This window comes from Methylotenera sp., assembly GCF_036401095.1.
Lineage (GTDB): Bacteria > Pseudomonadota > Gammaproteobacteria > Burkholderiales > Methylophilaceae > Methylotenera.
The window spans coordinates 1-57,483 of sequence record NZ_DASWWA010000017.1; the positions used below are offsets into that span (position 1 = coordinate 1).

Here is a 57,483-nt window from a genome sequence, read left to right on the forward strand (position 1 = left end):
GTAAGCTTTTGCTTCGCCGCCGTATTTCTTTGTCAATACAGTGGTGATCGCTGCTGTCAATGTTGTCTTACCATGGTCAACGTGGCCAATCGTACCTACGTTAACGTGCGGCTTGGTCCGCTCAAATTTACCTTTTGCCATTGCTTCAGTCCTTTACAATATTTTATTAACCATAAGTTTTATTAGAATTAATAAAACTTGTTCAAATCAGAACATTTAATCTTTCGCTAAACAGCTACTCGTTATCAAACATTCACTATCTAACAACCTCTAAGCCGCCACAGCAATTTGCCATCAACTTTGCACTCAAGCCTTATGGTGCCCATGGCGGGAATCGGACCCGCGACCTCTCCCTTACCAAGGGAGTGCTCTACCACTGAGCCACATGGGCGCTTAATCCGCAACACTCAACTGGTGGAGCGGGCGACGAGGTTCGAACTCGCGACATCTTGCTTGGAAGGCAAGTGCTCTACCAACTGAGCTACACCCGCGTACATGCTACCAACGCCAACAAGCTCAAATTACTGCAACTTACTATACTTTTTACAACTTTATATTTTACAAACTGGTGGAGGGGGAAGGATTCGAACCTTCGTACTCTGAGAGAACGGATTTACAGTCCGTCGCCTTTAACCACTCGGCCACCCCTCCTCACCGATCCCGCGATCATGCTGGATATTTAACTTGCTGTTAAATGCACAACAGGGAATTTGCTAAGAAACTGGTGCCGGGTATCGGAATCGAACTGATGACCTTCGCATTACAAGTGCGCTGCTCTACCAACTGAGCTAACCCGGCGTTTTCGTGAGATGCGTATTATACGCATCTTTTAATAAAAGTAAATTATTTTACGATTTTTAATACAGGTTTTTTACTTTTTATTAATTCTTCTTTATTTTCAACAGGTTCCGCATTTTCTTTCGCATCATCCGCTAAAAATGGCACTTCTTCTTGCTCTGGATCGGCCTCAAAAAACATTCCTTGACCATTTTCACGTGCAAAAATACCCCTTACTGCACTCATGGGCACATATATATTTTGTGACACACCACCGAAGCGCGCAGAGAATACCACAGAATCATTATCTATGTGCAAATCTTTTGTTGCACTGTAATTAATATTTAAAACAATTTCACCATCTTTAACATACGCCATCGGCACTCGGGTCTGCGCGTTGACCTCAACAATCAAATGCGGAGTTAAATTATTGCCCACACACCACTCATGCAGTGCACGCAACATATAAGGTTTGGTTGGGATCAATTCAGACATATTTAACGAACCTACTTAAGGATAGCTTCAGTTACAGATTGGGCGAATAGAGGCGTTTAATTAAAGAGCTTTAATCAAACGCCATCTAAACGATTTTGACAACTAATTACTTATACTACTTATTACTTGCGCATTGCTTTTTCTGAAGGAGTCATTGCATCTGCATACAATGGTCTTGAGAATAAACGCTCTGCGTATTTCAAAATAGGTGCAGCTTGGTTCGGCAACTCAATACCGTAGTGACCCAAGCGCCAAAGCAACGGAGTTACCGCAACATCCAACATTGAGTAATCATCACCTAATAAATAATTCTGCTTAGCAAAAATAGGCACTAGTTGCGTTAAGTTATCACGTATCGTAGCACGTGCTTTATCTGCTTTTTCTTGATCACCAGACTCAATATCAACAATATGACTGAACAAGTCTTTTTCAAAGCTATATAAAAACAGTCTTGCACGCGCACGCATTACTGGATCTGGCGGCATCAACTGTGGGTGCGGAAAGCGCTCATCAATGTACTCATTGATAATATTAGCTTCTGACAACACCAAATCACGCTCCACTAATACTGGCACATGATTGTATGGATTAATGACCGCTAGATCTTCTGGCTTATTTGCCAGATCAACATCAATCACCTGAAAGTCCATGCCTTTTTCAAACAAGACAATACGACAGCGGTGGCTATAGGGATCTGTAGTCCCCGAATATAAAGTCATCATAATTTAGTGTATTTCCTTCCAGTAAGCTTTTTTAAGTTTGTATGTTAGAACTAACAACACACCTAAAAACAGCAAGACGAACCAACCAAGTTGGTTTCTTTGATGCTTTGCCGGCTCAGCCATATAGGCCATAAAGTTTGTTAAATCACCTACCAAAGCATCATATTCCTCAACAGATAGCTTGCCAGGTTTTACCAGTTTCAATGCATGTGTTTCATGATTCAACTCTTGCTCACCTTGCAACTCGTAAAGCACATGCGGCATACCCACCTTATCAAACACCGTGTTGTTCCAACCCGTTGTTCTGGTACTGTCGCGGTAGAAACTACGCATATAGGTGTAAACCCAATCCGCACCACGTGCACGCACCTCTACAGACAAATCAGGTGGCGCAACGCCAAACCATTTTGCTGCATCTTTTTTATTGATGGCAACTTTCATCGGATCGCCAATTTTCTCACCAGCCAACAGGAGGTTGTCTTTGATCTGCTTTTCGGTCAGACCAATTTCTAGCAATCTGTTATAGCGCATGTAATTAGCGCTATGGCAATTTAGGCAGTAATTAACGAAAGTACGCGCACCACGCTGCAAAGACTCATGGTCAGCAGCATCAATCGGCGCTTTATCTAAACTCACACTTTCATTTGCATTAGCCAACATTGGCGCAGCAAGGAAAGGCATCAACAACATCGCTAACAATAATTTTTTCATGGTTATTATCCTGTTACCCTTTCTGGCACTGGTTTAGTTTTATCTTTTTTCGTATACCAAGGCATTAACGCAAAGAACAAGAAGTAAACCACTGTAAAGATACGTGCAACTACAGTAGCGCGATCAGCACCACCCATCCATGCACCGAACTGCCCCCAAACATTAGATGGCACAGTACCAAGATAACCAAGCACCAAGAAACTGATGACAAAAGCAACCAACCATTGTTTATATAGTGTGCCACGATAGCGAATAGACTTCACTGGGCTCTTATCTAACCAAGGCAATAAAGCAAAAGCTACTACCGATAAGCCCATTGCCGCAACACCAGGGAACTGAGAGTTCAAGATAGGCGGAACTGCACGCAAGATTGAGTAATAAGGCGTGAAGTACCAAACTGGCGCAATGTGTGCTGGCGTTTTAAGCGGATCAGCAGGCACAAAGTTATTTGCCTCCAAGAAGTAACCGCCCATCTCAGGCGCAAAGAAAATAATGGCTGAGAACACGATCAGGAACATAGACACGCCAACCAAATCCTTCACTGTATAGTAAGGATGGAATGGAATCCCATCTAAAGGAAAACCTGTTTTCTTATCTTTCAGCTTTTTAATTTCAACGCCATCTGGGTTGTTTGAGCCGACTTCATGCAAAGCAATCAAGTGAGCAACAACTAAACCAACCAATACAAATGGCAAGGCAATTACGTGGAACGCAAAGAAGCGATTCAAGGTTGCATCAGATACCAAGTAGTCGCCACGCAACCACTCTGAAACGTCTGGACCGATAAATGGAATAGCTGAGAACAAGTTAACAATCACTTGCGCACCCCAGTAAGACATTTGACCCCAAGGCAATAGGTATCCAAAGAATGCTTCACCCATCAACACCAAGAAGATTGCCACACCGAATAACCAGATTAACTCACGTGGATTTCTGTATGAGCCGTAAATGATGCCGCGGAACATATGCAGATAAACCACAACAAAGAACATAGACGCGCCAGTTGAGTGCATATAGCGAATCAACCAACCCCATGGCACATCACGCATGATGTATTCAACAGAGCCGAATGCTAAGTCAGCATCTGGTTTGTAATGCATTGTTAGGAAAATACCGGTCAAAATTTGCAGCACCAACACCAACAATGCCAATGACCCAAAGAAGTACCAAAAGTTAAAGTTTTTTGGTGCGTAATATTCGGTTAAATGCGCTTTAACGTTACTCGTTAATGGAAAACGTGCGTCAACCCAATTTAAACCGTCATTTAAAGCGCTAGATAGCGCTGATTTATTTTTATCAGTCATGATTATGCTTTCTCTTCAGTATCAACGCCAATCAGAAGTAGATTTTCACTCAAATATTTATGCGGTGGCACCACTAAGTTGATAGGGGCTGGAGAACCCTTAAACACACGGCCAGCCAAATCAAATTTAGAGCCATGACATGGACAGAAGAAACCGCCAGTCCAACCATCACCCATATCGCCACCTTTTTGCAATTTGCCGCTAGGTGAACAACCCAAATGCGTACAGATACCAACAATCACAGCAAGATTAGGCTTAATTGAACGCCCTTCGTTCTTACAGTAAGCTGGTTGTTGTGAAGTTACATCTGATGCAGGATCTGATAATTGACCATCGTGCTGAGCCAATTCCGCTGTCATCTCTTCAGTGCGATTGATAATCCATACTGGCTTACCACGCCACTCAGCCGTCATCATAGTGCCCGGCTCAATTTTGCTGATATCAACTTCTACAGGTGCGCCTGCTGCTTTAGCACGCTCACTTGGCGTCATGCTTTTTACAAAGGGTACTGCAACGGCAGCACAACCCAATGCACCCACTGCAGAAGTGGCGATTAAAAAGTTACGTTTTTCTTGGTCTACTTGAGAACACCCGCACGATTGCGAGTCAGCCTGCTGATTGTCATTTTGGTTGTCTGACATGTTTTCCTCTTGCTCGAAAGGATTGACTGGATTAGACGCCACGCCTTAGCTAGGCATGCAGCGTCACCTTTTACTAAAAATCTAAACACACATTACTGGGTAACTGACTATCTTCAATTAAGATGTAACCTGCACTACTTAATAACAGCAAAAGCAATTTAAAGTATAGACAAGGCTTGATGTTTAGGCGCCAGATTATACAATTTTTTACCCCCCAATTAAAGCTTTATTTATTAAGTTACTGAAATAAAACGATTAAACCGGATTGTGTATATCAACAAACACATGCTCCAAATCAAATTTTTCCGCCAAATGCCTACCTAGCGCCTGCACCCCATAACGCTCTGTCGCATGATGACCTGCCGATATATAGGCCACACCAGACTCAAGTGACTGATGCACTGTTTGCTCGGAGATTTCACCGCTAATAAATAAATCTGCACCCAGCGCAATTGCCTGATCTATATAACCTTGCGCCGCACCCGTACACCAAGCAACCTTTTTAATCGCTTGCGTGGCTTTACCAATTGTAAGCACCGGACGGCCCAAACGCTGTTCGACTAAGTCAGCAATTGACGACAGCGGCACACCCTCCGCTAGCTCCGCGCAGGCGATTAACTCTTCAGTGCCGACGTAGCTCTGCGCCTCAAACCCCAGCAGCCTGCCAAGCTGTACGTTATTACCAAACTCACCATGAGCATCCAGCGGCAAATGGTAGGCCATCAGATTGATATCATGTTGTAGCAAGAACTTAATGCGCTTACGCTTAATACCAACTAGCCCTGGCGCCTCATTGCGCCAGAAATAGCCATGATGCACCAAGATTAAATCAGCATCTGCCTGATGCGCAGCTTCCAGCAACGCCATACTTGCCGTAACCCCAGTCACAATCTTGTTGATTTCGGCACGACCCTCTACTTGCAAACCATTTGGGCAGTAATCTTTGAAACGCGCTACTTGCATCAGTTGTTGGGTATAATGATTTAACTCATTGATTTTTACCATAAGCTTCAAACCTTTAAAATGTTAGGCTATTGATTTTTCGATTGCAGACCTTATATCAAAATGTGACATATGGGTGAATACTCAAACACTGATGCAACCTTAGATTAAATTTGATTAATTACCATACTTAAGAAGTAAATAAAGATGAATAACTCTCTACACAAAAGATTATGGCTAATTTTTGCGCAAGCAGCCACCATCTGCATGGCATTAATATTTGCCTTACGCATTTTCTACCCAAATTTTTTCAATTTCAGAGAACAGGCCTTAGTGGTCAAACAGGCCGAACCAAGCAGCGCCACCAGCACAGTCTATTCATATAGCAATGCCGTAAAAAAGGCGATGCCGGCGGTTGTTAATATATTCACCAGCAAAAAGCCACGTAGCAGTCCACATCAGGATTTTTTAGAGGACCCTGCGTTTCGCCATTTCTTTGGCGACCAACTGGACGAACCAGAACCTCAAGCGCAGCCAGAAAATAGCTTAGGCTCAGGCGTTATCGTCAGCAGTCAGGGTTTGATTTTAACTAACAACCACGTAATTGCTACCGCCGACTCTATTGAAGTCGCTTTATCTGACGGCAGAAAAATGACAGCAACAGTGGTCGGCACCGACCCCGACACCGACTTGGCACTCATTAAAGTGGATGCCAATGATTTACCGGCAATCACCTTCGCCAGTTCAGACGCGCTTAACGTGGGTGACGTAGTATTGGCCATCGGCAACCCATTTGGCGTTGGACAAACGGTGACACAAGGCATCGTCAGCGCACTTGGCCGCAGCCATTTGGGGATTAATATTTATGAAAACTTCATACAAACCGACGCCTCAATCAACCCAGGCAACTCTGGTGGTGCTTTAATTAACACGGAGGGCAACCTTGTGGGCATTAACAGCGCCATATACTCACGTAGCGGTGGCTCTATGGGCATTGGCTTTGCAATCCCGACTACGCTAGCACGACAAGTCATGGAGCAAATTGCGGCGCAAGGCAACGTTACACGTGGTTGGATAGGAATTGAGGCTCAGGACATTACACCAGAGCTAGCAGAGTCATTTAGATTAAACAAAGCACAAGGCGCTTTAATTGCTGGGGTACTAAAACACAGCCCGGCAGACAGGGCCGGTTTACGTTCTGGCGATATATTGGTTGCGATTGAAGGCAAGCCAGTGACAGACAGCGGTAGCATGCTCAACCTGATTGCAGCATTACAACCTAATCAAAAAGCAACGCTGCAAATTGTACGTGATGGCGCTATCGCCAACATTGCAATTATTATAGGCAAGCGCCCCAAACCAGTAGCGGCACCAGAGTAAGCCTAGGCTGGCGGCAAAATGGTAGGTTCACTTTCTTTTTCTTTAGTAGTGAACCTTGCCACCACAATGCCTAATTCATACAGCAGCCACATAGGCATTGCCAGCATAAATTGTGAAATTACGTCTGGCGGTGTTACTACTGCAGCAATCACAAACGCACCAACCACGACGTAACCTCTAGCTTCTTTTAACGCATGTATTGACACCCAGCCAAAACGCGCCGCCATGACCACCGCAATCGGCACTTCAAATGCCAGGCCAAACGCAAAAAACAATGTAATGATGAAGTCCAAGTAATTACCTATATCCGTCATCACGGCAACGCCTACAGGCGCAGTACCGACAATAAAACCAAAGATTACCGGAAACACTAAAAAATACGCAAAAGCCATGCCTGACAGAAACAAAAAGCTGCTGGCTAGTATGATAGGAATCATGAACTTCTTCTCGTGCGCGTATAGACCCGGCGCGACAAATGACCAAATCTGATACAAGGTATGTGGCAATGAGAGCAAAAATGCTGTCATCATTGCGACCTTCATCGGTACAAAGAACGGCGTAGTCACCGCAGTGGCGATCATCTGCCCACCTGCTGGCAGCTTGCTTAGCAAAGGCGCTGCTAGCAAGGCATATATTTCATTTGCAAATGGAAACAGTGCAATAAAAACAACAATAAAACCGACCACGATGCGTAGTAAGCGGTTTCTTAACTCAATTAAGTGTGTGATGAAATTTTCTGTAGGAGTCACAGCGTTCGCTAATCTTTTACTGAAGTAGGGGAAGGTTGGTGCGTTTTAGTAGCAATATCTGCCGTATCATCGCCTTGCTGCTGTGGGTTTTGGTTTAGCGGGTCGACCGCTTCTGCCAAATAGTCCACTCCACTCTTGATGCCAGCCTGCGCGCTTTCTGTCGTCTGCTGGATTTCTTGCTGCAGCTTCTGCAATTCGGCAAATCGTGACTCACGATTCACCTCCTCTTTTATTTGCGCCATATAGCGCTGCATACGTCCAACCATAGTACCAATAGTGCGTGCAACTTTAGGCAGCTTTTCAGGGCCGATTACGATCAGCGCAACAATCGCGATTACAACCAATTCAGAGAATGCAATATCAAACATGCTGACTAGACCTTATCACCAAAGATGCGATGCGCTTCAACATTGAAACTGCTATTTGGCAGCAGTCGTTGATTTAGCTTTTGCTGGCGCTTTTTTTGCCGTTGTGGATTTAACTTTGGTCGCGGTAGTTTTACTAGCAGTAGCTGTTTTTGCCGGCGCTCTTTTTTTAGCCGCTGGTTTTGCTGGTGTCACAGCAACCGCCTCCCCCTCAATCAACACTGAGTTATTAGCAATCTGCTCTTGCTGAGGCGTGTCAGCAGCAGCGCTCTTTCCTTCATTCACGGCTTCTTTAAAGTTTTTTACTGCACCGCCTACATCGCCACCGATATTACGAAGTTTCTTTGTGCCAAATACGAGCACTACAATGAGTAAAACTACCAACCAATGCCACCAAGCTCCGATTCCCATTGCTACTCTCCTAATTAAATATGTTTAAACTATGTTTTAGGTAGGGTGTTACCACCACCAAATACATGCATGTGCATATGAAACACTTCCTGCCCGCCTTCACGTCCAGTATTAATCATGGTGCGGAAGCCAGCCAAACCTTGCTCTTTAGCCAACTCAGGCGCAAGCAACAACATCTTACCCAATAATGCCTGATGTTGCGAGTCACAACTCGCCAAACTATCAAGGTGCTGCTTAGGCACTAATAAAAAGTGTACTTTAGTTATAGGGTGTATGTCATGAAAAGCGATGACATCTTCATCCTCATAGATTTTCTTTGAAGGAATATCACCTTTAGCAATCTTACAAAAAATACAATCAGCACTCATTTTTTCAACTTTCTATTTACTGCACACATCGAGCCAAATAAAACGACTCTTGAGCCAAACGAAATTAATAGTCCTAGTATTATTTGTCGCGGCTAGCTTTCTCAACAATACCTGACAAGCCTTCACGTCTTGCAAGTTCAACAAGCACATCCTGTGGCTTCAAATCGGCTTTAGCTAACATAATCATGGTATGGAACCACAAGTCAGCCGTCTCGTAGATGATTTCATCTTTATTGCCGCCTTTGGCCGCAATCACCGTTTCCGTTGCCTCTTCGCCTATCTTTTTCAAGATACTGTCCATGCCTTTAGCATACAGCTTTGCTACATAGGATGAGGCTGGGTCTGCAGTCTTGCGCTGCTCCAGCAGTTCTGAAAGTCGGGTTAGCACATCATTCATATCATTACTCATGCTTATAAATCTCATCAGGATTCTTGATTACCGGCTGGTCTATCACCCAACTATCATCTTTCAAGGTCTTAAAGAAACAATTATGCCTGCCGGTATGACAAGCAATACCACCCACCTGTTCGACTTTAAGCAAAATCACATCCTCATCGCAGTCCAGACGAATCTCATGTATCTTTTGTACATGACCAGACTCCTCGCCTTTACGCCACAGTTTATTGCGCGACCTAGACCAATAAACAGCCTGATTGGTTTCGCTACTCAACTGCAAGGCTTCGCGATTCATCCAGGCAAACATCAACACACGCCCGGTGTCATACTCCTGAGCGATGACGGGAACAAGACCATTGGCATCCCAAGTGACTTCATCTAACCAATTCATCTAACAACCTATCTATTGAAATATCTGTTGAATCAAGCATTACGCAGCTGTAGCACCAATAGCGAGTGCCAATCAACTTTAATGATGGCTAGAGGAGTGGCTAGCGCCTAACCTCAATACCATATTGCGCCATGTAGTCTTTAGCCTGCTTAACTGTATATTCACCATAGTGAAAAATACTCGCGGCCAGTACGGCATCAGCACCACCCTCTTTAACACCATCGACCAAATGCTGCAAATTACCTACGCCACCTGAGGCGATAATCGGCACTTCTACTGCATTGCTAATGGCTTTATTCAGTGGATTATTAAAACCAATTTTAGTGCCGTCTCTGTCCATGCTGGTGACTAACAATTCGCCAGCACCAAGACTCACCATATATTCTGCCCACTTCACGGCATCCAGACCGGTTGCCTTACGGCCGCCATGTGTAAACACTTCCCACTCAAATGGCTGGTTATCTACTTTTTTAGCATCAATCGCAACCACAATACATTGCGAGCCAAACTTAGCAGCTGCATCTTGCACCACTTTAGGATTAAGCACCGCTGTAGTATTGATGCTAACTTTATCCGCACCTGCATTTAACAGGCGACGCACATCTTCAACCTCGCGCACTCCGCCACCGACAGTCAGCGGGATAAATACCTGACTAGCCACTTCTTCAATAATATGCAGAATAAGGCCACGGTTATCTGAGCTTGCGGTGATATCTAAAAAAGTAAGCTCATCCGCCCCTTGGTCATCATAGCGCTTGGCAATTTCTACCGGGTCACCAGCATCTCTGAGCTCAAGAAAGTTAACGCCCTTTACCACACGGCCATTTGTGACATCCAAGCAAGGAATAATACGTTTGGCTAATCCCATCAACTAAACCTTATGCACTTAACTCATCGGCAAGCTGCTGAGCTGCCGCAAAGTCTAAGGTGCCTTCATAAATTGCACGTCCAGTAATCGTACCAATAATGCCTTCATTGGCTACCGCGCATAATTTTCTAACATCATCTAAATTTGTAACGCCACCAGAAGCAATCACAGGTATTGTTAACGCCTGCGCCAAGGCAACCGTGGCTTCGATATTGACACCAGTCAACATGCCATCACGACCGATATCGGTATAAACAATAGACTCTACGCCGTAGTCTTCAAATTTCTTTGCCAAATCAATTACATCATGACCTGTCAGCTTAGACCAGCCATCAATCGCAACTTTGCCATCTTTAGCGTCTAGGCCAACCATAATCTGGCCAGGGAACGCATAACATGCCTCATGCAGGAAACCTGGAGTTTTTACCGCCGCAGTGCCGATAATGACATAATCAATACCGCTATCTAAGTAGCGCTCAATCGTGTCTAAATCACGGATACCGCCACCTAATTGAATCGGGATATCACCGCCAACAGCACTCACGATAGACTTAATCGCCCCTTCATTGACAGGCTTGCCAGCAAAGGCGCCATTCAAATCCACCAGATGCAGGCGTTTACCGCCACGATCAACCCAATGCCTAGCCATCGCGCCTGGGTCTTCTGAGAACACTGTCGACTCTTCCATCAAACCTTGCTTTAGTCTGACGCAGTGTCCATCTTTTAAATCAATTGCTGGGATAATTAACATAATGAGAATTAATTTTATATACGAAAAAGTTAAAAAGAGAATAGCTGGTTATATATTAAGGCCAACTTAAATAGGTGACCAATTGACAAAATTGCTCAACAACTGCAGGCCGGCATTTGCACTTTTTTCTGGGTGAAACTGTACTGCGAATAAATTATCTTTAGCAATTGCGCAAGTAAAACGCTTAGGATAGTCACTATAGCCCTCGACGATTACATCGTCCGCAGGCTGTACATAATAACTATGTACATAATAAAACCTAGCACCGTCTTCTATACCCTGCCAAAGCGCATGCGCTTTAGCGTCTGCATGATGACGCTGGTAAACCTGATTCCACCCCATGTGTGGGACTTTAAGCTTTTCGCCTTGGCTATCTACCATGTCAGCATGTGCAAATCGCTTCACACTACCCTTAAACAAACCTAGACCCGCTGCATCGCCTTCTTCTGAACGCTCGAATAGCATCTGCAAACCAATACAGATACCCAAGAACGGTTTATTTTTTGCAGCATCAAGTACAGCACTACGTAAACCGCGTGCATCCAACTCACGGATACAATCTGGCATTGCACCTTGCCCAGGAAAGACAACGTGTGATGCTTTTGCAACATCGTCGGGGTTACTCGTCACGACTACATTTTTTGTAGGTGCAACATGCTCCAAGGCCTTTGACACCGAGCGTAAGTTACCCATGCCATAATCAATTACTGCAATATCAATTGTGCTCATATTTTAAATGTTGCCGAATGTCACTATTCAAGGTTAGGTCTGGGCAGACTTATAGACTACCTTTTGTCGACGGCATAATTCCTGCCATACGCGCATCCAGCTCTACCGCCATGCGCAACGCACGTCCAAATGCTTTGAATATTGTTTCAGCCTGATGGTGTGCATTATGGCCTTTTAAATTATCAATATGCAAAGTGACATTAGCATGGTTAACAAAGCCTTGGAAAAACTCATGCACTAAGTCGACATCAAAATTGCCGATTGCAGCACGCGTGAAAGTACAGCCGAACTCCAAGCCCGGGCGTCCAGAAATATCCAGCACCACCCTTGATAACGCCTCATCCAACGGCACATAGGCGTGACCGTAACGGCGAATACCCTTTTTGTCCCCCACAGCCTGAGCAAAGGCTTGGCCCAAGGTGATGCCAATATCTTCAACCGTGTGATGCGCATCAATATGCAAATCACCCTTAGCATTCACCTCGATATCCATCATGCCATGACGCGCAATCTGGTCTAGCATGTGATCCAAGAAGCCTAGGCCCGTGTTAAATTGAGAAATACCAGTGCCATCTAAGTTGATGCTCACAGTAATTTGGGTTTCTAGCGTGTTTCTAGTAATTTTGGCGTTACGCATAAGTCTAATATTTTATGTTATCAGCATGCATTTTAACCCATTACAAGGTTGTAACACATAGCTACATGATGAATTTAAAGTCTAAAATAAAAAAACCCCAGTTTTAAGGCTGGGGTTTTTTACTAAACTACTTAGTGATTAGCTAAATAATTTTTTGATCCAGCCGAACAAACCACCAGTTGAACCGCCATGAGCGATTGCAGTGATTTCTGCAGCAGCAGCAGCTGGGTCAGCAGCGCCGTAGATTGCAGCACCAGCAACAATGATAGTTGCGCCAGCGTCACGTACTTGTGCAGTTGTAGCAGCTTTAACGCCACCAGCAACAGAAATTTCAAGACCTAAGTTCAAGCCAGCAACTAAAGCCAAGTCACCAAATGGTGTTTGACCTGCAGCTTGTTGATCTAAACCAGTGTGCACGCCAATGATGTGCGCGCCTAATTTAGCAACTTCTTGTGTACGTGCTTTTTTGTCAGCAACATTAATCAAGTCGACCTGTGCTTTTTTACCGTATTTGTTAGCAACGTCGATTACACCTTTGATTGTACCGATGTCTGAAGTACCCAATACTGTACAAATGTCAGCACCTGCTTTGTAGAATGGCTCAGCTTCGTAGAAACCAGCATCCATTGTTTTCAAGTCAACTAAGATTTTGTTGTTTGGGAACTTAGCACGTAATGTTTGTAGTAATTTGATACCGTTATGCTTAATGCATGGTGTACCAATTTCTAAAATATCCACGTGTGGAGCAACCTTAGTTGCTAAAGCAACTGTTGCGTCGAAATCTAATGAGTCTAATGCCATTTGGGTTTGTGCCACGATACATCCTCCAACTAATAATAAATCAAAATAATGACTTACCTAGGTTAAAAATACAGATTGAAAATAATTATTATATTGTGCACAAAACGCACATTTCGCTATCATAACCGCACTTCGTGTGAAAATTCAAACTTTTCATGCTTAATTTGCATGTTTTATCTATATAAAAAGTTTGAACACAGCAAATAGTTCAATAAATGTCCGCAATAACACTGGTTTTTAGTAATACTCTTGGCATTTTCGCCTAAACTGCAGCAAAAGGCTTTATTCGCTCAACACAGCCTTTAATGCCTTAAGTAGCAGTACAGATTGCTCATCGGTACCAATCGTAATGCGCAGATAAGGCGCAATGCGGTTAGGCGACTTAAAGTGGCGCACGATAATGCCGTGCTCACGCAACTTTGCACTTAGCTCAGCACCATCACGCAGTTTATGTTTGGTAAAAATGAAATTAGCACCGGACGGCAGTACTTCAAAATCCAGCTCCTGCATGTTAGCCACCAAAGCATCGCGTGTTGCAATCACTTTTTGACAGGTCTCTTCAAAATAATCTACATCTTGCATTGCAGCTACTGCACCAGCAGAAGCAAAGCGGTCAATCGGATAAGAGTTGAAGCTATCTTTAACTCTTATCAGCGCCTCAATTAATGTTGCTGAGCCCAATGCATAACCGACGCGCAGACCCGCCAATGAGCGTGCTTTAGATAAGGTATGCGTCACTAACAGGTTAGGATATTGATCAATCAGGCTTACTGCTGATTCTGTACCAAAATCTACGTAGGCCTCATCAATCACCACCACGGACTCAGTATTGTTTTGCAGTATCCATTCAATCTTTTCCAAGGCAAGCGGCATACCGGTTGGCGCATTAGGATTAGGGAAAATAATACCGCCGTTAGGCTTTATATAATCTTCCGCACGGATGCTAAAATCTTCTGCTAGTGGAATCGTTTCATAATCGATGCCATATAGCCCACAATACACAGGGTAAAAGCTATAGGTAATATCTGGAAACAACAACGGCTGCGCATGCTTCAACAGCGCCTGGAACACATGTGCCAACACCTCATCAGAACCGTTACCTACAAATACTTGGCTGCTATCTAAATGATGCACTTTAGCGATTGCAGCTTTCAAGCCATCAGAATTAGGGTCTGGATATAAACGCAAGGTTTCTGCAGCTTCCAATTTCAAAGCTTCAATCACCTTAGGGCTTGGGCCATAAGGGTTTTCATTGGTATTGAGTTTTACCAAACTATTAATTTTAGGTTGCTCGCCCGGCACATAAGGGGTGAGCTTATGAACAACATCACTCCAATATTTACTCATACTAAACCCTCAGACATATGCGCTGTCATTACATGACCTAGCGCAAAATTAATAAAAGGCGCCATCCGTAACGGATATGCGCCTCATTGAGCACACTAGGTATCAGTTGATACCCAGCGCACCACCATTTTTTACAGAATTACTTAAGTCGGTACTCAGCAGAACGAGCGTGCGCCTGCAGGCCTTCGCCATAGGCTAAGGTTGCTGCAATTTTACCTAATACTTGCGCGCCTTCAGAAGACACCATGATTAAGCTTGAACGCTTTTGGAAGTCATAAACACCTAGCGGCGATGAGAACCTTGCTGTGCGCGAAGTAGGTAGCACATGATTAGGCCCTGCACAGTAATCACCCAGAGCCTCACAGGTATCACGCCCCATAAAAATAGCGCCAGCATGTTTGATTTTTTTGCTAAATCCCAACGGCTCTTCTACAGACAACTCCAAATGCTCAGGAGCGATATAATTGCTAATCTCAGCTGCTTCATCCAGATCACGCACATGAATTAATGCACCACGGTCGGTCAACGAAGTGTTGATAATATCCTTACGTGGCATCTCCTCTACCAGCCTTTGCATGCTAGCAGCGACTTGATCCAAAAATGCAGCATCTGGGCTCAACAATATAGATTGAGCTAGTTCATCATGCTCAGCTTGTGAGAATAAATCCATAGCGATCCAGTCTGGGTCAGTTTTGCCGTCACAAATCACCAGGATTTCAGAAGGGCCTGCCACCATATCAATACCAACCACACCAAACACACGGCGCTTGGCAGCAGCAACATAGGCATTACCAGGACCTACAATTTTATCTACTTGCGGCACAGTTTCTGTACCATACGCCAATGCACCTACTGCTTGTGCGCCACCGATACAGAACACACGATCCACGCCGCAAACCGCGGCAGCTGCTAGCACCAGCTGATTTTTCTCGCCATTAGGTGTAGGCACCACCATAATCAACTCTTGCACACCGGCCACTTTAGCTGGAATCGCATTCATCAACACTGAAGAAGGGTAAGCCGCTTTGCCGCCCGGCACATACAAACCGACACGGTCAAGTGACGTGACTTGCTGACCAAGTAAGGTGCCATCAGCCTCGGTATAGCTCCATGAGCTCATCAACTGTTTTTCATGATAACTTTTTACACGGTCTGCGGCGGCTTGCAATGCAGCGCGCTGCTCAGCTGGCAGCCCCTCTAAGGCTGCAAGTAGCTCAGACTGACTGATTTCCAGCTCGCTCAGTTGGCTCGCATCAGTTTTATCAAAACGATTGGTGTATTCAAGCACTGCAGCATCACCACGACGCTTCACATCTTTTAAAATGTTGGCAACCACCACATCGATGTTGTCGTCTTGCGCAGTTTCAAATGCAAGTAACTGCTTTAAGTTCGCCTGAAAATCGCCATCTAAAGTAGAAAAACGTCTAATTTTCATATCATTAGCCTATGTGCCTAAATTATTTATTTTTTGCAATTGCTGTTTGGAATGCATCCATAATCGGCTGCAACTTGTCGCGATTAAGTTTTAGTGAAGCCTGATTAACCACTAGCCTAGAGCTAATATCACCCACTTCCTCTACCGCTTTAAGCTTGTTAGCACGCAAGGTGCCACCGGTGCTGACCAAATCCACAATCACATCCGCCAAGCCTACTAATGGGCCCAATTCCATAGAACCATACAGCTTGATTAAGTCCACATGCATGCCTTTTGCCGCAAAATGCTCACGTGCTGTTTTTACATATTTGGTCACAACCTTAAGGCGGGCACCACTGCGAATCGATCCAAAATAATCAAAGTCATCACGCACAGCCACCATCATTTTGCATTTTGCAATTTGCAGGTCTATCGGCTGATACAAACCATCGCCACCATGCTCATCCAACACATCCTTACCTGCGATGCCCAAATCAGCAGCGCCATACTGTACATAGGTAGGCACATCGGTTGCACGCACGATAATCAAACGCACATCAGGGCGATTGGTTTCTATAATCAGCTTACGGGATGATTCAGGATCCTCAGCCGCATGTATGCCTGCTGCTGCCAACAATGGTGCTGTTTCTTCAAAAATTCGGCCTTTTGAAAGTGCTATCGTAATCATTTTCAGTATTCTCTATGCTATTCGCTTTACGTTGGCACCTAAGGCATTCAACTTAGCTTCCAAGTTTTCATAACCACGATCTAAATGGTAGATGCGTTCAATCACCGTATCGCCACGTGCCACCAAGCCAGCAAGCACTAGGCTCGCTGAAGCACGTAAATCAGTTGCCATCACGGTAGCGCCATCCAGATACTCAACGCCTTGAACCAGTGCAGTATTGCCATCAATGCCAATATCAGCCCCTAAACGCTGCATTTCCTGCACGTGCATGAAACGATTTTCGAAGATAGTCTCTGTGACTTTAGATACGCCAGTTGCAATGGTATTCAGCGCCATAAATTGCGCCTGCATATCGGTTGGAAATGCTGGATGCGGTGCGGTGCGGATATTTACCGCTTTTAATTTGCCATTCGCTTTGACTGTAATCGCATCAGTCTCTACGGTTACCGTGGCTCCGGCCTCGCGCAATTTCTCAATGACGGCATCCAGCAAATGTGCCTGAACATTACGCAACTTAACTTCGCCACCAGTCATCGCAGCGGCCACCATATAGGTACCTGCTTCAATACGATCACACACGATATTATGATCAGCACCAGTCAGGCGCTCTACACCTTCAATAGTGATCACATCGGTACCGGCACCGCTGATTTTTGCGCCCATTTTAATCAGGCACTCTGCCAGATCTACTACTTCGGGTTCTTTTGCAGCATTCTCTAGAACTGTAGTACCTTGCGCTAAACTAGCTGCCATCATCAGGTTTTCAGTGCCAGTCACAGTGACTAAATCCATGTAGTAACGCGCACCTTGCAAACGACGGTTAGGTAAATGCAAGGTACTGGCTTGAATGTAGCCATGCGTGATATGAATAGCGGCACCCATCGCCTGCAAGCCTTTAATGTGCAAATCTACAGGCCTAGACCCAATCGCACAGCCACCCGGCAAGGACACACGTGCTGTACCAAAGCGAGCTAACAATGGCCCCAACACCAAAATTGAAGCGCGCATGGTTTTCACCATTTCATAAGTTGCCTCAAACGAAGCAACATCGCTGGCATCCAAGCTCACTTTATCAGCCTCGCGCCTTACTTTAACACCCATGGTATCGAGCAGTTTGATTGTAGTGTCGATATCTTTCAGCGCAGCCACACTACTCAAGTTGAGCGGTGTTTCAGCCAGCAAAGACGCACACAAGATTGGCAGGGCCGCATTCTTAGCTCCAGAAACGACAACCTCACCATGAAGGCGATTACCGCCTGTAATCAGCAGTTTGTCCAATTATTTAGTCGCATTCAGTAATGTTTGCAACTCACCACTTTCGTACATGGCACGCATAATGTCTGAACCGCCAATAAACTCACCGTTGACATACAACTGTGGAATGGTTGGCCAATTTGCATAAGTCTTAATACCCTCGCGGATATTTTGATCTGCCAACACATCAATTGCCACGTACTCTACGTTACAGGCATTGAGGATTTGCGTTGCTAAGTTTGAAAAACCACATTGTGGAAACTTTGGGCTACCTTTCATATACAGCACTACTGGGTTACCTGTTACCTGACTTCTAATTAATTCCTGCGTATCCATTATTTATCCTAATTACAAAACTTTATTACAAAATTTTTCACTGACGTCTGTTTAGACACTCTTTAAGCTTAGTTGTTAGCTTGCAACTTCAACCACGCCTCTGGGGTTAAAGTCTGCATTGATAAGGCATGAATTTCAGCTCTCATCCTGTCGCCAAGCGCTGCGTAAACCAATTGATGCTGCTTAACCATGGTCTTACCAACAAATTCAGGACTGACAATCACCGCCTCAAAATGCGTACCGTCATCACCTAATACTTTTATATAATCACACGCTAAATTTTGCGTGATGTATGTTTCTAACTGCTGCGCACTTAACACGTGTCACTCACCTTTAATAATTCAACTAGCTAAATTGCTTAACTCAGCATTATGACCTAAGTTTATAGCCTGATTTTAACATTTTTAATGTGATCAGTGCTAACACTAGGAAGGACGCCGCCACTATGAGTAAACTGAGTGCTGGAGATACGTCACCCTTACCAAAGAAGCCATACCTAAACCCGTCTATCATGTAGAAAAATGGATTTAAATGAGAAACTTTTTGCCAAAATGGAGGCAATGAATGAATCGAGTAAAACACGCCTGATAAGAACGACAATGGCATGATAATAAAATTTTGAAACGCGGCCATCTGGTCAAATCTATCTGCCCATATACCTGCGATAATGCCAAAAGTGCCGAGCAGCGCACTGCCAAGCAAACCAAAGGCAATAATCATCCATGGATTAGCCACCGTTAAATCTACAAACCACATGGCCACGAGATAGATACACAAGCCCACCACCAAGCCACGAATAATCGCAGCAATCAGGAACGCCATAAAAAACTGCAAATGCGTGAGTGGTGTTAACAAAACAAATACAATATTACCCATCACCTTCGACTGAATCAGGCTAGATGAACTGTTAGCAAATGCATTTTGCAGCACAGACATCATAATCAAACCCGGTATTAAAAACTCAGCGTAGGCAACCCCATCATAAACCTGCACATGCTTATCTAGCACATGCGAAAAAATCAGCAAATACAGCAAAGCAGTAATCACTGGTGCAGCCACAGTTTGGAACGACACACGCCAAAAGCGCAGCAGCTCTTTTTTGAGTAAGGTCCACGGCCCTCTCCAACTTGAGACCTGATTACCAGTTGTAGATTGTTTTACATCATTCATCATAATTGATCCGCCAATTTATGCTCAGCGGCAGCATTACCCACCAATGACAAAAATACGTCCTCTAAATCAGCTTCGCTTAATTGCATGTCTATCACCTTAATGCCGCCAGCGCGCAAAGACGACAGCACATATTCAATCTGTATCATATCGGTTAAAGCAAAGGTATAAACCCCACGCTCCACATGGCGCACCATGCTTTGCACCTCTTGTGGCAAATGCACATCGCCTAGCGTCAATCGCAGATGCTTGCCTGCAAACTTGTTGAGCAAGTTAGCCGTGCTATCAAGCGCAACAATTTCACCTTGCTTCATCATTCCTACCCGGCTACACAGTGTTTCAGCTTCTTCTAAATAATGCGTGGTCAAAATGATAGTGTGACCGTCGCGGTTTAGTTTTTTAATAAACTCCCAAAGCATTTGGCGCAACTCGACATCCACCCCTGCAGTAGGCTCATCCAGCACGATGACTGGCGGCTTATGCGCTAGAGCTTGCGCAATCAGCGCGCGACGCTTCATCCCACCCGACAACTTGCGCATATTGGTATGAGCCTTATCCGCCAAGCCTAAGCCTTCTAACACTTCATCCACCCAAGGGTCATTTTCACGGCCCAGTCCAAAATAACCAGCCTGAAAGCGCAACATTTCTCGCACATTAAAAAATGGATCAAACACCAACTCTTGAGGCACAACTCCTAACAACTGACGCGCCTGCTGATACTGCTGCTGGACATCAAAGCCCATGACAGCAATATTGCCAGCACCAGGAGCGATAAGACCCGCCAAGATATTAATTAATGTAGATTTTCCGGCACCATTCGGTCCAAGCAAAGCGAAAAATTCACCCTGCTCGATAGTGAGATCAACCCCTCTTAAAGCATGCAGCGCACCAAAGTGCTTATGCACATCACGAATTTGAATTGCAGGATGGTTCAAAAGAGACTTTCGATTAACAGTTTAAACATTAGGCATGCAGCAGCAGAAAAACTCAACGCATTCAAGCGATGCTAAATATACGCCAGCACACAAAGAAATTTACAGCTTTTAAATACATTAAATCAAAGCGTCAAAACCCTTTCGAATACCGAAAGGGTTTTGAGTGGGAACCAAATTGCTACTTAAGCACTGAGCGGAATAAAATCAGACACACCATAAAGTGTAGCCAAACTTTCTAGCCCCTCCGGTAAATTTACAAAGCTGATTTTATGCTTGGCAGCGATGGCTCGACGCTGCCATTCCATCATCAAGCTAATTGCAGAGGTATCAGTATTAGTAACCGCAGAAAAATCTATCTGTAATGCTTCACTTATCTCCAAGCCAGCGCTCTCAACAAGTACCGCATTGGCATTATCAACCAGTATTTCACCAGAGAGCAGCCACGTATTTCCTTGCAATACTATATTACTCATACGCCAGATGCTTTATTCTTATCCGCGAGTTTTTTATTCAAGCTATCAAGACCATTCTCACGAATTTCACTGCTGAACTGGCTACGGTAATTAGTCACCAAGCTTACACTTTCAATCACAATATCGTAAACTTTCCAGCCGTTATCAAGTTTTACTAGGCTGTAATCCACTGAAATAGGTTGACCGCCTGGCTGTAATATCTGAGTTTTTACGCTCACATTTTTTGCCGCTGCATCAGCACGCAAAGGCTTGTACTCAATCACTTGGTTTTTATATTTACCTAGTGCTGTAGCATAGGTACGCAACAATAAAGTACGGAACTCTTTTTGGAAAGCAGCTTGCTGCTCTGGTGTAGCAGAGCGCCAATTCTTACCTAGCACCATGCGACAAACGCGCTCAAAATCGAAGTTAGGCAAGATTTTCTCTTCAGCCAGTGCATAAATCTTTTGCTGATTACCCGCTTGAATGTCCTTATCATTCTTTAGCGTGTTAAGCACATCTTCAGCAGTACGCTTAACTAACTCATCCGCAGTAAGCTCTGCCTGAGCCAAGCTTGCATTAACAAACATTGCGGTTACAAAAGTGACATTCATCACCAACTTCAAAAACATTTTCATTTGAGACCTTTTATATTTTCGCCAAAATGACAAATTAACATCAAAAAACAATTACTAACCGTGACTAGAACGGCGCATCACCCAATTCGGTTGACTTTTCTTTTGCAGGCTCACTAGTTGCAGGCGCTGCTGATTTATCTTTATCCGTTTCAGAAGCTTTGTTATACAAAAATTGACTAATCATTTTTTCTAACACAATGGCATCTTGGGTCTGGCTAATTTTATCACCAGTTTTTAGTACATCATCTTCACCACCAGCTTCCAAACCGATATATTGCTCACCCAACAAACCTGCCGTATAAATATTGGCAAATGTATCCTTTGGAAACTGATAACGCTTATCTATTTTAATCGTCACGACTGCCTCGTAAGTTTTGGCATCGAAGCTAATGTCAGCAACGCGACCAACCACCACACCAGCACTTTTAACAGGTGCATTTGGCTTTAAACCACCAATATTCTCAAATGAAGCGCTGACAGAGTAAGTCTCGCCAATTTTACTCGAGGTTAAATTACCAACCTTCATAGCAAGGCCCAGCAATGCGGCTGCGCCTAAGGCTACAAAAACACCTACCCATAAATCTATTTTTGTTCTATCCACTTCACTACCCTCTCAACTTTGTTTTTATGGGCTAAACAACCAGCATAAAAGACGTTAATACAAAATCCAAACCTAATACAGTGAGCGATGAAATCACCACAGTTCTAGTAGTAGCATGACTGACACCCTCTGCCGTAGGTGGTGCATCAAAACCCTCGAACAGCGCAATCATCGTACAGGCAACACCAAACACTACACTTTTAATCACGCCATTAATAATATCTGCACGCACATCCACATTAGCCTGCATTTGCGACCAGAATGCACCGTCATCTACACCAATCAGTGGCACTGCCACCAAGTATCCGCCTAGCACACCGACCATAGAAAACAGTGCCGCAAGAATAGGCATGGAAATTACACCGGCCCAGAATCTTGGCGCAACCACGCGTGCGATTGGATTAACAGCCATCATTTCCATAGCTGACAACTGCTCGGTTGTTTTCATTAGGCCAATTTCAGCTGTAATTGCAGTACCAGCACGTCCGGCAAATAATAAAGCCGTCACTACCGGCCCCAACTCACGCACCAGAGCCAAGGCGACCAACACCCCTATCGCCTCTGATGAGCCATATTTTTGCAGTGTGTTATAGCCCTGCAATGCCAGCACCATGCCAACAAAAAATGCGGACACGATAATAATCAGTAAAGACATGACGCCCGTAAAGTAGACCTCACGCAACGTTAAGTGAAAACGCCTGAAACTTTCGCCTGAGTAAACAATGGCAAGCATAAAAAGCCTGGTTCCTGCACCTAAACGCCAAACACGCGCAATCATACGACTGCCGATACCGCGCAAAAGCCGAGAAACCATATTAATTATTATATTAATCATTAAACTAAATCCATTAAACTGCCAATTTGCAACTGAACACTCAACAGCTACATCTTCAACCCAATAGCTGAGCCCGGTAATCGGGCGCCGCATAATGGAAAGGCACTGGGCCATCTTTTTCCCCATGCACAAACTGATGAACAAATGGAAGGGTAGATTGTATTAAATCTGCCGGAGTACCTTCTGCTGCCACTTCGCCATTTGCGACAAAGTACACATAGTCAGCAATCAAAAAGGTTTCTTTAACATCGTGTGAAACAATAATAGAAGTCGCGCCCAGCGCATCATTCAGGCTACGAATCAAGCCGCATATCACACCCATAGAGATTGGATCCAAGCCGGCAAATGGCTCATCATACATAATAATACTTGGATCTAAAGCAACAGCCCTTGCCAGCGCAACACGGCGCGCCATACCGCCAGATAGCTCTGTAGGCATAAATTTATATGCTCCACGCAAACCCACCGCATTCAACTTAAGTAGGACCAAATCACGAATCATAGACTCGGGCAAATCTGTTAGCTCGCGCATTGGGAACGCAACATTATCAAACACGCTTAAATCGGTAAATAAAGCACCGTGCTGAAACAGCATACCCATACTGCGACGCAATTGATATATGCCATCACGGCTTTGCTCATGCACTACTTGCCCATTAACGCGCACTTCGCCTTTTGTTGGTTTAACTTGCCCACCAATCAGGCGTAGCAATGTAGTTTTACCGCTACCGCTACCACCCATAATGGCGACAACTTTCCCCTTAGGGAAAGCCATGTTAATACCCTTGTGCAATACGCGACCATTGTACCCAAAGGAAAGGTTATCGATTTCTACAATATTTGATGTCATTTAAAGCACAATTTTCAGTTAGGTTTCTTGCTTTTATCCAAGGTGCCATTTTAGAACAATTAAGATTCTACGCAAGCTTAAATGTCACATATACAAATTCAAGTACTCGCACCAATAAAAAAGCCCGCCATAAAGCGGGCTTTTAAAGCTAACTTAAAATTAGAAGGACATGCACACAGTATATGGATCAGCATCCACTATTGTTGCTGTTGTTATGGCATTTGTGTTTGCACCAGCGGTACCTGCGCCTAACGCCCTTAATGACCCAGTCGAAGTGTCTCCGTCATCCATATTAATATCAATCTGCTTAACTAATTGCCCTCTAATATTTTCAGAGCAAACAACATACAAACCCGTCATTCCAGTAATAGTATTGAATCCAGTCATACTTTGCACACCAATTCGACCATTATCGGCATTTCTAGGATAGTAATTTGGATCATTCACCAAAGTAGGCCCCGTAGCAAAACCAGCCAATCGCACATGCTGCCAAAATAATGCTGACTCAGAAGTACCATCCTCCACATTCCATGCACCACCTATACGCGCATTCCCTACTGGTCCATTGGTTGTTGCCAAAGTTGAACCAGTAATATGTGTTACCACATTCGCATCATCACCAGGCAAGGCCCTAAATTTATCTTGGTAGCCATAAATAAATATCTGCGCATTTTTGAGATCACTCGCAATGCTTTTTGCTTTTGCACTATTAATCAGCTCTTGCCCTTTAAGTACGCCTCCAAGCAATAGGCCAATAATTACTAGCACAATTGCCAACTCAATCAGCGTAAAGCCTGCCTGTGTTCTTTTCATTTAATTCCCCGAACTGTGCGCAATTAGCGCGCCAATTTAAACATGTAAGTTAAAACACCCTGTGAGTGTCAATTTTTAACTAGCAAATAACATACCAGCTACAATTGACTACATCTACAACAATTTTGCTTGTATTCTACAAGATATAACAGAGATTACGCACGAATTATTGTCAAGTATTGGACACTTATGTTCAAATTCGGACAGTACGTTAACTTTATCAACTTGTGAACCAGCTAAAATATGCGCACGCTCTATCAGTTTTACCAGTTAGCACTCAACAACCATGATCGATTGATGGCACTCATGATGCTGTCATTGCATGCGCTACTAATTTGGGGTGAAAATGGCCACTTGCACACAGCATTGCTGCTGTGCCATTACGGCTTCTTCTTACTATGGCAGCCAGTCATGCGCCAAAGTGACAAGCTATCGTGGAAAATGGTTGGGATTGTGCTTACAGGCGCCTACCTTACCACATTCCTTACCAACTGGTGGGTCACTGCATTTTGGATTGCAGGGCTATTCTCGTTGATTGGCGGGCGCGTACTCTCCAGCGAAGCATCGCACTCAAAAGTTCCGAACATTCTTGCTGCTTCATACTTGCTTGCAATTCTACTGCTTTGGGTTGTGCCCAAACTACTTGATGCTAACAATGATTTATTAGCCGCGGAACTACTACTTATTTATGTATTACCTATACTCCCGCTGACCATCTTATTTTTGTCCGCAAAAAATAATACTCTTGCTGGTACGCCCAATATTGACTTCTTTTACACTTTACTTATCTTTTTACTGACAATAATTGTCATATTAAGTAGCTTTGCGATTGGCGTAATCTGGCAAATCCATTATGTAAAACTGCTGATATTCACTGTTTTTGGCCTAGCAACCACATTGATTGCGATTAGCTGGTTATGGAACCCTAGTGCAACTTTTTCAGGCTTAGAGCTTTTGATGTCACGCTACTTATTAAGTATCGGACTGCCGTTTGAACAGTGGATCAGGAAAATTGCAGCATTTGCAGAACATGAAACTTCTGCTGAGGGTTTTTTACAGGCATCAATGCGCGAATTGGCCGCATTGAACTGGGTAAGCGGGGTGTCGTGGCACTCTGACAGCACGCAGCAGAAAATTGGTGAATCCACTCACTACATCTCTACCTTCAGCTTTCACCAGCTGCATTTAACACTTTATTCACGCTGGCAATTTACCCCTGCCATGTATCTGCACGTACAGCTGCTGACGCAAATTCTAGGTGAGTTTTATGAGGCAAAGCGCCGCGAGGAAACGATTAGCCAAAACGCTTACATGCAAAGCTTGTACGAAACAGGATCTAGACTAACGCATGATATTAAGAACATTTTACAATCCCTAGGCACGCTGTCCGCTGCAGCAGAGCAGAGCAACCATGCAGAAGACGACGCCAGACTGGTTGACCTTATTAAGAAGCAACTTCCAAGATTAAGCCAGCGCCTTGCGAGCACCCTAAACAAACTCGAAGAGCCAGGCGTAGAGAAAAAGAATCAGGCCAAGGTCAGCTCTTGGTGGAAAAATTTCAAAGAACTTAACTCGCATCAGCAAGTGCAATTTGAGGCACCAGTAAATTTACCTAAAACCGATATTGACCCCGATGTTTTAGATAGCGTTGTAGATAACCTGATACAAAACGCGCTAGAGAAAGCGAGACTGGAAACCGGCATCGGCATCAATGTGGCCATCATGCCTTCTAATCACTTTTGTATTGAAGTCACAGACACTGGCTCTGCGCTACCTAGTGACGTAGCAGAAAAACTGTTTAAATCTCATGTCAATTCAAAAAGCGGCTTAGGGGTTGGTTTATACCATGCAGCACAACAAGCTGAGCACGCAGGCTACCAGTTAAGCCTGACCGACAATGTTGATGGGGAAGTTAGGTTTAGGCTGGAAAAAGTGCATTGATGCGATTAAAACATCTGCAGCAGTAATAAATAAGGCCTTGCGACTATCATCACAAGGCCTTATTTGCATCCTACCAACGGATGGTATTACTTCAGCGGACTTATTCCTTAGTTATAACGTTCCATATGAATGCAAGCCGCTTAAGAACATATTCACACCCAAGAAGGCAAAGGTTGTAATAATCAAGCCAATGAGTGCCCACCAGGCCAACAATGGTCCGCGTAAGCCTTTTACCATACGCAAATGTAGCCATGCTGCATAGTTGAGCCAAACAATCAGCGCCCAGGTTTCTTTCGGGTCCCAGCTCCAATAACCGCCCCAAGCCTCAGCTGCCCACATTGCACCTAAAATGGTTGCAATAGTGAAGAAAGCAAAGCCTACTGCAATGGCTTTATACATTAAGTCATCCAGCACATCTAAGCTAGGCAAACGTGAAGTAAGCACGCCTTTGCTAGCCAGCAGGTAGGATAAAGCCACCATTGCCGCTAAAGAGAATGAGCCATAACCAACAAAGTTAGCTGGCACGTGTATTTTCATCCAGTAGCTTTGTAGCGCAGGCACTAGCGGCTGAATGTTATGTGCGGCACGATCAAAGGTATACCATAAGATAAAACCAACCGCGGCATTAATGACCAGCAGCACAAAACCACCCAATTGCTTGGTGTTCAATTTTTGCTCATAGTGCAAATATAGCAAAGCGGTGATTAAGCAAAACAATACAAAAACTTCATATAAATTGCTCACGGGAATATGACCAACATCCGTTGCAATTAAGTAAGACTCATACCAGCGAACCATCAGGCCCACGAAACCAAACAGCACCGCAGCCCATGTTAGCGCTGAAGCCACTTTGCCGGTAAACGCACTACGTCTATATAACGCAAACCAATAGGTTACCATGGCCAGTACAAATAAAACATTCATCCACATAATGGCTGACTGACTGGCAATTAGAAACTTCAAGAAAAACACTTGAGTGGCGCGCGCTTGATCCCCCTGATACATAGCGATTGCGACCAGACTAAGCACACCAACACCCAACACCAATCGTCCAAGCGCCTTCCACTGCCAGCCCAGATAGCTGATTAAAGCGGCTGCACCGAATAAAAAGGTCACCTCATAGGCATCCATAAAGTGCGCATATTTAATAAAAGCGAATACCGAACCCGCAACGATAACTAAGGCATATAGCCAATCTTGCCAATTCAGCCTTTGCAGCAACGTTTGTTGTTGATAACCTATTGTGTCATTCATTTTCAATTCCTTAGCTAGTAATGCCAGCAAGTTGTTCGCGATATAAATTAAACTCTTGTTCAAAATCTAAATTTTTACGATTAGAAGCCATCGCAAAATGCACCTCTTTCGCACTTGGTTTTAGATACAACCAAATTCTTCTTTCGCGGATATACATCATGGCAAAAATGCCCAATACCAAAATCACCGAGCCTAAATACACCCATTTCTGCCCAGGTGACTTAGTCAATTGTAGACCACTTGCCTCTTTATGCTCAAACTGATTAAGCTGCAGATAATAAGGCGTGCCGTAAAAGAACATATCACTGAAAGCATTTAAACTATCGCGTAGCAAGCGCTCGGTCTCCGGGCTGTTTTTCAACAGCGGTTTTTTGTTGAGCTCTAAGCCCATGTTGTAAGCCTCATATGCTGCTACATTCACCATTTTGATATAGGTCGTTGCTGAAGCCTCACGTTCTTTCTCTGGCACATTCTTCTCAATTACTTTGGCCACTTCACTATACCCGCCCTTTGCAAATACAGTGAGCAAACGTACCAAACTAAGTTCAAACTGCTTCTTCATCTGCGGGTCGCCACGCACGCCCAAAGACTTTTCAGCAATGCGCTTCGCGATTTCCGGATATTTGGAAGCATCTAACATCATGGCTCTAAAGCCCATAAAACCATCAATACTCAAATTATCATCCGCTGGGATGCGCAAATAACGGAAGTCCTCTTGCACCGTTTCACGCATGCCGGATAAGAAGTAAAACTGACCGTCTATTTGCAAAGGCTGCATATAGGTCACGTATTCGGTAGCTTGGCCACGGTTATCACGTAGCTTATAGGTCACATTCGGCCCAACGTTATGCGGTTTACCTTTGCCATCTGGTGACATATTAATAATATTAAATTTACGGAAATCGTTATACTCAACACGCAACTGGGCATCACCCTCGCCTAATGCGCCTTCACCAAAGATGTTGCCAGATAATGCTTGCGGTTGATTATTAGATGCAAAAAGATTCCACACATTAAACTTCAAGCCAGTGCCGCCATCTTGGAAGTCTGATTGATAAATCGCGATGCCTTTATAAGTTAAAGGATGATTCACGCTAATAGTTTTGGTAATCGGCTCTTTTAATGCTGGGTCAAAAATCACCAAATCACTCTCAAATGACTTAGGCTGACCTGTGGCGTAATGCTCTATACGAAAATCTTTTAAACCAATAGAAAACGGCAACTCTTGCACCAAGTAGCCATCTCGCACGCGTAAAAAGGCCACGTTATGCGTAGCACCCTCAGCCAAGGTCATATTGCCTCGAAACGAAGGATTGCTCACCGACATCCTACTCTCTGCAGGCACTTTTGAAACCGGCAAGTCTGTAGTTTCAATACGCTTATAACCTAGTAGCTCCTGCACCTTGAACGGCAAGTTGCCATCCAGCAAGCCGCCGAACAAAATTACCACCATGGCAACGTGCGTAAAAATATACCCCCAGCGCTGATGAGTGCCGGCTTTAGCTGCTATTAATTCACTACCATCTTCCTGTGCTCTGATTTTGTACTTAAAGCCTTTTACATCTAAAAACTGTAAAAGGTTTTGTTTAACCATAGCGAAGTCTGCTGTTGGTTTAAATGTAGCTTGATGACTAAAGGCACGCAGTGATTTTTCTGTGGCATGCTCTTTAAAGGTACGCCACTCTTTGAGCATCAAAGGGGTGTTGCGGTAGATACACAGGCTGGTAGATACCACCAAAAACAACAAAATCACTAAAAACCAAACACTATGGTAAACATCATACAAACCCAAACGCTCAAACAGAGCGAACCAGAACTGCCCAAACTTTACGATGTAGTTTTCATACGGCTCATTCTGCTTAAGTACAGTACCGATTACTGAAGCAACGCCCAAAACGCTTAGCAAACTCACCGCAAAGCGCATGGAACTCAGCAAATCAAGAAAGTTTTTAGTAAATGATAATTTAGGATTCAAAATACGGCACTCTGAGGGTAAATTTTAGGTTAATGCTCGTGGATACTGCTGTTACGTATGACTTTGACCGGGCAATGATAGTTGCTGAAGTTAATAAATAAAGGAGATTTATTCAGGCGTTTTAGCGTTAAAAAAGGGCAGCATTGCCACCCTTTTTTCACCAACATTCGATACTAGCGTAAGCCTTGAATATAATCTGCTACAGCAGCCATTTCCGCATCAGACATCTTAGCTGCAATCGCCATCATCATAGGTGCGTTAGCACGCTCGCCTGAACGGAAGGCTTTTAACTGCGCCAATGTGTAATCAGCATGCTGACCACTTAAACGCGGGAATTGTTTTGGCAAGCCAGCACCGTTCGGGCTATGGCAAGCTGCGCAAGCTGGAACATTAGTCGCCGCATTACCTGCACGGTAAATTTTTTCACCGGCTGAGCCTGCCCCATTTGATTTTGCCTTACCTAGCGCAGTTTTTTTGCTTGAGAAATAAATCGCTAACTCTTTCATTTCTGCTTCTGACAATGCGCCTGCCATACCAGACATCACCGCATTGGCACGTTTGCCAGATTTAAACTCTGTTAATTGCTTTTCTAGGTAGTCAGGATGCTGACCTGCTAGCTTAGGATTAAGAGTAATCACGCTATTACCGTCTGGTGCGTGGCATGCAGCACAGACATTATTAACGGTTTGTTGTGCAGATTTTGCCGCAGCCTCTTCCGCTTGCGCATTAATAGAAATCCCCAACATTAAACCAGATATCAACCAAGCTAGATGACGAAATTGCATTACCGCTCCTAAATCTAAATTATTCAACCAATTAACGCGCTATTTTAGCGAAAAACAACTATTCGTGATAGCATTTTTCACCATTACATCAATTCCTTTGATAATTCAAAAAAACTACGACTGACAGTCGGCGTCAAATCATTATATTAATTGGCATGACACGTTGAATTACCAAAGCAATTTGCTTTACCAAAATCAGGATCAATATGCCGTTATTTCAAAATGCCGCTTTCTTTATATCAGCTCACCACTTGCGCGATTTACCGCCAGCCAGTGGTATTGAAGTCGCCTTTGCCGGCCGCTCCAACGCAGGAAAGTCTAGCGCACTCAACACCTTAGCCAACCACAATCGCTTGGCGTTTGTGAGTAAACAGCCTGGACGTACTCAGCTGATTAACTTTTTCACGCTGGGTAACGACAGACATCTCGTAGACTTACCCGGTTACGGCTACGCAAAAGTACCGGAAGCCATGCGTGCGCACTGGCAAAACGTATTGGCGCGCTATCTGAGCGAGCGCAGCAGTTTAGGCGGCCTAGTGCTAGTGATGGATAGCCGCCATCCGCTTACCCCACTCGATCGCCAGATGTTGGACTGGTTTTGCCCCAGCGGCAAACCGGTACATGTGCTGTTAACAAAATCCGATAAATTATCACGCGGAGAAGCCTCGCTCACGCTCAACCGAGTACGCAAAGAATTAATAGAAACTTGGGGCAACCACTACAACAGCGAGTGCACCATACAGTTATTTTCAAGCCTAAAGAAACAAGGCGTAGAAGAGGCTGAAAAAGTAATTGGCAAATGGCTATTTGTTGAAGACGACGCAGCAGAAGAATCGGAACAAGGCTAACTTACTCAGCTAACCCCAGCCCAAGGTAGTTAATACTACTTAAGTGTAAATACCATATCCCACACACCATGCCCAAGTTTTAAACCACGGTTCTCAAACTTGGTCAGTGGGCGGTAACTTGGTTTTACTGCATAATCTTTCGCCGTATTTTCCAGCTGAGCTTCTGCATTAAGTACCTCTAGCACCCATTCAGCATACTCCTGCCAATCTGTTGCCACGTGCAGATAGCCGCCAGCCTTAAGCTTAGTGCATAGCAACTGCACGAACTCTGCCTGAATCAAGCGACGTTTGTGATGGCGCTTTTTATGCCAAGGGTCTGGAAAGAAAATATGCACGCCATCTAGGCTGCCATCTGCCACCATGTTATGCAGCACTTCAACCACATCATGCTGAATCACACGGATGTTGTTTAATTCATTTTCCTGAATCAATTTAAGTAGCGCACCCACGCCAGGCGTATGCACCTCGGCAGCTAAGAAATCACAATCTGGCAATACTTGCGCGATTTTGGCGGTGGTCTCCCCCATGCCAAAACCAATTTCCAGAATCTTTTTACTGTCAGCGCGATTAAATAGCGCATTAAGATCTAATAACTCAGGTGCGTAATTCACGCCAAATTGCGGAAAACCTGTTTCTAGCGCACGCGCCTGGCCTTTAGTTAAACGCCCTTGACGCAATACGAAACTGCGAATACGACGCTGGCTTAGGTCTTCAGCATCGTCTTGAACTTGCTCTGTTTGATTTAATGTATTCATAAGCGCGAATTATACTTCAGCTATTACAACTCGTCAGGCTCAACACATTACCTCGGTCATGTCACCAAGCTCCATATCGCTAAAGCGTATGGGATTTATCACCATTACTAAAGCCGATCAGCGCGTGATCAAGCCCCTTACCCAAGGCAATTACTTTAAACAAATCGCCCATCTCGGCTGGAGATAATAACTTTTGCGCGGCTGCGGCAAGTGGCGCATACCGCGCCATATCATGCGGAGAGATTTGACTCATAATATCTAAAATACCGCAGTTCATTAAAAATTGTGCTTGCGAGCAAAAGCCTATCAACTCCAGACCATTATGCTCGCCAATATTAGCCACACTAGTAAAGTCGACGTGTGCAGTAATATCCTGCAAACCTACATAAACCAAGGGGTCAACATGTGCATAATGCTGGTAATGACACATCAACGTACCTAAATTACGCTGCGGATGGTAATACTCACGGGCAGAAAAGCCATAATCCACCAGAATAATGGCACCATGCCTTAATGCACTAGCCAAGCTACTCACCAACCCAAATGCGGCAGGGCTCACTTCAGTCAGATAATCATCAGGAAGCTCATAGCCGCTGACTAAATCCAATAATTTGCCAGCAGGCAGGGATTGATCCTGCCAATAAAACTCACCATTAAATGCAACCCCACGCTCACACAACGCTTGCGAGTCTGCAGCAGCCGGTTTGTAGATTAAATGCACAGGCACCGCATCAAGCACCTCATTACCTAGCATGACACCAACAAAATTGTCAGGCAAGGCAGGCAACCAGACCACTCGCTCAGCCAGCGTTGCAGGGAGGTGTTTTTTGATCGTTTCTTGCTGCACTTGACGCAAGTAAGTGCTAACTTCAAGAATAAAATAATGGGCAGGCAACTGATTAATCGCCTGCAATGCCAGCAGCAAATCTACCGCCAACTTACCTGAGCCCGCGCCCAACTCAAGCACATCGCCCTGCGTTTCAGCCAACACCTGTGCAACTTGGTTAGCCATTGCCTGTGCAAACAAAGGGGATATTTCAGGTGCAGTGACAAAATCTCCACCCATACCGAACTTTTTAGCACCGCCGCTGTAATACCCTAAGCCCGGTGTATAAAGTGCCATGTGCATAAAGTCTGCAAATGACAACCAACCACCATTCTGACTAATTTTATCTTGGATTAACAATGCGAGCTGTTGACTAAGTGCTTGTGCATCAGCGTTAGGAATAGGTAATGAACTCATAAGCCATTATAATATTTTAGAAGAAAGAAATGAGTAAACTGTGGATACGAACAAAGATAAAGTTATATTAATCACGGGCGGCGCCAAACGCGTAGGTGCAACCATGTGCCGAGAGTTGCATAAGCAAGGTGCTAGGCTCATGATTCACTACAATAACAGCATGTCCGAGGCTCGAGCATTGCAGGCAGAGCTTAATCTACTGCGCCCAAATTCGGTTGCGATTATTCAAGGTGACTTACTTAACCTTAATGTTTTACCAACGCTGGTGAGTGAGACTGTGCATCAGTTTGGCAAGTTAGATGTGCTGATTAACAACGCCTCGACCTACTATCCAACTGATCTTGGTCAAATTAACGAAGAAAACTGGCAAGATTTAATCGGCAGCAACCTCAAAGCTCCAGTGTTTTTAGCGCAAGCCGCGGCAACCGAGTTGCGCAAAAATTCGGGCTGCATCATCAACATTACCGATATGCATATTGAACGCCCGAAAAAAGGCTACATTGTTTACAGCGTGGCGAAAGCGGGTTTAGTCACACTGACTAAATCCCTAGCGCATGAGCTTAGCCCGGAAGTGAGAGTAAATGCGGTGGCTCCTGGTCCTGTACAATGGCCAGAAAGCAACCCGCAATTTGACGAAGTGTATCGTCAGCGCGTGATTAATCAAACATTACTTAAACGCGTGGGCGAGGCCGAAGATGTAGCTAAGGCCGTCAAATTCCTGATTTACGATGCACCATTTATTACCGGTCACATACTAGCGGTAGATGGTGGCCGTTCTTTAAACTTATAAGCGCGATAGCGCATGATGAAGGCATCATGCGAATCGGTGCTACTTTGCAACATATTCTAAGCTGCAACTATTATGATTAAACACTTACCTGACAACCACTCGAACAACTTTATCAAGCTGCGCAACAGCTTGATTAGCGCAACTGGCAAAGCCATTGGCGACTACAACATGATTGAAGATGGAGACACCGTGCTCGTCTGTATGAGCGGTGGCAAAGACTCGCACGCCATGCTGATGATATTGCTGGCATTGCAAGAGCGCGCACCCATCAACTTCAAACTGATTGCAATGAACCTAGATCAAAAGCAACCAGGCTTTCCGGCAGATATTTTGCCAGCCTATTTTGAAAAACTAGGCATCGACTACCGCATTGTAGAAGCAGATACCTACTCTATCGTTAAAGAAAAAATTCCTGAAGGTCGCACTACGTGTTCACTATGTTCACGCCTGCGTCGCGGTGTGATTTACACCACAGCGAAAGAGCTGGGAGCTAATAAAATTGCACTTGGTCATCACCGCGATGACATTGTGGAAACTTTATTCCTGAACTTATTTTTTGGCGCAAAAATGAAAGCCATGCCACCTAAACTGGCAACCAATGATAAACAGAATATCGTGATTCGCCCATTAGCATATTGCAGCGAGAAAGACATCGCCAGCTATGCACGCCAAATGGAATTTCCTATCATCCCTTGTGACTTATGCGGCAGCCAAGAAAACCTGCAACGCCAAAAAGTGAAAGACATGCTACAAAGCTGGGAGCGCGAGCAGCCGGGACGCATTAATAATATTTTCCGCGCCATTACTAATGTAGAGCCATCACATTTGGCTGATACTGACTTATATGACTTCAAAAACTTAACTCAAGCCAAGGCTGACGATGAAGATCCTTTATTCGGCGACATTTCTAACGAAGGTGCTGCATTAAGCTTAGCTAACACTGAAGGTAGCAAAATTGAGTTTATTCGCAACAAATAGTCTAACAAGCAAAAATTTTGCACACTATATGGCTTAAGTTGTTGTATTTTAGGCAATGTCCTTGTTATCATCCAAAATGTTATAAATGCAAACTCCTTATTATTAGGCATTCATGTCCAAACTACTTATTGTTGAATCTCCATCTAAAGCAAAAACGCTCAAGAAATATCTTGGTAGCGATTTTGAAGTACTTGCCTCGTATGGACATGTCCGTGACCTAATTCCAAAAAATGGCGCAGTAGATACCGAAAATCAATTCGCCATGAAGTACGACATTATTGAGCGTAACAGTAAGCATGTGGATGCTATCGCCAAAGCCGTAAAAAATGCAGACAGCATTTATCTGGCAACCGACCCGGACCGCGAAGGCGAGGCAATTTCTTGGCACATTGCCGAAATTTTAAAATCTAAAAAACTACTCAAAAACAAACTCATGAAACGCGTTGTGTTTCATGAGATTACCAAGGGTGCCGTAGAGCACGCAATTGCCGAACCACGCGACATCTCTATGCCTATGGTCAATGCACAGCAGGCACGCCGCGCGCTGGATTACCTAGTTGGCTTTAATTTATCGCCATTGCTGTGGAAAAAAATCCGTCGCGGGCTATCAGCAGGCCGTGTACAGAGCCCAGCATTACGCTTGATAGTAGAGCGCGAACTAGAAATTGAAGCGTTTAAATCTCAAGAATATTGGTCTATCCATTTAGATGCATTAAAACATCAGCATGGGTTTAAGGCGAAACTGGTACAACTTAACAATCAGAAAGTTGAACAGTTCACGGTTATCAACCATGACCAACAGTCTGATATCGTTGGCAAACTATTATTAGCCAGCGCTGGCAAAACCACTGTATCGCGTGTGGAAAAGAAGCAACGCAGCCGTAGCCCAGCTGCCCCATTTACCACCTCTACACTACAACAAGAAGCTGTGCGCAAGCTTGGCTTTACTACTTCACGCGCTATGCGTGTGGCGCAGCAACTATATGAAGGTGTTGATGTAGGCAGCGGCACCGTAGGTTTAATCACCTATATGCGTACAGACTCATTTAGCTTGGCGACTGAAGCGGTCATGCAAATCCGTGACTACGTTAAAAAGAATTTTGACACAGATTACCTGCCAAAATCGCCAGTCATGTATAAAACCAAGTCTAAAAGCGCACAAGAAGCGCATGAGGCGATTCGCCCAACAGACATTTCTCGTACACCTGCCAGCGTTCGCCAATATTTAAACGACGAGCAATTCAAACTGTATGAAATGATTTGGAAACGCGCACTCGCTTGCCAAATGGCACCAGCCAAGTTTGATGCGGTAAGCGTAGATTTAAGCGTAGGCAGCGATGCCAACCTATTCCGCGCTACAGGCCAAACCCTAGTGTTCCCCGGCTTTATTGCGGTATACATGGAAGGCTCGGACGACGAGGAAGAAGAAGCAGAAAGCAAGTTACCTAACCTGGAGACAGGTGAGGTGCTCACAGTTGAAAAAATCTACGGTGAGCAGCACTTTACCGAACCACCACCACGCTACTCTGAAGCTAGCTTAGTGAAAGTGTTAGAAGAGTATGGCATCGGCCGCCCTTCTACCTACGCCAGCATTATCAGCACACTGCAAGACCGTGAATATGTACTGCTGGATAAAAAGCGCTTCACACCTACCGATGTAGGCCGGGTTGTGAACAAGTTCTTAACCGAACACTTCACCAAGTATGTGGACTATGACTTCACCGCAAACCTAGAAAACGCGCTGGATAGCGTGGCTGAAGGCGAACGCGAGTGGATTCCGCTGATGGATGAGTTCTGGAAAGACTTTAACCAGCAGATTCATAACAAGGCAGACGTTGATCGCCCAGGCAATGAGCTGATTGATGAAGCCTGCCCAAAATGCGGCAAACCACTACAAAAACAACTGAGCCGCTTTGGCAGCTTTATTGGCTGTACCGGTTATAACGACACACCAAAATGTGATTACAAACGCAGTATAGATGGCGCTGCAAACGCAGGCACGGATCCGGTCACCATCGGGGTAGATGCCGCAACCAGCAAAGAGATATACTTAATGAATGGTCCTTATGGTCCATATCTACAAGTTGGCATGGCGGTAGAGGGTGAGAAAAAGAAACCTAAACGCGTAAGCATTCCTAAAGAGATTCAATTGGCGGATGTGAATTTAGAAACAGCCAATATGTTGCTGTCGTTGCCACGAGATTTAGGCCTGCACCCAGAAACCAATAAAAAAATTATTGCCAATATTGGTCGTTTTGGCCCTTATATTAACCATGACGCAAAGTTCAAATCTATCCCTAAAAACCTAAGCGTATTTAGTATAGATCTAGAAGGCGCAGTCGCATTGTTAGCGCAAGCCCACACTGGACCAGCACCACTTTGCTCACTGGGCAGCCACCCAACGGAAGATGGCCAGATTGAAGTATTTGCTGGGCGTTACGGTCCTTATGTACAACATGGTAAGCTGCGTGCAACCCTACCAAAAAGCGTAGAGCCAGAATCGCTCACCATGGAAGAAGCCTTAGAGTTACTGAGTGCAAAAGCCGCTAAGGACGCGCCTGCAAAAAAAGCACCAGCTAAGAAAGCGGCGACTAAGAAAACAACGGTAGCAAGCGAAGACAAACCCTCAGCAAAAAAGGCAGCGCCCAAAAAAGCCACTACCAAGAAAGCAGCTCCGAAGAAAGCAACGGTTAAAAAAGCAAGTAAAGAAGCCTAGTACGCTGGCTAAGCAAGGCTAGCAAATAACTAAGCCTAAACTGAGCTTGGTTCAAGCTAGCTTTAGTAAAAATTGAACAATAAAAAAGCGGCTTTTAAGCCGCTTTTTTATTTACTGATATTTAAGTTATTCATAGCAAGGACGCCATCAAGATCGTGGCTGTCTCACTAAAAACCAGGTGCCAACTTAAGGCTCCAAGGTTTCTCTTTCCATTTCCTGTACAGAGATATGGCGCACATCTTTACCTTTAACCATATACACCACATATTCAGCAATGTTTTTAGCATGGTCACCAATACGCTCAATTGCCTTTGCTACAAACAAGACTTCTAACGACATAGAAATCGTACGTGGATCTTCCAGCATAAAGGTAATCAACTGACGCATGGCTGAACGGAAATGCTCATCCACCAACTCATCCTGCCTAGCTACTTCTACAGTTTTGCTCACATCCAAGCGTGCAAAACCGTCTAGCGCAGTGCGCAACATCTCGCGCACCAATGCCACCATCGATTTAATCTCATTAAAACGTGGCTTGTACATACGATCTTCATCAAAAATCTTTTGCGCAGTACGGGCGATTTTGGTTGCTTCATCACCGATACGCTCAAGATCTGTAATAGTTTTCACCATCATCATGACCATACGCAAATCACCGGCCGCAGGCTGACGACGCGCAATAATCTGGCTACATCCCTCGTCAATTTGCACTTCAAGTGCATTAACAAGCTGGTCGTTCACCATGACTTCTTTAGCTAAATTTGAGTCTAGCTTTACTAAGGCTTCAAGCGCTTGTACGATTTGCTGCTCAACCAAGCCGCCCATCTCAAGTACCTTGCCTCGTAAAGCTTCTAACTCTGCGTCATATTGCTTAAAGGTATGTTCAGAATGCATTTTTTAATTTCCAATATCTGCTAATCAACACAGTCTAACTAGTCAATATGACAAAATTATTACAATTCAATGATTAACAGTTACTTCTGATAGGTTTTTACGCCGTCAGCCGTTGCTAACAACAACACATTAGCTGGGCGCGCTGCGAACAAGCCGTTAGTCACCACGCCAACGATTTGATTGATTTTTGCTTCCATCGCAACCGGATCAGTAATTGCTAGGCCATGCACATCAAGAATCAAATTACCGTTATCAGTAGTGAAGTCACGTAACTGTGGTTGACCACCTAATTTCACCAACTCACGTGCAACATGGCTTTTTGCCATTGGCAATACTTCCACCGGTAATGGGAATTTACCTAGCACTGGTACATATTTAGTCGCATCACAGATACAAATAAACTTCTTAGCAACTGCAGCAACAATCTTCTCACGGGTTAATGCACCACCGCCGCCTTTTAGCATGTGCATATGCTCTGTAATCTCGTCAGCACCATCCACGTAGATTTCAAGGTTATCTACCGAGTTCAAATCAAATACTTCAATGCCATGACCACGTAAACGTTGCGCGGTTGCTTCAGAGCTCGCTACTGCGCCGTCAATTTTGTGCTTTACTTTCGCCAACTCTTCAATAAAAAAGTTAGCTGTAGAACCGGTACCCACACCGATGATACCGCTTTTTACATATTCCACCGCTGCTTTTGCAACCTGTTGCTTTAATTCGTCTTGTGTAAACGCCATTTACTTAAATCCTTATAAATTCTTTATAATGTCAATCAAACCATAACTATACACCGCTACTTACTAATACAAAATAACGCATGTCTACTAACTATCTAGAAAAAATCAGAAACTCCCGTGTATACGACGTGGCTAGAAACACGCCATTGGACTTCCAGCCCAATTTATCGGCACGCATCCATAACCGTGTTTTCTTAAAACGCGAAGACATGCAACCAGTATTCTCATTTAAGTTGCGCGGTGCCTACAACAAAATGGCCAACCTGCCAAAGGCCGCACTAGATTCTGGCGTGATTGCAGCCAGTGCTGGCAATCATGCACAAGGCGTTGCACTATCCGCACAAAAGCTGGGCTGTCGCGCGGTTATCGTGATGCCAACCACCACCCCGCTGATTAAGATCAATGCGGTTAAAAGTCGCGGCGCAGAAGTGGTGTTGTTTGGCGATAGTTACTCTGATGCCTACGTACATGCGCTGAAACTAGAAAAGTCTGAAAACCTCACCTTCGTGCACCCTTACGACGACCCTGATGTGATCGCTGGGCAGGGCACGATTGCGATGGAAATTTTAGAGGCGCATCCAGAACCAATTGAAGCAATTTTTTGCTGCGTTGGTGGTGGTGGTTTATTAGCGGGCATTGCCGCTTATGTAAAAGCGGTTAGACCGGAAATTAAAATCATCGGCGTTGAAGCGCGTGATGCTGAGGCTATGACTGAGTCATTGCAGCGAGGTCAGCGCGTGATGCTGGAGCAAGTGGGCTTATTTGCAGATGGCGCAGCGGTTAAACAAGTAGGTGAACACACCTTTGCACTCTGCCAACAATACGTTGATGAAATGATTATTGTAGATAACGACGCGATTTGTGCCGCAATCAAAGATGTATTTGAAGACACGCGCAGCATTTTAGAACCCGCAGGCGCACTGGCTACGGCCGGCCTAAAAGCCTACGCCACACGCGAAAAGCTGGAAGGCAAGACACTTATTAGTATTGCCTCAGGCGCCAATATGAATTTTGACCGCCTGCGCTTTATTGCAGAACGTGCCGAGTTGGGTGAAAAACGTGAAGCAGTATTGGCGGTGACGATTCCAGAAAGACCAGGTGCGTTTAAAGCCTTCTGTCATTTACTGGGCAACCGCAATATTACTGAGTTCAATTACCGCTACTCCGACCCTACAGAAGCACACATTTTTGTAGGGGTGGCAGTTAACGACCCAACAGAGTCTGCACAACTGGTGAAAGATTTGGCAGCCCAAGGTTTGCCTGCACTGGATTTATCAGAAAATGAAGTGGCTAAGCTACATTTGCGACATTTGGTAGGCGGCCACGCCCCGCAAGCTGAGAACGAAGTAGTGTTTAGATTTGAGTTCCCTGAAAAACCAGGCGCACTCATGAAGTTTTTAGACACCATGGGCCACGATTGGAACATCAGCCTGTTTCATTACCGCAATCACGGTGCAGACTTTGGCCGCGTATTAGCAGGCATGCAAGTACCACCTAATGAACTAAGTGAGTTTTCTGATTTCTTAAATAACTTAGGATACCCACACTGGGAAGAAACCAATAATCCAGCGTATAAATTATTTTTAGGTTAATGACACACTAAACTACGGCTACTCAGGTTAATCACATCAACATTGGTTAGTATCAACCATGCAAATTGGCTGATACTAACCAACCCAACACCTCTTAGCATGTAAGCTTTTGTTTTTAATCAGCTCTACTTTTAGTACAGTTCTTGCTTACATAGCAAGGTTAATATTTAAATAACAATATCAGCATCGCATCATCAGAAATCAATTTGGAGAGAGTGTATGAAATTTACCCCAGCATTTAGTAAAACACGTATTAGTTTAATTTTACTAGCGCTCGTAGCAGGCATTAACGGTTGCAGCAAAGGTCCAGCCGATCAAACTCAAGCGGCAGATAAAGCAAATGCTTCCGGCCTTGCATATGTAACGCGCCAAGATGCAGGTGTAAGCGTGATTGACCTGGCAACCATGCAAGTAGTTAAAGAATTTGATGTTAAAGCAGCATCGCCGCGCGGTTTAGGCGTTACCGATGACGGTAAAAAACTGATTGTGGCGACTCGCGAGAATGCAAGTATTTCAATCATTGATACTGCGACAGGTGCAGTATTACAACAAATCCCGGTCGGTAAAAACCCGGAGTTTGTACGCATTAGCGGTAACTATGCATTTATTTCATCAGAGCCAAGTGCCGTAGGCGGCCCACCACCAAAACCAGGCCAAAAACCGGCAGAGGAAGAAGATGACGATGATGAAGAGAAAATCCCAGCTAAAATCGCTGTTGTCGATTTAAATAAAGGTGAGAAGGTACGTGAAATCACTGGCGGCCCAGAAACTGAGGGCATTGAGTTTTCTGCTGATGGTAAAAACTTAGTGATCACCAATGAAGCTGACAACACAGTGACCGTACATAATATTGCAGACGGCAGCCTGATTAAAACTATTCACACCCACGAATATGGCGACCGCCCACGCGGCATCAAAGTATCACCAGATGGCAATACCTATTTGGCAACACTGGAATATGGCAACAAAATCATGGTGCTGGATAAAGACTTTAACTTTGTACGTACCGTTGATACCGGCGAAACCCCGTATGGCATTTCTTATGACAAAAAAGGTGAGCACATTTTTGTAGCGTCCAACAAGCAAAAAGCACTGCAAGTGTTTGACGCTAAAACTTACGAGAAAATAAAAGACATCCCTACCGGCAACCGTTGCTGGCACTTCACGTTCACCCCGGATGACAAACAGGTGCTATTGGCTTGTGGTAAATCAGATGCGGTATTCGTGATTGATGCGCAGAAACTGGAAGTGACGAAACAAATCGAGGTGAAGGACATGCCTTGGGGTATCGTGACCTATCCAAAATCTATGGGTAGCCTGGATACTAAACTAGACACCAAGTAGTCAGCAATCCAAGTAACGAACCACGAAGTCAGGCGGTCCGTTTTCAATCAAGCTCCTATCCGTGATAGGAGCTTTTTTATTTCAACTGCTCGATTATAAAAGCCCAATCTCTTGGGTCGACAGGTGTAATCGACAAGCGGTTACCGCGCTGCAAAATACGCAGATTTTCCAGTGCTGGCGTGTCACGCATTTCCTTTAAGCTTAGCAAGCGCGTTTTACGTACCAATTTCACATCCACATTAAACCAACGCGGGTTCTCGGGCGTCGCTTTGGGGTCGTAATACTTATGTCCTTCAACAAACTGCAGGCGATCAGGGTAAGCCAACGTAGCAACCTCAGCAATACCGGCGATACCAGGCTCATCACAATTTGAGTGATAAAACAGCACGCCATCACCAACTTGCATCTGGTCACGCATAAAGTTACGCGCTTGATAGTTGCGCACGCCGTACCAATCTACAGTTTGATTCTCAAAGCCTGCTAGGTCATCAATTGAAACATCGGATGGCTCTGACTTCATTAACCAATATCGCATTACGTTTTCCTGTCAAAAATGAGCGTCTATGATAATCTATATCCAATCAAATTAAACAAACTCTCAGATGACAAAACCACAACAAAAAAACGTACTTGGCACCACACTGCAAACTTGTAGTTTAGACCCGGTCACCGGATTCACCCGTTCAGGCTGCTGCGAAACTGGCGTTGAAGACCTCGGCAGCCACACGGTTTGTGCGCAAATGACTGAAGAGTTCTTGGCGTTCTCCATCTCCAGAGGGAATGATTTAAGTACGCCACGCCCAGAATACGGCTTTGAAGGATTACGTGCGGGCGACCGTTGGTGCCTATGCGCAAGTCGCTGGCTGGAAGCATCAGAAGCAGGATTTGCACCGCCAGTGATACTAGAAAGCTGCCATGAAAAGTGCTTGGAAATTGTAAGTTTGGCGGACCTGAAATATCACGCATTAAGATAGATACGGGCAATAGAAATATTGCCTGCAATCCAATGAGGAGTTCTCCACGGACGTAGCCTAAGCCAGCATCCTGAACCAAAAAGGCTCAAGTGGTAACAGCCTAGAGCGCATTAGGTACACTCGCCAAGAGGTTCTTAAAGAACCATCTATAGAGCGCTCACACAACAACTCGAATGACTAAAACCGATGCTATAAACTAGTTCAAGGAATTATTAGCCTAAACCACGCCGCAGAGAACAAACTGTATAACCTGACGTTTTATTTTTTAATCATAAAACGATTGAATTGATTTTACTCTAGTTACAAGAAAACACCATCAAGAAACGCTCACCTACTTAAATATTTTAGCTATATGTAAAGTTTACTTAGACTCACAAGCCTGATCTATCTGATCTTGCATCATAGAGATTCTGCGCTTGATATCGCCAACATTTACGTCGCCACTTTTACTATTGAGCAGCTCATAGGATAAGTTAAGCGCAGTCATAATCGCGATACGCTCAACGCCAATTACCTTGCCGCTATCACGAATATCGCGCATTTTTTTATCTAAAAAATTAACGGCATTAAGCAAACCCGGACGCTCTTCATCTGTGCATGACACAGTAAAGTCACGCCCCATGATATTGACATCAACGCCTTTAATTTCACTCATTAGCTTTTACTCAAAAATAATAATTTATTGAAAATTAAGGCAGGCTTTGCATTAACGCTTCGATACGCTCACTGGCTTTAGCCATATTGGCTTTTAACAATGCGGTATCAGATTCCATAGCGCCCAGATCACCACGCAGACGCACGTTCTCGTCGCGCAGCTCGTTATACCGCGCAATTAATTGCAACAGTTTTTGTTCTAGTGCTGTTAAGTCTGCGTCCATACAATCACTATAATTGAAAAAAATGATTGTAGTCAATAGCTAACAGCGATTTTTAAAAGTACTACAACACATTACAAAGAAATTTATCCTAGATAGTTCGCCTCATTGAATCTTTAAACGTTATAATTGTCGCTGTTGAAAGGTGCCTTGTTTGTTCTTAATAAACAAGGTGAAACTGGGAAATAGGTGCGTTAATCCGCTATTCTGAGCGTAACACAATGCCTATGCTGCCCCCGCAACGGTAAGTGAGTATGACTTTTAATCATATTGTTTGCAATAAACCACTGAGTCACGCTATTTTCATAGCCCACGCTTGGGAAGGTGCAAACATAACATTCACAAGCCCGGAGACCGGCCTCGCAACAATTAGTTGGAAATACCGCGGGGTGACGGTTTATCAAAACGTAACGCACAAGTACATACTTGTGTTGTATATCATTTTCGTTTCGATGTTTAGCTCCTCTGTATTTCCTTAGTTATCAGTCACATGCGGGGACGCATGTCACCAAAGGAAATTCAAATGAACAAGAGTATCATCGCTGGCCTTATCGGCTTGGCGTTTCATCCTGCCGTACACGCTGCAGAGACCATCAACTTAGACGAAGTTGTAGTAACTGCTTCACGCACACCTCAATTACGTACAAATGTTATCGGGGATGTCACAGTTATTGACCGTGAAGAAATCGAACGTATCGGTGCAGGTTCAATTAACGACGTTCTGCGTATGCAGTCTGGCGTACAAGTTATTTCTACCGGTGGCGCAGGCACAGAGGCTAGCGTATTTTTAAGGGGCACCAGCTCTGAACAAATTGTAGTATTGGTTGACGGCCTGCGCATCAACTCTGCAACGTTAGGAAGAACCTCGTTTGAGAACATTCCGCTCGCCCAAATAGAAAAAATTGAAATTTTGCGCGGCTCAGCATCTAGCCTGTATGGCGCAGATGCTATTGGCGGCGTGATTCAAATATTTACCCGCAAAAGCTTATCTGAAAAGCCATTGATTAACGCTGCGGTTGGCTTGGGCTCTTACAATACAAAAACTGCAGAATTTGGTATTAATGGCGGCATTAATGCGCTTAAATATGGTGTGAATGTCAGCAGCTTTGACACTGACAGCTTCTCAGCTAGACGCATCCGCCGAGGGAAAGATTCTGATGATGATAGCTACCGCAACTTAAGCACGTCAGCTTTTGCTGAGCTTGAACTTGCCAAGGGCCACACTTGGGGCTTGCAGTTCTTTGAAAGCAAGGGACACAACGAGTTTGATGGCAATAATTACGAGAACTTTACCGAGCAAACGCTACAAAGCTATGCATTTACCAGTAAAAACCAATTTACTGATTTCTGGCACAGTACATTTAAACTAGGCATGGGTGTAGATGATTCAGACAGCCACGCAAAACCCAACACATCCAAAGCAAGCTCTACTTACAACCCTAAAGGCATTAGTAAGTATCGTACCGAGCAAAAACAAATCTCTTGGCAAAATGATTTCACCTTACCACTGGGAACACTTACTTTGGCTTATGATAGGCTTGAGCAAGACGTGAGCAGCGTAGCTAACGTCAAAACAAAATACAAAAAAGAACGCAATGATGATAGCTTCTTAGCGAGCTACTTGCTGGATCATGGCAATCATTCTGTACAAGCCTCTATCCGCGAAGACCACAACACCCAGTTCGGCAACTACACAACTGGTGGCGCTGGTTATGGTTACCGCATCACACCACAATGGCGTATCACAGCCAACTACGGCAAAGCGTTTAGAGCGCCAACATTTAACCAGCTGTATTATCCAAACTTTGGCGACCCTACATTAACACCAGAAAAATCGGACAACGTAGAAGCTGGCATTAAATACAGCGGTGGAAAATTCAATGCAGGCATGACTGTGTTCCAAAACAAAATCCGCAGCTTACTCGCAAATGCTGGCCCTGCCACCCCAAGCTGCACACTCGGTGGCTTCTGTCCTATCAACGTCGGCAAGGCTGAAATACAAGGTGTAACCACAGAGGCAAGCTGGAACATTAACGACAACTTACTCTTAAGCGGTAACTTTACCGTGCAGTCACCGAGAAATGAGGATACGAACCAGCTTCTAGTGCGCAGAGGGAATCGCTATGGCACAGTTAATTTACTACACACATGGGGTAACTTACAGTGGGGCGCAGAAGTCAATGGCGCATCTACTCGCTACAATGACGCAAGCAACAAATTACCAATGAGCGGTTATATGCTCGTTAATATGACTGCCAACTACAAACTCTCACCTGAGTGGAAGTTGGAGGCACGAGCAAACAACTTGCTGGATAAGAACTATATTCTATCTTATGCAACTTCAACAGTGCCTTACAACACTGCGGGTAGCAACCTGTTCGTAGGCTTGCGTTACAACATGAAACCTTAACGCTAGTTAACCACTAGGGCGAGCGAAAACTCGCCCTAGCAAAACACATTTACGATAAAATCATGTTTTATTTAACTATTATCATTTAAGCGAAACAATCGGAGGCTGCACCTACTATGCTTACACTTTCTAAAACACAACAAATCCTTATAGGTGTTGCGCTTGCCGCACTGATCATTGTGACGCGCGGCCATCACTTTGCTTCAATCAACAGCCTACCTAGCGCATCTCTAGCTGTGTTTTTTCTAGCTGGTTTATATCTGCGCCCAGCGATTATGTTCCCGGCGTTACTGGCTTTATGTACCGGTTTAGACCTTTACTCTGTTTACTTCCAAGGCGTGAGCAATTTCTGCGTGACTCCTGCTTACGGCTTCTTACTACCAGCATATGGCACTATGTGGCTCGCTGGCCGCTGGTTTGCTAAGCACTATAGCTTCAGCACCAAGGCGATTCTACCTCTAGTTGGTAGCGCGACCGTTGCTGGCGCGTTAAGCGAGTTATTTTCTAGCGGTGGCTTTTATTTCTTTGGCGGTCGCTACCCTGATCCAACCATTGCTGAATTTGGTGCGCGTTTACTTAAGTACGCTCCACGCCAATTTGAAAATATTGGCTTCTGGTTGGCAGTTGCTGCCGTAGTGCATATTACATTTGCATTAGCAAACGGCCTAAGCCGCGCTAAAGCTTAAGTTAGATGACCACTGATGACAAAAGCACGCGCCATACAGCACGTATGGTGCGTAAAAAAGCAGTGATTGATGCTGCGATTGAACAAGCAAATCAGGAAAAAGGTCTGTTGCTGGTATTGACCGGCAATGGCAAAGGTAAAAGCTCTTCTGCATTCGGCATGATGGCGCGTGCTTTAGGCTACGGCATGAAGGTGGGCGTTGCGCAATTTATCAAAGGGCGTAGCGACACCGGCGAAGAGGCCTTTTTTCGCGGTCAGGCCAACGTAGAATGGCACGTGCTGGGCGAAGGCTTCACCTGGAATACACAAGACAGAGAACGCGATACAAAAACTGCACAAGCAGGATGGGCAATTGCGCAACGCATGTTGCGCGACCCTGACATTAAACTGGTGATTCTGGATGAGCTCACCTACACCATGAAATATGGTTATCTTGACCTCACACAAATACTGGCTGACATCGCCGCGAGACCCGCAATGCAACACGTAGTGGTGACTGGCCGTGGTGCACCGGCCGCACTCACCGAGTTAGCAGACACAGTGAGTGAAATTATGGATATTAAACATGCATGGCGTGCTGGCATCAAGGCTCAGCCAGGCATAGACCTATAACCCAAAGCTATGACCACTTGCAACGCCCTACTCATTTCCGCCCCAGCGTCTGGGCAGGGGAAAACCTTTATCACCGCGGCACTGGCGCGCGCATGGCGCAACCAAGGCCTACGCGTACAAGCCTTTAAGTGCGGACCAGACTTCTTAGACCCGATGATTTTAGAAGTAGCTACCGGGCGCCCTGTATACAACCTAGACTTTACGATGTGTGGCGAGGGCGATGCCGAAGCGCAACTTTATCGCGCGGCACAAGATGCTGATTTGATTATCGTCGAAGGCGTGATGGGCCTGTATGATGGCTCCCCCTCCAGCGCAGATATTGCCGTACGCTTTAATTTACCGGTACTGCTTACCATTGATGCAAGCGGCATGGCGCAAACCTTTGGTGCGTTAGCTAGTGGCCTGTTGTCACATAAGCCTGAGCTCATACCGGCTGGCGTACTTGCCAATAAAACTGGCAGTGTGGGGCATGGAAAGTTGCTGCACGATTCACTACCACCCCACCTCAATTGGTTTGGCGCATTACAAAAGAACGAAGCACTGAGCTTACCGGAGCGACATCTCGGTTTATTCCGCGCAGGTGAAATCAGCGATTTGGAGCAAAAAATCGAGGAGGCCGCCAGCGCGCTTGCGCAAGACTTACCGCGCCCGCCTGCCGTCACATTTAGTGAACCAAGCACACTACCGCCACCTAAACTCCTTGCTGGCAAGACGATTGCTATCGCAAGGGATGAAGCATTCTGTTTTATTTATCAGGCTAATTTAGACTGCTTGCAAGACATGGGAGCATCGCTGCGGTTTTTCTCGCCATTAGATGACCATACATTGCCAGAAGCCGACGCCTACTGGCTGCCTGGTGGCTACCCAGAGTTGCACCTGAATAAAATCAGTAGCAATTTAGCCATGAAAAATGCTCTACAGGCTGCCTTTGATGCACACAAGCCGATACTGGCCGAATGTGGTGGCATGATGGCCTTATCTACCTGCTTAAATGATGAACCTTGCTTTGACTTGCTATCAGGCGTGAGCAAAATAGAAGACCGTTTGCAGGGGCTAGGCTCATTAAAAGCCACATTATTGAACGACGAGATGGGCGCGCACACTTTTCACTACGGCAGTTTTACAACGGAGCTGCCCCCTATCGCCACCGCTAAGACCCGTTTTGGTAAAGTGGAAAACATTTACCAACATGGCTCTATTATCGCGAGCTTTTTGCACTTTTACTTTGCTTCCAACCCCAATTTAGCCGCGCAGCTGCTTACACCACGTTTTATGGCAAGGTAAGCCAAGTGCCTTTAATCAAACCTAGATTAATCAATCTCAGCCTTTTGCTGTTGAGCCTTCTGACAGGCACGGCGCATAGTGCAACATTACTTGGCATCGTATCTGACAGAACCGCACCCGCCGCCGCTGAGGCAGCAAAGAACACGCTTGCCCAGCGCCCGGGTGACAAGATCATATTACGCTCACAATCACAAATGATGGCGGCAGACAGCCGTACGTTAAAGCGCTGGCTACAAGAGGCAGATGCTGTGTTTGCCGTAGCGCAATACGCAGAGTCATCTGCGCAACTGCAGCGAGCGCTTGATGCACTAAAATCTGACTCCGCCAAAATGCAGCCGGCTACGTTCATGGCGTTTAATGGCGATAGCGCACTCTCACTTAGAAGCCGCTTTAACAAAAGTGCAGTCAGTGATTTTTCTGAAGCAAAAGCACTGACACAAACACAGGAAAAAACGCCAGACGCACTTGTGAAGTCTGCACAAAAACACGCAGCTGCGGCAAAGTGGCTGGCCCTCAGCGACGTTTGGCAAGCTGGCGGTCAGGAAAACTTGGCCGCATTCATGGCGTACTTGCTCAGCGCACAGTCTGCAAAGAATAACGCGCTGTTGCCTACAGCCAAGCCCATGCCGCCCATTCGCTTACGCGTTAACGGTAAAGAGCTGGCAAGCGATCAAGTAACGTTCTCATCGCAGCCTACGCAAAACAGTAAAGCAACATTAGCGGTGCTAGATTTGAGCACCAGTGACCCTCAAGTTGCAGATGCAATTTGCGCACAAACCCAACAACAAGGTATCAACTGCGTTGCGGTCATGGCTAAGTGGGGTGACGCATCCAAGCAAGCCATAGAGAAACTACCAGCTATGTTAACCCCAGCCAAATTAGCTGGCCTAGTGGTGTTGCAAGACTTTGTGGTGGGGGCGGCGGAAGGACGTGAGTCTGTGACCACGCTAATCAAAAAATTAGACGTGCCTGTATTTAAGGCGATCAGACTCACCGACCGCAGTGCGACTGCCTGGCAGCTATCTGAAGATGGCCTACCTACCAACTCGATACAATATCGCGTCGCCATGCCTGAAGTGCAAGGCAGTAGCCAGCCGATGGTGGTGGCCGCGACGGGCGCGCCGACTATTGACAAGCTCACCGGTGTAGAGCTGCGCTTGCCGGAGCTGTTACCCACAGAAATCAAATCATTGGTCAGCCGGGTGACGAACTGGCATACCTTGCAACGTAAAGCCAATGCAGATAAGCGCGTGGCAATTATTTACTACAACCATCCACCCGGGCGCCATAACATTGGTGCGGACAATTTGGATGTGCCACAGTCGTTATTTGATATTTTGCACAGCATGCAAGCAGCAGGTTACCAAACTGGCGAGCTACCTGCCACGCACGAGGCCTTGCTCGATTTAATGCAGGATAAAGGCGTTAATCTGCCTGAGAACAATGAAGAGCTACACACCATGCTGCCTAAGGTAGCCACCATGGACAACACTAGTTATACGCAGTGGTTTAATACTTTGCCAGCCGTAGTAAAAGGTGAAATGGTACAAGGGCCATTAGGGCGCCTGCATGCTGAAATTGTGGCAGCACAGTCAGCTGGGGAGTTAACCATTGCACATAGCCGCCTGACTAAATCTATGCGCGAGCTGCGCCACCTAGTTGAGGGTGTTGATCACCCACAGCGTGCTGAAGCAATTAAATTATTGACTGAGCTCAATGACGGTTACGAAGTTTGCTTAAGCCAGCACAGCCCTTGTGCAGTGCTAGATGCATTAAAAACACGCATTGCCAATTTAAATATTGAAGGCTTGCGTGGCTGGGGACCAACGCCGGGCAAGGTTATGGTTGTGAACAAAAAAATGATGTTCCCGGGCATACAGTTTGGCAATGTGTTTGTCGGACCGCAGCCGCCACGTGGCTGGGAAGTTGATGAAGAGTTGCTGCATGCCAACACCACCATACCGCCGCCACATCAATATTTAGGTTTTTATCACTGGCTTAAAGATAACTTTAAAGCCGATGTGCTGGTGCATTTAGGCCGACATTCAACTTATGAATTTTTACCGGGCAAAGCCGTAGGTTTATCAGCAGAGGATTACTCACGCATTATTGCTGGTGACCTGCCCGGGCTGTACCCGTACATCGTGGATGGCGTAGGTGAAGGCACGCAGGCTAAACGCCGTGCGCTTGCGGTGATGGTAGACCATTTAACACCGCCACTGACCGCCACGCCGCTGTATGACCGCCTGCTCACGCTGCGCCAAGTGGTGGAGAGTTACGAGTCATCAAGCTCGGACACCATGCGTATTGCCTCTGCCAAAGAAATGCGTAGATTGGTAGAGATACTGGAGCTGCGTGCTGAGCTGGAGTCCAGCATGGCGGATGTACTAAAAGTACGCGGCATTAATTTTGAGCAGGCAGATGATGACTTATTAGCGCATGAAGTCGGCCACTACCTGACCAAACTGCAAGAAAAATTTATGCCGCACGGTTTACATGTGTTTGGTCGCCCTTGGTCCGACGCCTCATTGCAACTGATGTTAGATTCTATGGCGCAAAATAAGCCAGAGCATATTAGCGCTCAGATACGCGATAACTTAATCGCCTCGCCTAAACTGGAAATGCAAGCACTGCTGCATGGCTTAGACGGTGGCTTTATTGAACCGGGTAAAGGCAATGACCCTCTACGCTCACCTGAAGCGTTGCCTACTGGGCGTAACTTTCATGCGTTGGATGGTGACGTGTTACCTACGCCACTGGGCTTTCAGCTAGGCTATAACATGGCGGCCAACGTGCGTAACCGTGACGATATTAGCAAAAGCGAAGGCGTCATCTTATGGGCATCGGATGCCGTGCGTGATGAAGGCGTGATGGTCAGTTTTATTTTATCGCTGATGGGCATTACGCCAGAGTGGAACTCGCGCGGCATTGTGCAAAAAATGCAATTAGTACAATCGCCTAAATCAGACACCAAACGCTATGACGTTATCGTCACTACGTCTGGCCTGTTCCGTGACCTCTACCCTAACCTGATGCAATGGATTGATATCGGCGGCAGAATGGCGCTGGCCGCATCAGCAAACAGCATACTGCAAACTAACCCAGATTTGGCTACTGCGCTGGACTCAGCATTAAAACCGCTCGCACATAGTCCCCGTGGCAATGAATCCATGGCGACCAACGGTGTAGCCACGCATTGGGTAAAACGTACGCAAGCACTGTTAGCGCAAGGCATGCCAGCCGAGCAAGCTGGGCGTGAAGCAGCATGGCGTATTTTTGGTGATGCACCTGGCGCGTATGGTGCTGGCGTGAATAGCCTAGCGGAGCGCTCTGGCGCATGGCAGAACCGTAACGAAATCGGCCGCGCCTATTTGCAGCGCATGGGGCATGCCTACGGTGTGGACGCACAAGGCGAACCTGCGCACGTGGCCTTTGATACCTCACTACACAACATTGGGACCACTTACCACGGCCGCGCTTCTAATCTGTATGGCCTAATGGACAACAACGACGCTTTTGACTACTTGGGCGGTTTATCACTGGCAATTGAAACCATTACCGGCAACAAGCCACAAGCCCGTATTCTGAACCATGCAGACCATAAGGGCTTCACAGATGAGCCGCTAGAAACGGCATTACTGATGGAGCTGCGCGGACGTTACTTAAACCCGTCATGGATCAAACCACTGATGAGCCACGGCTATGCCGGCGCGCGCACCATGAACCAAGCCTTTATGGAAAACTTATGGGGCTGGCAAGTGACGCGCCCGGATATTATTAAAGACTGGGCGTGGAACGAAGTTAAACGCGTGTATATTGACGATGACTTAAAACTAGGCTTGAATCAATTTTTAGAGCAAGGCCACAACGCTCAAGTCAAAGCCAGCATGGTTGCACTAATGCTGGTGGCAGCACAAAAAGGTTTCTGGAAACCAGATACAGCTAGCACACAGCAACTCTCGCAAACGCTGGCCAAGTTAGTCATCAAAAACGGGTTGCCCGGTAGCGGCCATACTGCACCTAATCACCCAATGTGGAAGTGGATGGAGCAGCATTTGGATGCAGAGGATCAAGCAGACCTTGCTCGTGTGCTGGCCAAGGCGCGTGGCTATGATAAGCCGCAATCCGTCACTGAGACTTTGCATAACCCAGCACAAGTCACTCAGCATGAAGATGCTCCCCAAGCAGCGCAAAACAAAGCTAGCAACAAAACTATTGCACAGCAGGCTCAAGCCAGAAGCTCCCAAGTCAGTTCGGCTAAAACTGCACCAGAAACACCTATTAATAAAGCCGTGCGCGCTTATGAACTGACGGTAGAAACAGTGAAAGACAACCTCGCCTGGATGCTGTTACTCCTGCCTATTTTTGCGCTAGGGCTCTGGTTTGGTACACGTAAGCCTACTGCATAAATACCATCAAGATTATTATGGAAAAATCATATGTCTATTAACTTAAATTCGTTACATAGCGCCATTACCTGGCTGCTAGAGCCGGTGATTATCGTCTTAGTTGCGGCTGTGGTGATTGCCGTATTAGAGGCCGGCTTAGCCATAGGCGAGCGTTTATTTGGGCTAAAACAACTACGCAACGCTGGCGATCAGGCGGTGCTAAGGGTGGCACGCAAACGCCTGGAACGTGCGGACTTTTTAGCACGCATACCGCCTATGCTAGGTTTGATGGCAACCATTATCCCGTTAGGGCCTGGGCTTGCCGCGCTAGGCCAAGGCAACCCGTCAATACTTGCGCAGGCAGTGACCACCGCATTTGATGCCACTGTGTTGGGCTTACTGGCTGGCATTATTGGTTTAGTAATAGGTAAATGCCGCCGCCGCTGGTATGAGGATGTATTAGTGTCACTTGAAACAGAACAAGCGTAATAACCACTTAGATTATTCAGCCCTAACACAATCATGCAAAAAAAGCGCAGCCTAGACAGTCGTTTAAATGGTCGTTTTAACCACGAAGACGAAGATCCACGTGCCAGCCTAGTGAACTTGGTGGATGTGATGCTGGTATTTGCTTGCGGCTTATTGGCAGCACTCAGTGCCGGCCAGCAATCTACCCTCACCCGCCCACAAGAAGTTAATAAAGGGCGGGAAATTGACGCCCCGGCTAAGGGTGAGCAAAGCGCTGGTAATGGCTATGATGCGGTTGGCCAAGTGTATCGTGACCCGAAAACGGGCAAGTTGTTTTTGATTGAATCCACAGCAGATGCTGGCAAAGGATTAAAAGGTAAGCCGTAATGCAAGATTTTAGTTACCCAGACCATGAGAAAGAAGCGATTTATCGCGTCATCGCAGAGCGCCGTGATATGCGCCATTTTCTGCCCACCCCGGTTGACCCAGAAATACTGACCAAAATTCTGCATGCAGCGCACCACGCGCCAAGCGTAGGCTTAATGCAGCCGTGGCGATTTATCCGGATTACAGATATCAATACGCGCCGCCAAATCCATCAATTGGTCGATAAAGAGCGAGTTCATACTGCGCAAGCGATTGGTGATCATGAAAACACAGCGCGTATGGCTGAGTTTTTGCGCTTAAAAGTAGAGGGAATTTTAGAGTGCGGCGAGCTAATCGTGGTGACCTTATGCGATAAACGCGAAGAACATATCTTTGGCCGCAGAACCTTGCCGGAGATGGATATTGCATCTGTCAGCTGTGCGATACAGAACATGTGGCTGGCCTCGCGCGCTGAAGGTCTAGGCATGGGCTGGGTGTCTATTTTTGACCCTATAGAATTAGGTGCCTTACTCAATATGCCAACAGGTGCTAAGCCTGTAGCCATTTTATGCCTAGGCCACGTCAGCTCCTTTTACAAAGAGCCAATGCTAATAGAAACCGGCTGGAAACAAGCCAAACCGCTAGCGGATATGGTGATGGAAAATCAGTGGAAAAGTACAGAATGAACTACCCGCAACGTATCGTATGCCTCACCACCGAGCCCACAGAGGTACTGTACCTGCTAGGTGAACAAGACCGAATTGTAGGCATTTCCGGCTTTACCACCCGCCCCGCCATTGCACGCCAGGAAAAGCCAAAAATCGCGGCCTTTACCAGCGCTAAGATTGATAAAATACTAGAGCTCAAGCCTGATTTAGTAATTGGCTTCTCCAACCTACAGGCGGATATCGCGGCATCGCTGATTCGCGCTGGAGTAGAAGTGCATATCTTCAACCAGCGCTCCATTGCACAAATGCTTAACATGATTGCCACCGTGGGCAGCCTAGTTGGCGCTTCGGATAAGGCGTTTAAACTGATTGCCGAATTAGAGCACAAAATACAGCAGGCAAAAGATGCCGCATCTCAATTGCCAGCAAAACCCGTTGTGTATTTTGAAGAGTGGAACGACCCCATGATTTGCAGTATCAAATGGGCAGCTGAGTTGATTGAAATTGCGGGCGGTAAGGATTGCTTTCCGGAGCTATCGCAGTTTCATAGTGCAAAAGACAGAACGGTAGAATCAGCCCAAGTGCTAGAGCGCCAGCCCGACATCATCATCGGCTCATGGTGCGGTAAGAAGTTTCAGCCTGAGCAGGTGATTGTCAGAGAAGGGTGGGATGTCATCCCCGCCGTAAAAAATAGCTTAGTGTTTGAAATTAAATCAGCAGATATTCTGCAGCCAGGGCCGTCACTGATTACCCACGGCTTGCCACAGCTACAAGCTATCATCCAGCAATGGGCTGGACGCACGACAAGCTTAAAACAGAACAATAGGAACTAACATGGCAACACATCTTATTTTAGGCGGCGCACGCTCAGGCAAGAGCGCCTTCGCAGAAAAACTGGCTTTGGCATCCGGCCAGCCAGTCACGTACATTGCCACGGCACAAGTATACGATACAGAATTTGGCGTGCGCGTTGATCAGCACAAGACACGCCGCCCCGCGCATTGGACTACGGTAGAGCAGTCTTTTAACTTAGCAGAGGCATTGCAAACACATGCCAAGGCAGACAACTGCATTATTGTAGATTGCCTCACGCTTTGGCTGGCGCAATGCATATGCCCAGACTGCGACCGACCAGAGAATTTAGACTGGCAGCATGAGCGTAGCAGCCTGTTAGAAACCCTACCCAAGCTGGCAGGCACTGTATTATTGGTCAGCAATGAGGTGGGCATGGGCATTGTGCCCTTAGGTGAGATTAACCGTCAGTTTCAAGACGAACAAGGCCGTCTCAACCAGGCTGTTGCTCAGCATGTAGATAAAGTCAGCTTTATTGCAGCAGGCCTGCCTCTTACCCTTAAAGGGTAACTATTTAAAGGATAAATATGGAAACAACAACTTTTGAACTACAAGGTGAATTTATCGAACTTTGTAACCTATTAAAACTTGCCGGCATTGCTAATAGCGGCGGCCAAGGCAAAGTGATGGTGAGTGATGGCATCGTGCGGGTGGATGGTAATATTGAAACCAGACGCACTGCAAAAATACGCTCAGGCCAAGTTGTGGAGTGCTTAGGGCAAACGGTTAAGGTGCTATAAGCCTAGCTGATACATGCGCAGCATGTGACAGCTAGTGCAAACAATTGCCAGCAACCCCCTACGCCCATTTCCTACGAACCCTGCGCCAACCTAGCACGATACCGGCCACGGTGAGCAACACACCACCTGTCGACAGGATGAAAATGGTAATTCTACGTGCCAGCAGCCTGTCAGTTAATGGCGGAATATCCATACGATGCAAGCCATTAAACAGCCAGCGATAAATACGGCTGTTGCTATCTTGTGATGCCAGTATTTTAGTAGTGCGTGCATCAACGTAATAAGTGGTGTTTAAGGCATCTGCAAACGCAATACGTAATACCTGAGGTGTTGTTTGTGCATCCTGCTTGAAGTATAAATCACCGTTGCTAAGCCAGTGTGCAGAAGCTACCGCTCCATAGGCGCCAAGTTTACTCGCCTGAGCTTGCATTACTGCGGCGGAGAATGGCGCAACGGGTAGACCTGACTGACTATCAATCAGCGACTCTTGCTGTTCACTTCTCGCCAAAACATAAGTATTGCCGGCAAACTTTA

At 45.5% G+C, this 57,483-nt stretch carries 63 protein-coding genes, 4 tRNA genes and 1 riboswitch (1 of these 68 only partly in view); of the genes, 20 read left to right on the plus strand and 47 right to left on the minus strand.

Going from position 1 to position 57,483, the window contains the following annotated elements; translation table 11 throughout:
• The 11 genes from VGD82_RS09750 to VGD82_RS09800 all read right to left on the minus strand — a co-directional run.
• Positions 1–141, minus strand: a 141-nt coding sequence (locus VGD82_RS09750; protein ID WP_305630293.1) for a GTP-binding protein, incomplete at its 3' end; no start/stop codon positions are given.
• 175 nt (positions 142–316) lie between these two features.
• Positions 317–391, minus strand: a tRNA-Thr gene (locus tag VGD82_RS09755).
• A gap of 24 nt (positions 392–415) precedes the next feature.
• Positions 416–491, minus strand: a tRNA-Gly gene (locus VGD82_RS09760).
• Positions 492–566: 75 nt separating this feature from the next.
• Positions 567–651 (minus strand) — tRNA-Tyr (locus VGD82_RS09765).
• Positions 652–722: 71 nt separating this feature from the next.
• Positions 723–798 (minus strand) — tRNA-Thr (locus VGD82_RS09770).
• A gap of 45 nt (positions 799–843) precedes the next feature.
• On the minus strand, positions 844–1,272 hold the full coding sequence (locus tag VGD82_RS09775) for a ClpXP protease specificity-enhancing factor (protein ID WP_331020212.1): 429 nt from the start codon (positions 1,270–1,272) through the stop codon (positions 844–846).
• Between the two features lie 122 nt (positions 1,273–1,394).
• Positions 1,395–1,994 carry a glutathione S-transferase N-terminal domain-containing protein gene (locus tag VGD82_RS09780; protein ID WP_331020213.1) on the minus strand — a complete coding sequence of 200 codons (600 nt, stop codon included), beginning with the start codon at positions 1,992–1,994 and terminating at the stop codon, positions 1,395–1,397.
• A gap of 3 nt (positions 1,995–1,997) precedes the next feature.
• The gene (locus VGD82_RS09785) at positions 1,998–2,705 is read right to left on the minus strand and encodes a cytochrome c1 (protein WP_331020214.1); all 708 of its coding nucleotides are present in this window, start codon (positions 2,703–2,705) and stop codon (positions 1,998–2,000) included.
• A 5-nt stretch (positions 2,706–2,710) separates the two neighbouring features.
• On the minus strand, positions 2,711–4,009 hold the full coding sequence (locus tag VGD82_RS09790; protein WP_331020215.1) for a cytochrome bc complex cytochrome b subunit: 1,299 nt from the start codon (positions 4,007–4,009) through the stop codon (positions 2,711–2,713).
• A 2-nt stretch (positions 4,010–4,011) separates the two neighbouring features.
• Positions 4,012–4,650, minus strand: a complete 639-nt coding sequence (gene petA, locus VGD82_RS09795) for a ubiquinol-cytochrome c reductase iron-sulfur subunit (RefSeq protein WP_331020216.1) — start codon at positions 4,648–4,650, stop codon at positions 4,012–4,014.
• A 255-nt stretch (positions 4,651–4,905) separates the two neighbouring features.
• Positions 4,906–5,655 carry a Nif3-like dinuclear metal center hexameric protein gene (locus VGD82_RS09800; protein WP_331020217.1) on the minus strand — a complete coding sequence of 250 codons (750 nt, stop codon included), beginning with the start codon at positions 5,653–5,655 and terminating at the stop codon, positions 4,906–4,908.
• Between the two features lie 144 nt (positions 5,656–5,799).
• On the opposite strand from VGD82_RS09800, the gene VGD82_RS09805 reads away from it, so the two are divergent.
• Positions 5,800–6,972, plus strand: coding sequence for a Do family serine endopeptidase (locus VGD82_RS09805; protein ID WP_331020218.1), 1,173 nt, complete (start codon positions 5,800–5,802; stop codon positions 6,970–6,972).
• A 2-nt stretch (positions 6,973–6,974) separates the two neighbouring features.
• Here the strand turns inward: VGD82_RS09805 and tatC are convergent, their stop codons facing one another.
• The 25 genes from tatC to VGD82_RS09930 form a co-directional block, all read right to left on the minus strand.
• Positions 6,975–7,721, minus strand: coding sequence for a twin-arginine translocase subunit TatC (tatC, locus tag VGD82_RS09810; protein WP_331020219.1), 747 nt, complete (start codon positions 7,719–7,721; stop codon positions 6,975–6,977).
• Between the two features lie 8 nt (positions 7,722–7,729).
• On the minus strand, positions 7,730–8,089 hold the full coding sequence (gene tatB / locus VGD82_RS09815) for a Sec-independent protein translocase protein TatB (RefSeq protein WP_331020220.1): 360 nt from the start codon (positions 8,087–8,089) through the stop codon (positions 7,730–7,732).
• A gap of 51 nt (positions 8,090–8,140) precedes the next feature.
• On the minus strand, positions 8,141–8,497 hold the full coding sequence (tatA, locus tag VGD82_RS13045; RefSeq protein ID WP_414684497.1) for a Sec-independent protein translocase subunit TatA: 357 nt from the start codon (positions 8,495–8,497) through the stop codon (positions 8,141–8,143).
• 29 nt (positions 8,498–8,526) lie between these two features.
• Complete coding sequence (locus VGD82_RS09825) at positions 8,527–8,865, minus strand: histidine triad nucleotide-binding protein (RefSeq protein ID WP_331020221.1); 339 nt, start codon at positions 8,863–8,865, stop codon at positions 8,527–8,529.
• A gap of 79 nt (positions 8,866–8,944) precedes the next feature.
• Positions 8,945–9,262, minus strand: coding sequence for a phosphoribosyl-ATP diphosphatase (locus VGD82_RS09830; protein ID WP_331020275.1), 318 nt, complete (start codon positions 9,260–9,262; stop codon positions 8,945–8,947).
• A gap of 4 nt (positions 9,263–9,266) precedes the next feature.
• Positions 9,267–9,653, minus strand: coding sequence for a phosphoribosyl-AMP cyclohydrolase (gene hisI / locus VGD82_RS09835; protein WP_331020222.1), 387 nt, complete (start codon positions 9,651–9,653; stop codon positions 9,267–9,269).
• 100 nt (positions 9,654–9,753) lie between these two features.
• A complete protein-coding gene (hisF, locus tag VGD82_RS09840) occupies positions 9,754–10,521 on the minus strand; it encodes an imidazole glycerol phosphate synthase subunit HisF (protein WP_331020223.1) in 768 nt (255 codons plus the stop codon).
• A 10-nt stretch (positions 10,522–10,531) separates the two neighbouring features.
• Positions 10,532–11,272 (minus strand): 1-(5-phosphoribosyl)-5-[(5-phosphoribosylamino)methylideneamino]imidazole-4-carboxamide isomerase, encoded by a 741-nt coding sequence (gene hisA, locus VGD82_RS09845; protein ID WP_331020224.1) that lies wholly within the window; start codon positions 11,270–11,272, stop codon positions 10,532–10,534.
• 66 nt (positions 11,273–11,338) lie between these two features.
• Positions 11,339–12,001, minus strand: coding sequence for an imidazole glycerol phosphate synthase subunit HisH (hisH, locus tag VGD82_RS09850; RefSeq protein ID WP_331020225.1), 663 nt, complete (start codon positions 11,999–12,001; stop codon positions 11,339–11,341).
• 49 nt (positions 12,002–12,050) lie between these two features.
• Entirely contained in the window at positions 12,051–12,638 is a 588-nt protein-coding gene (gene hisB, locus VGD82_RS09855) for an imidazoleglycerol-phosphate dehydratase HisB (protein ID WP_135278039.1), read from the minus strand.
• 138 nt (positions 12,639–12,776) lie between these two features.
• Positions 12,777–13,454: a 3-hexulose-6-phosphate synthase gene (hxlA, locus tag VGD82_RS09860; RefSeq protein WP_331020226.1), complete on the minus strand. Its 678-nt coding sequence runs from the start codon at positions 13,452–13,454 to the stop codon at positions 12,777–12,779.
• 267 nt (positions 13,455–13,721) lie between these two features.
• Positions 13,722–14,786: a histidinol-phosphate transaminase gene (gene hisC / locus VGD82_RS09865; RefSeq protein ID WP_331020227.1), complete on the minus strand. Its 1,065-nt coding sequence runs from the start codon at positions 14,784–14,786 to the stop codon at positions 13,722–13,724.
• A 139-nt stretch (positions 14,787–14,925) separates the two neighbouring features.
• The gene (gene hisD / locus VGD82_RS09870; protein WP_331020228.1) at positions 14,926–16,221 is read right to left on the minus strand and encodes a histidinol dehydrogenase; all 1,296 of its coding nucleotides are present in this window, start codon (positions 16,219–16,221) and stop codon (positions 14,926–14,928) included.
• Positions 16,222–16,243: 22 nt separating this feature from the next.
• Complete coding sequence (gene hisG, locus VGD82_RS09875) at positions 16,244–16,888, minus strand: ATP phosphoribosyltransferase (RefSeq protein ID WP_135278044.1); 645 nt, start codon at positions 16,886–16,888, stop codon at positions 16,244–16,246.
• Between the two features lie 12 nt (positions 16,889–16,900).
• A complete protein-coding gene (gene murA, locus VGD82_RS09880) occupies positions 16,901–18,166 on the minus strand; it encodes a UDP-N-acetylglucosamine 1-carboxyvinyltransferase (protein ID WP_331020229.1) in 1,266 nt (421 codons plus the stop codon).
• Complete coding sequence (gene grxD, locus VGD82_RS09885; protein WP_331020230.1) at positions 18,167–18,478, minus strand: Grx4 family monothiol glutaredoxin; 312 nt, start codon at positions 18,476–18,478, stop codon at positions 18,167–18,169.
• A 68-nt stretch (positions 18,479–18,546) separates the two neighbouring features.
• Complete coding sequence (locus VGD82_RS09890) at positions 18,547–18,798, minus strand: BolA family protein (RefSeq protein ID WP_135278050.1); 252 nt, start codon at positions 18,796–18,798, stop codon at positions 18,547–18,549.
• A gap of 49 nt (positions 18,799–18,847) precedes the next feature.
• Complete coding sequence (locus tag VGD82_RS09895) at positions 18,848–19,651, minus strand: ABC transporter permease (RefSeq protein ID WP_331020231.1); 804 nt, start codon at positions 19,649–19,651, stop codon at positions 18,848–18,850.
• On the minus strand, positions 19,648–20,583 hold the full coding sequence (locus VGD82_RS09900; protein WP_331020232.1) for an ABC transporter ATP-binding protein: 936 nt from the start codon (positions 20,581–20,583) through the stop codon (positions 19,648–19,650). The genes VGD82_RS09895 and VGD82_RS09900 overlap by 4 nt, the downstream gene beginning before the upstream one ends.
• Positions 20,584–20,765: 182 nt before the next feature.
• Positions 20,766–21,056, minus strand: a complete 291-nt coding sequence (locus VGD82_RS09905) for an STAS domain-containing protein (RefSeq protein ID WP_331020233.1) — start codon at positions 21,054–21,056, stop codon at positions 20,766–20,768.
• Positions 21,053–21,673: an ABC transporter substrate-binding protein gene (locus VGD82_RS09910; protein ID WP_331020234.1), complete on the minus strand. Its 621-nt coding sequence runs from the start codon at positions 21,671–21,673 to the stop codon at positions 21,053–21,055. Before VGD82_RS09910 ends, VGD82_RS09905 begins: the two co-directional genes overlap by 4 nt.
• 64 nt (positions 21,674–21,737) lie before the next feature.
• Positions 21,738–22,274 (minus strand): outer membrane lipid asymmetry maintenance protein MlaD, encoded by a 537-nt coding sequence (gene mlaD / locus VGD82_RS09915; RefSeq protein ID WP_331020235.1) that lies wholly within the window; start codon positions 22,272–22,274, stop codon positions 21,738–21,740.
• Between the two features lie 31 nt (positions 22,275–22,305).
• Positions 22,306–23,109: a lipid asymmetry maintenance ABC transporter permease subunit MlaE gene (mlaE, locus tag VGD82_RS09920; RefSeq protein WP_331020236.1), complete on the minus strand. Its 804-nt coding sequence runs from the start codon at positions 23,107–23,109 to the stop codon at positions 22,306–22,308.
• A 55-nt stretch (positions 23,110–23,164) separates the two neighbouring features.
• Positions 23,165–23,959 carry an ABC transporter ATP-binding protein gene (locus VGD82_RS09925; RefSeq protein WP_331020237.1) on the minus strand — a complete coding sequence of 265 codons (795 nt, stop codon included), beginning with the start codon at positions 23,957–23,959 and terminating at the stop codon, positions 23,165–23,167.
• Between the two features lie 159 nt (positions 23,960–24,118).
• Complete coding sequence (locus VGD82_RS09930) at positions 24,119–24,772, minus strand: prepilin-type N-terminal cleavage/methylation domain-containing protein (RefSeq protein WP_331020238.1); 654 nt, start codon at positions 24,770–24,772, stop codon at positions 24,119–24,121.
• 243 nt (positions 24,773–25,015) lie between these two features.
• Between VGD82_RS09930 and VGD82_RS09935 the strand changes: the two genes are divergently transcribed.
• The gene (locus VGD82_RS09935) at positions 25,016–26,713 is read left to right on the plus strand and encodes a HAMP domain-containing sensor histidine kinase (protein ID WP_331020239.1); all 1,698 of its coding nucleotides are present in this window, start codon (positions 25,016–25,018) and stop codon (positions 26,711–26,713) included.
• A gap of 111 nt (positions 26,714–26,824) precedes the next feature.
• Here the strand turns inward: VGD82_RS09935 and ccsB are convergent, their stop codons facing one another.
• The 3 genes from ccsB to VGD82_RS09950 form a co-directional block, all read right to left on the minus strand.
• Complete coding sequence (ccsB, locus tag VGD82_RS09940; protein ID WP_331020240.1) at positions 26,825–27,967, minus strand: c-type cytochrome biogenesis protein CcsB; 1,143 nt, start codon at positions 27,965–27,967, stop codon at positions 26,825–26,827.
• A 10-nt stretch (positions 27,968–27,977) separates the two neighbouring features.
• A complete protein-coding gene (locus VGD82_RS09945; protein WP_331020276.1) occupies positions 27,978–29,891 on the minus strand; it encodes a cytochrome c biogenesis protein ResB in 1,914 nt (637 codons plus the stop codon).
• 224 nt (positions 29,892–30,115) lie between these two features.
• Positions 30,116–30,727: a c-type cytochrome gene (locus tag VGD82_RS09950; protein ID WP_135278073.1), complete on the minus strand. Its 612-nt coding sequence runs from the start codon at positions 30,725–30,727 to the stop codon at positions 30,116–30,118.
• A 206-nt stretch (positions 30,728–30,933) separates the two neighbouring features.
• Between VGD82_RS09950 and yihA the strand changes: the two genes are divergently transcribed.
• Positions 30,934–31,575, plus strand: a complete 642-nt coding sequence (gene yihA, locus VGD82_RS09955) for a ribosome biogenesis GTP-binding protein YihA/YsxC (protein WP_331020241.1) — start codon at positions 30,934–30,936, stop codon at positions 31,573–31,575.
• A 35-nt stretch (positions 31,576–31,610) separates the two neighbouring features.
• Here the strand turns inward: yihA and trmB are convergent, their stop codons facing one another.
• Positions 31,611–32,330 carry a tRNA (guanosine(46)-N7)-methyltransferase TrmB gene (gene trmB / locus VGD82_RS09960; protein ID WP_331020242.1) on the minus strand — a complete coding sequence of 240 codons (720 nt, stop codon included), beginning with the start codon at positions 32,328–32,330 and terminating at the stop codon, positions 31,611–31,613.
• A gap of 79 nt (positions 32,331–32,409) precedes the next feature.
• Positions 32,410–33,573 (minus strand): class I SAM-dependent methyltransferase, encoded by a 1,164-nt coding sequence (locus VGD82_RS09965; RefSeq protein ID WP_331020243.1) that lies wholly within the window; start codon positions 33,571–33,573, stop codon positions 32,410–32,412.
• Between the two features lie 40 nt (positions 33,574–33,613).
• Between VGD82_RS09965 and VGD82_RS09970 the strand changes: the two genes are divergently transcribed.
• The 3 genes from VGD82_RS09970 to topA all read left to right on the plus strand — a co-directional run bounded on the left by VGD82_RS09970 (position 33,614) and on the right by topA (position 38,057).
• Complete coding sequence (locus VGD82_RS09970) at positions 33,614–34,363, plus strand: pteridine reductase (RefSeq protein WP_135278081.1); 750 nt, start codon at positions 33,614–33,616, stop codon at positions 34,361–34,363.
• 72 nt (positions 34,364–34,435) lie between these two features.
• Positions 34,436–35,341, plus strand: coding sequence for a tRNA 2-thiocytidine(32) synthetase TtcA (ttcA, locus tag VGD82_RS09975; protein WP_331020244.1), 906 nt, complete (start codon positions 34,436–34,438; stop codon positions 35,339–35,341).
• Positions 35,342–35,453: 112 nt separating this feature from the next.
• A complete protein-coding gene (gene topA / locus VGD82_RS09980) occupies positions 35,454–38,057 on the plus strand; it encodes a type I DNA topoisomerase (RefSeq protein ID WP_331020245.1) in 2,604 nt (867 codons plus the stop codon).
• A 186-nt stretch (positions 38,058–38,243) separates the two neighbouring features.
• Here the strand turns inward: topA and phoU are convergent, their stop codons facing one another.
• Together phoU and rpiA are read right to left on the minus strand one after the other, a co-directional pair.
• On the minus strand, positions 38,244–38,951 hold the full coding sequence (gene phoU / locus VGD82_RS09985; protein ID WP_135278087.1) for a phosphate signaling complex protein PhoU: 708 nt from the start codon (positions 38,949–38,951) through the stop codon (positions 38,244–38,246).
• Positions 38,952–39,031: 80 nt separating this feature from the next.
• The gene (gene rpiA / locus VGD82_RS09990; RefSeq protein WP_331020246.1) at positions 39,032–39,691 is read right to left on the minus strand and encodes a ribose-5-phosphate isomerase RpiA; all 660 of its coding nucleotides are present in this window, start codon (positions 39,689–39,691) and stop codon (positions 39,032–39,034) included.
• Positions 39,692–39,771: 80 nt separating this feature from the next.
• On the opposite strand from rpiA, the gene ilvA reads away from it, so the two are divergent.
• Complete coding sequence (gene ilvA / locus VGD82_RS09995) at positions 39,772–41,283, plus strand: threonine ammonia-lyase, biosynthetic (RefSeq protein WP_331020247.1); 1,512 nt, start codon at positions 39,772–39,774, stop codon at positions 41,281–41,283.
• 219 nt (positions 41,284–41,502) lie between these two features.
• Positions 41,503–42,627, plus strand: coding sequence for a beta-propeller fold lactonase family protein (locus VGD82_RS10000; RefSeq protein ID WP_331020248.1), 1,125 nt, complete (start codon positions 41,503–41,505; stop codon positions 42,625–42,627).
• 76 nt (positions 42,628–42,703) lie between these two features.
• On the opposite strand, the gene VGD82_RS10005 is transcribed toward VGD82_RS10000, so the two are convergent.
• Positions 42,704–43,162: an EVE domain-containing protein gene (locus tag VGD82_RS10005; protein WP_331020249.1), complete on the minus strand. Its 459-nt coding sequence runs from the start codon at positions 43,160–43,162 to the stop codon at positions 42,704–42,706.
• 67 nt (positions 43,163–43,229) lie between these two features.
• On the opposite strand from VGD82_RS10005, the gene VGD82_RS10010 reads away from it, so the two are divergent.
• Complete coding sequence (locus VGD82_RS10010) at positions 43,230–43,601, plus strand: DUF2237 domain-containing protein (RefSeq protein WP_331020250.1); 372 nt, start codon at positions 43,230–43,232, stop codon at positions 43,599–43,601.
• Positions 43,602–43,962: 361 nt separating this feature from the next.
• Here the strand turns inward: VGD82_RS10010 and VGD82_RS10015 are convergent, their stop codons facing one another.
• The gene (locus tag VGD82_RS10015; protein WP_331020251.1) at positions 43,963–44,256 is read right to left on the minus strand and encodes a cell division protein ZapA; all 294 of its coding nucleotides are present in this window, start codon (positions 44,254–44,256) and stop codon (positions 43,963–43,965) included.
• Between the two features lie 34 nt (positions 44,257–44,290).
• The gene (locus tag VGD82_RS10020) at positions 44,291–44,479 is read right to left on the minus strand and encodes a hypothetical protein (protein ID WP_331020252.1); all 189 of its coding nucleotides are present in this window, start codon (positions 44,477–44,479) and stop codon (positions 44,291–44,293) included.
• Between the two features lie 123 nt (positions 44,480–44,602).
• A riboswitch (cobalamin riboswitch) is annotated at positions 44,603–44,853 on the plus strand.
• A 146-nt stretch (positions 44,854–44,999) separates the two neighbouring features.
• On the opposite strand from VGD82_RS10020, the gene VGD82_RS10025 reads away from it, so the two are divergent.
• The 11 genes from VGD82_RS10025 to VGD82_RS10075 all read left to right on the plus strand — a co-directional run bounded on the left by VGD82_RS10025 (position 45,000) and on the right by VGD82_RS10075 (position 56,949).
• Positions 45,000–46,886: a TonB-dependent receptor domain-containing protein gene (locus VGD82_RS10025; RefSeq protein WP_331020253.1), complete on the plus strand. Its 1,887-nt coding sequence runs from the start codon at positions 45,000–45,002 to the stop codon at positions 46,884–46,886.
• Positions 46,887–47,002: 116 nt separating this feature from the next.
• Complete coding sequence (locus VGD82_RS10030; RefSeq protein ID WP_331020254.1) at positions 47,003–47,572, plus strand: hypothetical protein; 570 nt, start codon at positions 47,003–47,005, stop codon at positions 47,570–47,572.
• A gap of 5 nt (positions 47,573–47,577) precedes the next feature.
• Positions 47,578–48,183 carry a cob(I)yrinic acid a,c-diamide adenosyltransferase gene (gene cobO / locus VGD82_RS10035; protein ID WP_331020255.1) on the plus strand — a complete coding sequence of 202 codons (606 nt, stop codon included), beginning with the start codon at positions 47,578–47,580 and terminating at the stop codon, positions 48,181–48,183.
• Positions 48,184–48,192: 9 nt separating this feature from the next.
• On the plus strand, positions 48,193–49,467 hold the full coding sequence (locus VGD82_RS10040; protein ID WP_331020256.1) for a cobyrinate a,c-diamide synthase: 1,275 nt from the start codon (positions 48,193–48,195) through the stop codon (positions 49,465–49,467).
• A 5-nt stretch (positions 49,468–49,472) separates the two neighbouring features.
• Positions 49,473–53,876: a cobaltochelatase subunit CobN gene (locus VGD82_RS10045; RefSeq protein WP_331020257.1), complete on the plus strand. Its 4,404-nt coding sequence runs from the start codon at positions 49,473–49,475 to the stop codon at positions 53,874–53,876.
• Between the two features lie 30 nt (positions 53,877–53,906).
• Positions 53,907–54,344 (plus strand): MotA/TolQ/ExbB proton channel family protein, encoded by a 438-nt coding sequence (locus VGD82_RS10050; RefSeq protein ID WP_331020258.1) that lies wholly within the window; start codon positions 53,907–53,909, stop codon positions 54,342–54,344.
• Positions 54,345–54,377: 33 nt separating this feature from the next.
• A complete protein-coding gene (locus VGD82_RS10055) occupies positions 54,378–54,710 on the plus strand; it encodes a DUF2149 domain-containing protein (RefSeq protein ID WP_331020259.1) in 333 nt (110 codons plus the stop codon).
• Positions 54,710–55,375 (plus strand): 5,6-dimethylbenzimidazole synthase, encoded by a 666-nt coding sequence (gene bluB / locus VGD82_RS10060; protein ID WP_331020260.1) that lies wholly within the window; start codon positions 54,710–54,712, stop codon positions 55,373–55,375. Before VGD82_RS10055 ends, bluB begins: the two co-directional genes overlap by 1 nt.
• A complete protein-coding gene (locus VGD82_RS10065) occupies positions 55,372–56,190 on the plus strand; it encodes a cobalamin-binding protein (RefSeq protein ID WP_331020277.1) in 819 nt (272 codons plus the stop codon). Before bluB ends, VGD82_RS10065 begins: the two co-directional genes overlap by 4 nt.
• A gap of 1 nt (position 56,191) precedes the next feature.
• Positions 56,192–56,719 (plus strand): bifunctional adenosylcobinamide kinase/adenosylcobinamide-phosphate guanylyltransferase, encoded by a 528-nt coding sequence (gene cobU / locus VGD82_RS10070; RefSeq protein ID WP_331020261.1) that lies wholly within the window; start codon positions 56,192–56,194, stop codon positions 56,717–56,719.
• Positions 56,720–56,736: 17 nt separating this feature from the next.
• Complete coding sequence (locus VGD82_RS10075; RefSeq protein WP_331020262.1) at positions 56,737–56,949, plus strand: RNA-binding S4 domain-containing protein; 213 nt, start codon at positions 56,737–56,739, stop codon at positions 56,947–56,949.
• 58 nt (positions 56,950–57,007) lie between these two features.
• On the opposite strand, the gene VGD82_RS10080 is transcribed toward VGD82_RS10075, so the two are convergent.
• Positions 57,008–57,483, minus strand: the 3' end of a protein-coding gene (locus VGD82_RS10080; RefSeq protein ID WP_331020263.1) for a PepSY domain-containing protein. The gene runs 1,000 nt beyond the window's last position; the window shows 476 of its 1,476 coding nt (coding positions 1,001–1,476); its start codon lies beyond the right edge, outside the window; it ends in the stop codon at positions 57,008–57,010.

Bases quoted from the DNA above. Each gene is read 5' to 3' on its own strand.
- ccsB (WP_331020240.1), bottom strand. From the start codon at position 27,967: ATGAATGACACAATAGGTTATCAACAACAAACGTTGCTGCAAAGGCTG.
- VGD82_RS09780 (WP_331020213.1), bottom strand. From the start codon at position 1,994: ATGATGACTTTATATTCGGGGACTACAGATCCCTATAGCCACCGCTGT.
- VGD82_RS10075 (WP_331020262.1), top strand. From the start codon at position 56,737: ATGGAAACAACAACTTTTGAACTACAAGGTGAATTTATCGAACTTTGT.
- VGD82_RS10015 (WP_331020251.1), bottom strand. From the start codon at position 44,256: ATGAGTGAAATTAAAGGCGTTGATGTCAATATCATGGGGCGTGACTTT.
- hisC (WP_331020227.1), bottom strand. From the start codon at position 14,786: ATGAGTAAATATTGGAGTGATGTTGTTCATAAGCTCACCCCTTATGTG.
- topA (WP_331020245.1), top strand. From the start codon at position 35,454: ATGTCCAAACTACTTATTGTTGAATCTCCATCTAAAGCAAAAACGCTC.
- VGD82_RS10005 (WP_331020249.1), bottom strand. From the start codon at position 43,162: ATGCGATATTGGTTAATGAAGTCAGAGCCATCCGATGTTTCAATTGAT.
- VGD82_RS09800 (WP_331020217.1), bottom strand. From the start codon at position 5,655: ATGGTAAAAATCAATGAGTTAAATCATTATACCCAACAACTGATGCAA.
- VGD82_RS10025 (WP_331020253.1), top strand. From the start codon at position 45,000: ATGAACAAGAGTATCATCGCTGGCCTTATCGGCTTGGCGTTTCATCCT.
- VGD82_RS10040 (WP_331020256.1), top strand. From the start codon at position 48,193: ATGACCACTTGCAACGCCCTACTCATTTCCGCCCCAGCGTCTGGGCAG.
- VGD82_RS09825 (WP_331020221.1), bottom strand. From the start codon at position 8,865: ATGAGTGCTGATTGTATTTTTTGTAAGATTGCTAAAGGTGATATTCCT.
- ttcA (WP_331020244.1), top strand. From the start codon at position 34,436: ATGATTAAACACTTACCTGACAACCACTCGAACAACTTTATCAAGCTG.
- VGD82_RS10065 (WP_331020277.1), top strand. From the start codon at position 55,372: ATGAACTACCCGCAACGTATCGTATGCCTCACCACCGAGCCCACAGAG.
- VGD82_RS10030 (WP_331020254.1), top strand. From the start codon at position 47,003: ATGCTTACACTTTCTAAAACACAACAAATCCTTATAGGTGTTGCGCTT.
- VGD82_RS09785 (WP_331020214.1), bottom strand. From the start codon at position 2,705: ATGAAAAAATTATTGTTAGCGATGTTGTTGATGCCTTTCCTTGCTGCG.
- VGD82_RS09925 (WP_331020237.1), bottom strand. From the start codon at position 23,959: ATGACATCAAATATTGTAGAAATCGATAACCTTTCCTTTGGGTACAAT.
- VGD82_RS09905 (WP_331020233.1), bottom strand. From the start codon at position 21,056: ATGAGTAATATAGTATTGCAAGGAAATACGTGGCTGCTCTCTGGTGAA.
- VGD82_RS10050 (WP_331020258.1), top strand. From the start codon at position 53,907: ATGTCTATTAACTTAAATTCGTTACATAGCGCCATTACCTGGCTGCTA.
- VGD82_RS09805 (WP_331020218.1), top strand. From the start codon at position 5,800: ATGAATAACTCTCTACACAAAAGATTATGGCTAATTTTTGCGCAAGCA.
- tatA (WP_414684497.1), bottom strand. From the start codon at position 8,497: ATGGGAATCGGAGCTTGGTGGCATTGGTTGGTAGTTTTACTCATTGTA.
- VGD82_RS09775 (WP_331020212.1), bottom strand. From the start codon at position 1,272: ATGTCTGAATTGATCCCAACCAAACCTTATATGTTGCGTGCACTGCAT.
- cobO (WP_331020255.1), top strand. From the start codon at position 47,578: ATGACCACTGATGACAAAAGCACGCGCCATACAGCACGTATGGTGCGT.
- grxD (WP_331020230.1), bottom strand. From the start codon at position 18,478: ATGGATACGCAGGAATTAATTAGAAGTCAGGTAACAGGTAACCCAGTA.
- ilvA (WP_331020247.1), top strand. From the start codon at position 39,772: ATGTCTACTAACTATCTAGAAAAAATCAGAAACTCCCGTGTATACGAC.
- VGD82_RS09830 (WP_331020275.1), bottom strand. From the start codon at position 9,262: ATGAATGATGTGCTAACCCGACTTTCAGAACTGCTGGAGCAGCGCAAG.
- yihA (WP_331020241.1), top strand. From the start codon at position 30,934: ATGCCGTTATTTCAAAATGCCGCTTTCTTTATATCAGCTCACCACTTG.
- hisA (WP_331020224.1), bottom strand. From the start codon at position 11,272: ATGTTAATTATCCCAGCAATTGATTTAAAAGATGGACACTGCGTCAGA.
- VGD82_RS09910 (WP_331020234.1), bottom strand. From the start codon at position 21,673: ATGAAAATGTTTTTGAAGTTGGTGATGAATGTCACTTTTGTAACCGCA.
- hisG (WP_135278044.1), bottom strand. From the start codon at position 16,888: ATGATTACGATAGCACTTTCAAAAGGCCGAATTTTTGAAGAAACAGCA.
- VGD82_RS10020 (WP_331020252.1), bottom strand. From the start codon at position 44,479: ATGGACGCAGACTTAACAGCACTAGAACAAAAACTGTTGCAATTAATT.
- VGD82_RS09965 (WP_331020243.1), bottom strand. From the start codon at position 33,573: ATGAGTTCATTACCTATTCCTAACGCTGATGCACAAGCACTTAGTCAA.
- bluB (WP_331020260.1), top strand. From the start codon at position 54,710: ATGCAAGATTTTAGTTACCCAGACCATGAGAAAGAAGCGATTTATCGC.
- VGD82_RS10055 (WP_331020259.1), top strand. From the start codon at position 54,378: ATGCAAAAAAAGCGCAGCCTAGACAGTCGTTTAAATGGTCGTTTTAAC.
- trmB (WP_331020242.1), bottom strand. From the start codon at position 32,330: ATGAATACATTAAATCAAACAGAGCAAGTTCAAGACGATGCTGAAGAC.
- VGD82_RS10010 (WP_331020250.1), top strand. From the start codon at position 43,230: ATGACAAAACCACAACAAAAAAACGTACTTGGCACCACACTGCAAACT.
- hisF (WP_331020223.1), bottom strand. From the start codon at position 10,521: ATGGGATTAGCCAAACGTATTATTCCTTGCTTGGATGTCACAAATGGC.
- phoU (WP_135278087.1), bottom strand. From the start codon at position 38,951: ATGCATTCTGAACATACCTTTAAGCAATATGACGCAGAGTTAGAAGCT.
- VGD82_RS09945 (WP_331020276.1), bottom strand. From the start codon at position 29,891: ATGCGCTTTGCGGTGAGTTTGCTAAGCGTTTTGGGCGTTGCTTCAGTA.
- tatB (WP_331020220.1), bottom strand. From the start codon at position 8,089: ATGTTTGATATTGCATTCTCTGAATTGGTTGTAATCGCGATTGTTGCG.
- VGD82_RS09790 (WP_331020215.1), bottom strand. From the start codon at position 4,009: ATGACTGATAAAAATAAATCAGCGCTATCTAGCGCTTTAAATGACGGT.
- VGD82_RS09935 (WP_331020239.1), top strand. From the start codon at position 25,016: ATGCGCACGCTCTATCAGTTTTACCAGTTAGCACTCAACAACCATGAT.
- VGD82_RS09930 (WP_331020238.1), bottom strand. From the start codon at position 24,772: ATGAAAAGAACACAGGCAGGCTTTACGCTGATTGAGTTGGCAATTGTG.
- mlaE (WP_331020236.1), bottom strand. From the start codon at position 23,109: ATGATTAATATAATAATTAATATGGTTTCTCGGCTTTTGCGCGGTATC.
- rpiA (WP_331020246.1), bottom strand. From the start codon at position 39,691: ATGGCGTTTACACAAGACGAATTAAAGCAACAGGTTGCAAAAGCAGCG.
- VGD82_RS10000 (WP_331020248.1), top strand. From the start codon at position 41,503: ATGAAATTTACCCCAGCATTTAGTAAAACACGTATTAGTTTAATTTTA.
- hisD (WP_331020228.1), bottom strand. From the start codon at position 16,221: ATGAAAATTAGACGTTTTTCTACTTTAGATGGCGATTTTCAGGCGAAC.
- hisH (WP_331020225.1), bottom strand. From the start codon at position 12,001: ATGAGCACAATTGATATTGCAGTAATTGATTATGGCATGGGTAACTTA.
- petA (WP_331020216.1), bottom strand. From the start codon at position 4,650: ATGTCAGACAACCAAAATGACAATCAGCAGGCTGACTCGCAATCGTGC.
- hisI (WP_331020222.1), bottom strand. From the start codon at position 9,653: ATGAATTGGTTAGATGAAGTCACTTGGGATGCCAATGGTCTTGTTCCC.
- VGD82_RS09950 (WP_135278073.1), bottom strand. From the start codon at position 30,727: ATGCAATTTCGTCATCTAGCTTGGTTGATATCTGGTTTAATGTTGGGG.
- VGD82_RS09895 (WP_331020231.1), bottom strand. From the start codon at position 19,651: ATGATGAATGATGTAAAACAATCTACAACTGGTAATCAGGTCTCAAGT.
- hisB (WP_135278039.1), bottom strand. From the start codon at position 12,638: ATGCGTAACGCCAAAATTACTAGAAACACGCTAGAAACCCAAATTACT.
- cobU (WP_331020261.1), top strand. From the start codon at position 56,192: ATGGCAACACATCTTATTTTAGGCGGCGCACGCTCAGGCAAGAGCGCC.